This window comes from Parvibaculum sp., from assembly GCF_049651025.1.
In the GTDB taxonomy this organism is placed as follows: Bacteria; Pseudomonadota; Alphaproteobacteria; order Parvibaculales; family Parvibaculaceae; genus Parvibaculum.
The window spans coordinates 111,572-165,404 of record NZ_JBASBH010000106.1 but is presented as its reverse complement, the minus strand read 5'-3'; the positions used below and the strand labels follow the sequence as shown (position 1 = coordinate 165,404).

Genomic DNA, 53,833 nt, shown 5'->3' with positions numbered 1-53,833 from the left:
ATGTAGGCGCGCGCCCTCGACAGCGCTAGCCGCATCAGGCGGACGGGTAGTTGATCGAAATAGTCTCCGCAGCCATTGCGGGCCTGTCGCTGCCCTCAATTTCGATCGTACATGCACAAACAAAGCGTACACCGTCACCATCCACAGGATCGGCGGCGATCAAGCGTTGATGAATCCGTATCCGGGCTCCTGCCTTGACCGGCGAGATGAAGCGGACCTTGTTCAACCCATAATTAAGACCCCGCCCCTTGTTCCTGACGGTCAGCAACGGACCTGCTAGCGTCGGCAACAGCGAGAGCGTTAGAAAGCCGTGCGCGATGGTCTTTCCGTCAGGCATCTCCCTGGCCGCTCTCTCCCTGTCCACATGAATCCATTGATGGTCGCCCGTCACAGCAGCGAAAGCGTCGATCATTGTCTGGTCGACATCTATCCACCGGCTCGTGCCGAGCTCTTCACCAACATGGGCAATCAGGTCTCGAGGGTTCTCGACTTCAAGCATCAAATATCTCCATAGCAGCGAGTTTCGTGAGCGAAAGCATCGCTCATTGGGCCCAATAACGTACCTAGTATTTTCGAAATTTAAAACTGCATAGTGAAATTTATATTGACCAATTTCCCCGACGCGTCCATCTTCGGTTTTCAACATCGGGTGGAAAACAATCCCCATGAACGTCCTGAAAACGAGCGTCGATGTACGCTCCGCATCGTTCAAGGCCAATGCCGAGGCGATGTCCCGGCTTGTTTCGGATCTCAATACGAAGACCGCGGAAGCATCCATCGGCGGCGACGCACATTCGCGCGAACGCCACATCGCCCGTGGCAAACTGTTGCCGCGCGAGCGCGTCGAACGCCTTCTCGATCCGGGCTCTCCCTTTCTGGAGCTAAGTCCTCTCGCAGCCAATGGGATGTACGGCAGTGCCATTCACGGCGCTGCCATCATCACCGGCATCGGGCGCGTCGCAGGCCGCGAATGCGTTATCGTATGCAATGAATCGACGATAAAAGGCGGCACTTACTATCCACTCACCGTCAAGAAGCACGTCCGCGCGCAAGAGATTGCACGGGAGAACCGCCTGCCTTGCATCTACCTAGTAGATTCAGGCGGCGCCAACCTGCCCAACCAGGCCGAGCTTTATCCCGACCGGGAGCATTTCGGACGCATCTTTTACAATCAGGCCACTCTCTCGGAAATCGGCATCCCGCAGATTGCGGTCGTTATGGGTTCCTGTACAGCAGGCGGAGCCTATATGCCCGCCATGTCGGACGAGACCGTGATCGTACGTAATCAGGGTACGGTCTTTCTCGGCGGTCCGCCGCTCGTCAAGGCTGCGACAGGCGAAGTGGTGAGCGCGGAAGACCTCGGCGGCGCCGATCTGCACGCCCGCAAGAGCGGTGTAGTCGATCACTACGCCCAGAACGATGTGCATGCGCTCTCTATCGCGCGACAGATTATTGACACGCTGCATACACGCAAGACGCCGAATATCGAAACGCGTCCGTCCATGCAGCCGCTCTACGACACCTCGGAACTGGATGGCATCATCCCGGCAGATCCACGCGTTCAGTATGACGTGCGAGAGGTCATCGCACGTCTTGTCGATGGATCAGTCTTCAACGAGTTCAAGCAGCTATACGGGCAAACGATCGTGTGCGGCTTCGCGCACATTCACGGCTATCCCGTAGGCATCCTCGGCAACAATGGCGTGCTCTTTTCAGAATCGGCAGTCAAGGCGGCGCATTTCATCGAGCTTTGCTGCCAGCGGAAAATTCCGCTCCTCTTCCTGCAAAATATCTCCGGCTTCATGGTCGGCAAGAAATACGAGGAAGATGGCATCGCCAAGCACGGCGCAAAAATGGTGACGGCGGTTGCCTGCGCGAAAGTGCCCAAATTCACCGTTGTCATTGGCGGCGCTTACGGAGCAGGCAATTACAGCATGTGCGGCAGGGCTTTCGGTCCGCGCTTCGTCTTTCTCTGGCCCAATGCGCGCATATCGGTGATGGGCGGCGATCAAGCCGCGAACGTTCTGGCCACGGTCAAGCGAGACGCTTTCGATGCGCGAGGCGAGAGCTGGAGCGCAGAAGACGAAGAAGCGTTCAAGTCTCCCGTCCGCGCTCAATACGACACCGAAGGCCACCCCTACTATTCCACAGCGAGACTCTGGGACGATGGCATCGTCGCGCCCCGCGATACGCGCCGACTGCTCGGCCTGTGCCTCTCAACCTCGCTCAACGTCCCGATACCTGAAACACGCTTTGGCGTTTTCCGTATGTGAAGGCCCGAATGTCCGACCGCATGATCTCTTCCCTTCTTGTCGCCAACCGTGGCGAAATCGCATGCCGCGTTATCCGCGCAGCGCAGAAACTTGGCATTCGTACTGTCGCTGTCTTTTCCGATGCCGACCAGAATGCCGCCCACGTTCAACTTGCCGATAGCGCAATTCGTATAGGGCCTGCGGAACCGAAGGAAAGCTACCTGCGGGGTGACCTCATTATCGCTGCCGCGAAATCTGCCGGCGCGGATGCCATTCATCCGGGCTATGGTTTTCTCTCCGAGAACGCAGATTTCGCTGAAGCCTGCGAGGCGGCAGACATCATATTCGTCGGACCGCCGCCCACTGCCATTCGCGCAATGGGGCTCAAAGGTGCCGCCAAGACAATCATGGAAAAGGCCGGCGTTCCTGTCGTGCCCGGCTACCACGGCCCAAATCAAGACGCGGACTTTCTCACAAACGAAGCACAACGCATCGGCTTTCCGGTTCTCATCAAGGCCGTCGCAGGTGGCGGTGGCAAGGGAATGCGGCGGGTGGATAGCGCCGACACCTTTGCTGAGGCTCTGGCCAGCGCGCAACGCGAAGCCGCCAATGCCTTTGGCAATGATCGCGTGCTGATCGAAAAATATGTCCTGCAGCCGCGCCACATAGAAATTCAAGTTTTTACAGACGCGCATGGCAATGCTGTTCACCTGCATGAGCGCGATTGCTCGATCCAGCGCCGCCATCAGAAGGTGCTCGAAGAGGCTCCGGCCTGCGGCATGTCGCCGGAAATGCGTGCGCTCATGGGCCGGGCAGCCGTCGCCGCGGCGCAGGCGGTTGGCTATCGGGGTGCCGGAACGGTCGAGTTTATCGCCGATGCATCTCAAGGACTGCGGCCGGATAGCTTCTTCTTCATGGAAATGAATACGCGTCTGCAGGTGGAGCACCCCGTGACAGAAATGATCACAGGGCAGGATCTCGTTGCCTGGCAGCTCGAAGTGGCGGCAGGTGGCCGTCTACCGCTTTCGCAAAACGAGATTCCTCTCAACGGCCATGCCATAGAGGTACGGCTCTGCGCGGAAGACCCTGAAAACAATTTCCTGCCCGCGATCGGACAACTGGCGCGCTATGTCACGCCGGAAAATGACACGCATACACGCGTTGATACGGGCGTTCGCGAGGGAGATTGGGTTACGCAGCACTATGATTCGATGATCGCAAAGCTGATCGTCTGGGACAGCTCGAGATCGGGCGCCATTCGTCGTTTGCGGAGCGCTCTTGGAAAAGTGCGTATTGCGGGCGTCCAGACCAATCTGGACTTGCTTCGCGATATTGCAGCCAATTCCGCCTTCGTGGCGGGCGACGTCGACACAGCCTTCATTGAGCGCCATAGCGACACCCTGCTGCCTGAACACCGCGCCACGCCTGATGGCGTATTCGCAATTGCGGCGCTCGATCGGTTGTTACCGAAAACAGGAGCGACGCCCCCACCCGCCACTGATGATCTTTGGTCGCCCTGGCATGCAAATGACGGCTGGCGGCTCGGTTCGGTGCGCCAGCATCACTTGCTGTCTTTCGCAACGTCGGAAGGGGTCATCACGGTCGAGGCCGCCTACAGCGGCACGCCTGATCACCCAACATATAGTCTCACACTCCCGGGCAGCAGCATGATCGTCTCGGCCCGGCGTGAGGGCGAGCACGAGATCGTTTCGTTGACCCCGCGCGGAAGACTAAGCGCAAGCGTACACCGCACTGACAGCCATCTGCTGATCATGACGGAGGAGCGCACCTACAAGCTCGGTTACGTCGATGGGAATGGCGGAGAAAATGCCGATGAGAATGCGACGGGCGACATCACTGCCGCCATGCCCGGCCGCATCATCAGCGTCACGGTTAAAGTCGGTACGCCCGTTCGCCGCGGTGAAACGCTCGTCGTTCTTGAAGCCATGAAGATGGAACAGAACATACTCGCGCCGGCAGACGCTATCGTCGAATCCATTCTCGTGGATGTTGGAGATCAGGTCACAGCAGGCACACGGCTCGTCACGCTGACCTGAAAAAAAAGAAGAGACCGCCGAAGCGATCTCTTCTGTAACTCCACAATAGCGGGCGCGCAATCACTTCGCCGCGAGTCGCCATATCTCTGCTAGTGGTGCGACTTTCCTGTCTTTGATCGAAGAGAATGCTGCGCGAGCTTCCGCTTTGCTGCCTTGTGCCAACAGCGCCTGGCCAAGATGCAATCGTGTGAGGCCAGCGTCCTGGTAACCCGCATCCCGCAACACGTCGGTATAAAGCGCAATAGCTTCTTTATGCTTGCCATAGGAAGCATAAGCTTCGCCCAATGCCGCCTTGGCTTTCGTATTGGCCGCACTCGACGGCAAGGAGGCTTTGTCCTGCGTCGCTTGCGTCCGTGCCATATTGAGCAGGCGTTGTTCGCGCCCCTTGTTTGCCCCGCCAAGAATTTTACTGTCGAAACCGCGCTCCATTACCGTTTGTGCCTCTCCCGGCAATCCAAGCTGAATGGCCATCTGCGCCATCTCGACATAGTCGGCAGGATCCTGCAAAGCGCCGGTGACAAGCTTTAGACGATAAACTTCCAGCGACATGCGATCGGACCGGCCCACGGCCGAAGCCGTCATGTTCAAAAGGTCGTTCCAATAGGCACGTGAAGGATAATGCTCGACAAGGGCCGTCAACGCCTCTCGGCTTGCCGCATTGTCTTTCTGCTTGAAAGTACTCGCCATCCAAAGCTTCAGGAGATCTTCCGCAGGCTTCCGATTGCCGGCACGCGCCGAAGCAACGAGCTTGCGGGCCGAATTTGAGGCGTTTGCATAATCGTTCTGTAGATAATAGGCCTGCACAACCAACACCTGCAGCCCTGCATCCGCGCCAACTTCTTTCTCATATTGTTGCGCGAAACTGATTGCCTTGTCGTAATTTTTCACTTGATAGTTGAGTTGGACGATCGTCTTCAGTCGCTGTGCGCGTTCCTTTGCCGGAACGAGACCTGTACCCCAGGCGACCTCCGCCGACTTTACTGCCCCGGCATAATTCTTTGTCCGGACGTAGAGAAACGTCAGAAAATCGTTCACGACAAAGGTTTCATAAGCCGTCTTGCCGGAAACGGCGTCTGCCTCTTTCACTTTGACAAGCGCGTCGGCAAATTTCTCTTTCCTGGAAAGATCTTGCCCCTCTTTCAACGGCTTGCCGACCTTAGCGCCGATCGACGGGGCAGCTTGCGCCTCGGAGGTCCAGAGCATCACGCCCGATGGCGTCACCGAAAACGTCGATATGATTGCAAGGCCACTGGACACCAGTAACGTCTTCAATGACAGGCGCATAACTCTTCCCTTAGTCCATATACTGTTCGTTACCGACAAAACCTATACGCGTGACACCGAGGCGCTGCGCGGATGCAAGCACGCGGGCGACATAGTCATATTTCACCAGCCGATTTGGCTTCAGATGGATCTCCGGCTGCGGGTCCGCGCGCGCTGCACCACGCAAGTATTCATCGAGAAGCCCAGTGTTCGGAACCGCATTTCCGTTCCAGAACACAGTCCCGTCAAAGTCAACTTCCAGATCGACCACTTCCGGCTTCTCCGTCGGTTGAACAGCAACGGAATCGCGCGGCATTTCGAGTTTTACCGAATGCGTCTGAACTGGAATAGTGATGATGAGCATAATAATGAGCACCAGCATGACGTCGATCAACGGCGTCGTATTGATGTCCATCATCACGTCATCTTCGCGAGAGCCGCCGCCGACATTCATTGCCACGTTAGTGCTCCTGATTTCCGCCGTGATCGGGCTCAGTGATGAAAGCAACCTTCATGATGCCGCCGCGTTGGCAATTGACGATCACACGCCCGACGAATTCGAACCTCGCATTCTTGTCGCCCCTGACGTGGATTTCCGGCTGGGGCTCCTTGACGGCAACCTGCTTGATCCTGTCAAGCAATGCTTGATTGTCGGCCATGCGCTCATTGTTCCAGAACACCTGGCCCGCCGCGTCGACCGCTACCACGATGTTTTCAGGCTTGGTGACGTTGGCAATGTTGGAAGCTCTTGGCAGGTCCAGTGGCACGGTCTGGATCGCCACGGGAATTGTCAGTAGAAAGATGATCAGCAACACCAGCATCACGTCGACGAGCGGTGTCGTGTTGATCGTGGAAAGAACTTCGTCTTCCTCACCACCAGCGGATCCTAAGTTCATAGCCATGGTCTTGCTTTCTCAACTGCCATCCGGGGACAGGAAGGAGACGAAAGGCTTTCGGCCTCTTCCCGTCTTCTGGATTCGAGGGAACCTTATCGACCGGCAACCGCGCGCTTCTGCACGTCTCCAGATCCGCTCTGCAAGATCTGCAGCAGCACGTCATAAGAGAAACGGCGCAGCGCTTCGAGCGCCGCCTTGTTGCGGCGGACAAGCCAGTTGTAACCAAGCACCGCCGGCACAGCGACGGCGAGACCGATAGCCGTCATGATCAAAGCCTCGCCGACCGGACCAGCAACCTTATCGATGGACGCCTGCCCTGCGACGCCAATTGCGATCAGCGCATGATAGATGCCCCAGACAGTGCCGAAGAGGCCCACAAACGGCGCAGTTGAACCAACCGTGGCCAGGAATGCCAAACCGTTTTGGAAACGAGAACCGGCAACGTCGAGCGTCCGCGTCAAGGAAGCGTTGGACCACTCAACAAGCGTCACTTCGCCTGCAAGGCCCTTCTCGTATTGTTGGGCCGCGAGAAACCCTTCATCAGCCACTGCACGAAATACGCTTGATTTCGACAGCTTCTCGACACCGGCCTGAATTCCGCCTGCCGCGGCTATTTTCTTGGAGACGCTCCGTGCCTCAGCCATCAGCGCGCGCTGTTCCCAGAGCTTAATCACGATGATGTACCAGCTACCCATGGACATGATCGCCAGGATGATCAGCGTGGTCTTCGACACGAAATCGCCCTGGGCCCAAAGCGCTTTCAAACCATAAGGATTTTCGATTGCGTCAGCGGCACTTTCCGTCATGGGACCTTCAGAAGAAGTCTCAGTCGGGCTCGACATCGAATCCATATTCTGTGCGGCATCCGGGGAGGGAGGTTGGGATGCGACATCGCCCACAACGCCGTCTGCAGGCGATGTTACGCCATCAGTTACAAATGGTTGCGAGGCCGGATTGGAGGGAACCGGCGAAGATGAATTGGTTGTAGATGATGCGTCGCCCGACTGAGCAAGCAGCGGAAGACTGATGAACATGATACTGGCAGCAATGGCCGCAAGCATTACAGGCTTAGCGAAAACGTTTTTCATTTTGGGCATTCCTCTCGCACATATCTTTTCTGCTACCGGAGTTTCGTGGTCCGCCTTCATTGCGGTTCTGAGGCAATGCCACCTAGTCCGTTAATCGGAATCTCACGGAGAACTTGTGCCAGGCTGCAACGGCACGTCCGTTTTCTTTCGCCGGCAGAAAACGCCAGCTCAGCTCTGCTTCTCGAACAGCGGCCTTGTCGAGCTTGGGAAAGCCGCTCGATGTCTCGACGCGCGCTTCCTGTACGCGACCGCGTTCGTTCACATAGAGAAGGAGCAGCACCACTCCCTCTTCACCCGCACGACGAGACGATGGCGGATATTCGGGTTGACGGTTTTTGTGCCGCGGATCGGATTGCGGTGGCACAACATTGGATACCGGCGCCTTCGTCTGAACCTGAGTGATCGCCGTCGCTGGCGCAGCCGCCTGAGGCAGATTGATCGTCACCTCCGGCGGCGGAACAAACGGCGGCGGCGGAACATCGAGCGCGGGCGGTGGGGGCGGCGGCGGAACATCGTCCGGTGTATCGGGCGTCTCGATGATCGATGCTTCGATCGGCCCCTTGACGACATTGACGACAGTCTGCGCAAGGCCATTTGCCAGCGCATAAATCAGCGCCACATGGAAAATGGCAACTGCGACGAAGCCAATTGCGCGACGGGAAACTATCCGAGATTCGACGTAAGACATCGCAGTGAATCGAACCCCAAAAACGAGAGCTCTACCAAGCTCGTTGACCACTATCGCAATCGGCGACTCCCTTTACGGGCTCGCGCGTCATGACGACACTCGTTGCAAATCCAATTTCAGGGGTTCTGGCGATCGAGCCGTCTGTCTTCGAGCATGCATTTCTGCATCCTCTTGATCACGCCCCCCGTTTGCAGGATTTGGTATTGCATGGATTCCGAGAGCCTGTCAATAAATGAAATGTAATTTCGCATAGCGAAATTTAAAGGCGGTTACGCCTGCCTATGGAAAATACTCGGCCCCATATTCATCCAGCACTAACCGGCCTTTCGCATGAAAGACGTCGGGGTAATAAGAGATTCTGGAATCTGATATGCAACGCCGCCAGCATTACTCACTCGCTCGCTCGGCAGCGAACTCCGCTCACTGGCGCGAGGATAAATGCGCAGGCGATCGTCTGATCGGCTGCACATACGAGACTACACGGGAGCAGAAAGCAAAACGGGCTGCCTCGAAAGGCAGCCCGTTTTAAGCATTAACGAAATTTCGTGCAGTGCGCGATTACGCAGCAGCCTGAACGGCGGCTTTCGCCTTTTCGATGCTGGTGCGGAGCTTCAGCGCGCGCGCCGAGAGGTCTTCCTTGCGAACCTTCAGGATGAAGGTGTCGAGACCGCCATTGTGCTCAACCGAGCGGAGCGCATGGGCAGTAATGCGCAGCGAAACCTGACGACCCAGCGCATCGCTGATGAGCGTCACTTCGCAAAGGTTCGGCAGGAACCGGCGCCGCGTCTTGCGGTTCGCGTGGCTCACATTGTTGCCGGACATCACGGCCTTGCCGGTCAGTTCACAACGGCGCGACATGAGCTATTCCTTGCAGTTCACGGTGGGGCGGCCCGGCAGGAGATTTCCCGGGGGCAAACCCGATTCCGTAAGGTTTCGAGAATGTGGTTACAGCGCGGCGAAATGGGCGCGCCATTGAGCGGGCACGTATAAAAGGCCCACCGGGGACAGTCAAGAGGCGGGAACCGCATGAGGCTCAAAAGGCACTAAAAACCTGATGATTCGGCCCGAAATACCTTAATCCTTGCCCTTATCCGTGCCGAAAACCAGCTCCAGCACCCGCCGCGCAGCAACCGTCGGCGTCATGGTTCCGGCATGGACCTGCGCCTCAAGCACCGGAATGAGGTGCGCTGCGTCCTTGTTCTGCTTCAGGGAGGCAAAAAGCCCCTCGCGAATCTCGGTCCACATCCAGGCCGCCGCCTGATCGGCGCGTTGCCGCGCGAGTTCTCCCGGACCTGACATTGCTTCGCGATGCGCCTTGACCGCCGCCCAGATTTCGGCAATGCCTTCATTCTTCAGGGCCGATGCCAGCAGAACCTCTGGCCGCCAATGGGAGGTCTTGGGCCGCATCAGATGCAGCGCCGACTTGTATTCCATCGCCGCGCGCTTGGCCGCCGGAATGAGATCGCCATCAGCCTTGTTGACGATGACGAGATCGGCCAGCTCCATGATGCCGCGCTTGATGCCCTGCAACTCGTCGCCGCCGCCGGGAGACAGCAGCAGCAGGAACATATCGACCATGTCGGCAACGGCCGTTTCCGATTGGCCTACGCCGACGGTTTCGATCAGCACCACGTCAAAGCCTGCCGCTTCGGTCAGCAGCATTGCCTCACGCGTCCGCCGCGCAACGCCGCCAAGCGTGCCGCCGGATGGCGAGGGACGGATGAATGCGTTGGGATCGCGTGCCAGCAATTCCATGCGTGTTTTGTCGCCAAGGATCGAGCCGCCCGTTCGAGTTGACGAAGGATCGATGGCGAGCACCGCAACCTTGTGGCCGCGCGCTGTCAGAAACATGCCGAAAGCTTCGATGAAGGTCGACTTGCCGACGCCCGGCGTGCCCGAAAGCCCAAGCCGCACTGCCTTGCCCGTATCCGGCAGAAGCAAGGTCAGCATGGCTTGCGCAGCTTCCTGATGATCGGCGCGCGAAGATTCGACAAGTGTTATGCCCCGCGCCAAAGCCGTTCGCTCGCCCGCGCGAATACGGGCCGCCAACGCCGCCGGATCGACAATGCCCCTATCCGCCACCTTGTTCTCCGCTTCCCCCGGGGGTTTTCATGCTGGTCTCAACCATAACAAGTTGCATACTGTCTTGCCCCCGGCCCGTCCAGAGCTGACGCCAGAGGGAACCGGCAAAGCCTCCCAGCGTTCAGCTTCTGTTCAGCCGGGCATAGCCAAACTTGAAGCATATCATCGACCATTCCGAGGAAGGGCCGACCATGATGCGCGAAATCGGACGAAAAAACGGATTGCCGCTGGCGGGCCTCGCGCTCGCCACACTGCTTGCTGTCACACCGGCACAATCTGCTGAACACATAAAAGCCGATGCCGCCATCGCCACACCGACTGACGTCGCCGCCAGCTTCACCATCTATGTCGGCGGACTTCTGTTCATCAGCGGCAATTTCGAAGCCGTCATGGATGACGACAACTATCGCCTTGCCGCGACGATGGGCACAGCAGGCACGACACGCACTTTCTATCCTGCCGATTACAAGCTTTCGAGCGAAGGCCGCCTGACGCAGGAGCACGTGCAGCCGCATCACTATGTTTCCGACACGCAGGCCGAAAGAAAAACGCGCAAGATAACGATGTCCTATAGCCGGGACGGCATGCCGCGCCTCACGGCCGAACCACCCTACAATCCGGGCGATCTCGATGATGTGATGCCATCGCTCCAGCAGAATACGCTCGACCCGATCAGCGCCTTCATCATGCCGGTGGTCGCGGGAGAAAATCCCTGCGATCGCACGATCCCCGTTTTTGACGGCAAGCGGCGTTACGATCTGAAGCTTGCCTATGAAGGCGAAAAGCAGATGACACCGCGCGGGCTCGCAAAACCCGTGACGGCGATTGTCTGCACGATCCGTTATGTCGCCGTGGCACCGATCGAACGACGCAAGTTCACCGACATGCTGCGCCGGAACGATGACATGAAAGTCTGGCTCGCGCCCTTCGACGGCGGTCGCGTCTATATGCCGGTACGCTTCCAGCTCAGAACACCGCTTGGCGGCGCAGTAATGGAGCTGACGCAAGTGAAGGAGCGTCTCGCGACCCGCGAGCCCGCCCCAAACGCAAAAACAAAAACGGCGATGAAATAAAGCGGCAAGCTCCTGATGGAGCTTGCCGCAAGACACATGTGCGACTTAGGCCTTGTTGCGGCTTCTTTCGCGGATAAGCGTCAGGATTTCCGATGCAGCGGCGGGGATATTCGTGCCGGGGCCAAAAATGGCGGCTGCGCCTGATTTCTTCAGGAACTCATAATCCTGCTGCGGAATGACACCGCCGCAAATGATGAGGATATCGCCCGCGCCTTCTTTCTTCAACGCTTCGGCCAGCGTCGGCACCAGCGTCTTGTGGCCGGCTGCAAGGCTCGAAATGCCGATGACATGCACGTCGTTTTCAATAGCGTCGCGCGCGGCTTCTTCCGGCGTCTGGAAAAGCGGACCGACGTCAACGTCGAAGCCGAGATCGGCAAAAGCGGTCGCGATGACTTTCGCGCCGCGATCATGCCCGTCCTGCCCCATCTTGACGACGAGCATGCGCGGACGGCGGCCTTCGGCCTCGGCAAATTCCTCGATCTCTTTCTGGATCTGCATGAAGCCCGCGTCTCCTTCATAAGCCTGACCGTAAACGCCCGAGATGGATTTGATCTCGGCACGGTGGCGGCCAAAAACCTCTTCCATCGCGTCGGAAATCTCGCCGACGCTGGCACGCGCCCGCGCTGCATCGACAGCAAGCGCCAGCACGTTGCCGTTGCCGCGCGCGCCCTCCGTCAGTGCCTTCAGCGCCGCCGTGCATTTGGTCTCGTCGCGCGTCGCGCGCATCTTCTGCAACCGTGCAATCTGGCTTGCGCGCACTTCCGCATTGTCGATATCGCGGATATCGATCGGATCTTCCTTCACCGGCTTGTATTTATTGACACCGACGATGACTTCCTGACCGCGATCGATGCGTGCCTGCTTGCGCGCCGCAGCTTCCTCGATCTTGAGCTTAGGCATGCCGGTGGCGACCGCCTTGGTCATGCCGCCAAGCTCTTCGACCTCTTCGATGATCTTCCAGGCCTCTTCGGCCAGCGCATGCGTCAGGCTCTCGATGTAATAGGAGCCTCCAAGCGGATCGATGACGTTGGTGATGCCCGTCTCATGCTGAATGACGAGCTGCGTGTTGCGCGCGATGCGAGCCGAAAACTCCGTCGGCAGCGCGATGGCTTCATCAAGCGCATTGGTATGCAGCGACTGCGTGCCGCCGAGAACGGCGGCCAGTGCCTCGATGGTGGTGCGGATGACGTTGTTGTAGGGATCCTGCTCAGTCAGCGAAACGCCGGAGGTCTGGCAATGCGTGCGCAGCATCAGCGACTTGCTATCCTTCGCGCCGAACTCCGTCATGATGCGCGACCAGAGCAGGCGCGCGGCACGCAGCTTCGCCACTTCCATGAAGAAGTTCATGCCGATGGCAAAGAAGAAGGAAAGACGCGGCGCGAACTCGTCAACGTCGAGACCCGCCTTCAGCGCCGCGCGCACATATTCGCGCCCGTCGGCAAGCGTGAAGGCGAGCTCCTGAAGCTGCGTCGCACCCGCTTCCTGCATGTGGTAGCCGGAGATGGAGATCGTGTTGAACTTCGGCATATGCTTGGAGCAATAGCCGATGATGTCCGCGATGATCCGCATCGAAGGCTCGGGCGGATAGATATAGGTGTTGCGGACCATGAACTCTTTCAGAATGTCATTCTGAATGGTGCCCGCAAGCTTGTCCTGGGAAACGCCCTGCTCTTCCGCCGCGACGATATAGTTGGCAAGGATCGGAACGACCGCGCCGTTCATCGTCATCGAGACGGACATTTCATCGAGCGGGATCTGGTCGAAGAGGATCTTCATATCCTCGACGCTATCGATCGCCACGCCTGCCTTGCCGACATCGCCGACGACGCGCGGATGATCGCTGTCATAACCGCGATGGGTAGCGAGATCGAAGGCGACGGAGAGGCCCTTCTGGCCCGCCGCGAGATTGCGGCGATAAAAAGCATTGGACTCTTCAGCGGTCGAGAAGCCCGCATACTGGCGGATGGTCCAGGGACGACCGGCATACATGGTGGTCTGCGGCCCGCGCGTAAAAGGCAGAAAACCCGGCAGCGTATTCGCGTCATAACCTTCCGAAGCGAGGCGCTCCAGATCTTCCGCCGTATAGAGCGGCTTCACGTCGATGCCTTCGGGCGTGTGCCAGACAAGCGAGGAAACGCCTGCGCCCTTGGTCTGCTTCTCGACCGATGCTTCCCAGTCTTTAACGGTCTTCTTGCCGGCCATAGTCTTCACTTTCACCCGAATTTCCGCAGACGCGACCTTAACATGGGCGGATTGCGCCTCCCAAAGGCCGAGCGTCACAAGTGCGGTCCAAAATCGCGCGGAGTATCGGAGAAGAGTTGGCGAGGGTCAAACGCCAGAATGGGCCTGCCCACAAACTACAAAATGCCGTTGCGTCAAGCTGCGAGCCGTCGTGCGAGATAGCGCACAAACTCGGCGATAGGCCGCTCCAGCGGCGAAAGCGGGCCAGAAGCTGCATCGGCCATGGAGAGGCCTTGCTGCACCCCAAGACAGCCCACCTTGTCCTCTTCGAGAATGCCTACAAGCATGGCCCGGTCGCCCGCCACCATTTCTTCAAGATTGGGCGCATCGAAATAGGCCGCCGGATTCAATTGCCCAGCGCGAACCCGCACGCGGTCGACAGACAGAGGTTCGAAGCTGAACCAGATGGTGCTCGGGCCGGCAAGGACCAGTGTCAGCGAGGGGTAGATGCCGCAAATGAAGAAATGGGACATGGCCCCATCGTCGAGCGTGACGCCTTCGACTTCACGATAGCGAAAATCGGGGATGCTTGGCACGACATGAAAATTGAAAGCTTCGTCGCCCTTGCCTGGCTGAGTGGTGAGCCCCGGCCAGATCGGATCGAGCGAATGCTGGTGAAAACCGATGTGGTGATAGCTCTCACAGGCATTCTCAAAAGCAACTTTCCAGTTGGTGTCCCAGACGTCTTCGACCGAGAAAGCCGATCGCCAGTCGCCAATGTCATATTTGTCGATCATTACCGAAAGCGGCGCGAGCGCGGCACCAAGCGGGGCTGCATCGGCGCTGAGCGTCACAAAGATGAAGCCCTGCCAGATTTCCATTCTGAATTCAGGCAGCGCGCAATTTTCGCGCTTGAAAGCCGGATTGCCTTCCATCGTGGGCGCGGCGCGTAGCCTGCCATCAAGCTCATAGGTCCAGCGATGATAAGGGCATGAAAACACGCCGCTATGGCCGGAGCCTTCCGACGCGACCAGCGCACCGCGATGGCGACAGACGCGGCTCAACACCTTGATGCTGCCATCCTTTTGCCTGACCGCCATCACAGCAGCGCCTGGCAGATCGGCGGCAAGATAGTCGCCCGGCTCGGAAATGTCGCAAGCCCGCCCGATATGGATCCAATCACGCCCGAAAATCTCCCGCTGCTCCAGTTCATAGATAGCCGGGTCGCGATAGCAGCGCGGCGGCAGCGAAACAGCCTCATCGATCCCAAGCGAAGCGGCGTGGCGCAATTGATCGAGAGCGGATGAGCGGTCGCCTTGCGCCATGATGGCCTCCCCTTGGGCGTAAATGCGCAGCGAGCCTCGTCAAATCTCCATATTGTGTCAATACCTATCATCTGATAGAAATTATTTCACCATGACGCAAACGCTCGAAATCCGACCGGACAACCCTCACCGCAAGGCCGGGCGTCCGCGCGCGAACGGCGTCAAGGCGAGTACCGCAACGCGCCATGACATTCTGAATGCAGCCGCCGCCCTCTTCGTCGCCCGGGGCTTTGCGGGCACCTCGACACAGGCCATTGCCGCCGCCGCAGGGCTGCGCCAGCCGACCCTTTTCCATTATTTCAAGACCAAGGACGCGATCCTCGACGCGCTATTCATGCTCGCTCTTGCCGAGCCGCTCGCCATCTTTAAACGCATTGAGGCCTTGCCCGGCGCGGCGCCTGCGCGCCTCTATGCCGCCATCCATGCCGATACCCTGTCGCTCTCCAACACTGCCAACAACGTCAAGGCGGTCTTCTTGCTGCCCGAGCTCGGCCATCCCCGCTTTGCGCAAGCTCGAGCTGCCCGCGAACGCCTTATCGAAACCTTTGCGCGGCTGATTGCCGAAGGCATCGCAAGCGGCGACTTCCGCCCCGGCGATCCGGCCCGTCTTGCACGCCTCGTGATGAGCCTCGACGAAGCGCCTGTTGCGCTGGCGGCAGGCGAAGCGCCCGCACAAGCCCGCATGGTCGCCGATTTCGCACTCTCGGCGCTTCTGATCGCACCGGAACGCCTCGGCGCCATTCGCGACGAGGCGCTCGCGCTGATGTCGGAATAAGGGGACAGGTATCAAGTTCACTTGCGATTACGACCAAATGCCAACACCATGGCGCAGCATTGCAATGCGAGGGGGCACCTCGCACCAAACGACGGACATCACCGGCACAACCGTTGGTCTAAAACCGGGGAACCTGCCTGCCGCCATGCCGAGGGGAAGAATAAATTCAATGACCACCGCAAGCCGCCCATATGTCCGCCTTATGGCGACCATGTCGCTCCTCATCGCCGCCGCAGTCCTTCTCACGGCCTGCAATGCCGGCGGCGGCCGCAAGCGCGACGCCGATGGCAATCTGATGCCGACCGCCCGCGAACTCGATCCGGCGGGTACCCTCTATTCGGATACGGTGGAAGAAGCCGAAAAAGGCAATTGCACGCCTGAAAGCATTTCCGTGCTGACCTGCTTTGCCTATCGCGGCCACGGCTATGAAGGCGCCATGGCGACACTCGGCCAATGCTTCATTCGTAACGGCAAGGCCGAAGACGGGGTGACCTGGCTCGCCCGCGCTGCCAATGGCGGCTGGCCGGACGCGCAAAAGGCTCTCGCGCGCATTTACCTTGAAGGCAAAAACGCGCCGCAGAACAAGATCGAGGCTGGTGCCTGGGCAAATCTATACACAAAAAACCCGTCCCTGCTTTCGCTGGGCGTGCAGCCGGACATGTCCGTTTCCCAGAAAATGCGCGACGAACTGACCGCGGAAGAACGAAGCGAAGCGCGCCGCCGGTCCGATGCCTGGTCCCCTGCTTATTGGCAGCCCTCAGACAAGCTCGACGCCGAAACCGCCGCCACCTGCCGCGTCCGGACGAAAAAGCTCTACAAGAAAAAGACCATCGACCTCATCCCCAGCCCGGATGACAACTTCTAAAGACCCCTCTCCCCTTCAGGGAATATTTACCCCGCCAGACCAAAATGGGCACTTCAAACGCCCATGCGCGTGAGCTCGGGACCCGGCTGATCGTCTGCAAACGACGTATCACGCAGGAAAGCACGGCTGGCGGGGGGAGAGCCGGATGACGGTCGACGCGAGGCGACAGGACGAGATCGGCCTCGATCTTCTCAGATCGGTGGTGCGGAGCTATCGCGCCCTGCCGCTTCTTTACCCTGCCGTCACCGCCGCCTTCGCATTCTTTCTGGAAAGCCCCCACAGCCCGGCACTGACCCTTGTCTGGTGGCTCACCGGCGCGGCGCTGCAGGTCGAATACGCGTTCTTCCAGAGCCGGCTTCTTTCCCACGCCACAGAAGACGCACAAGGCTGGACCACGGCGGCCGCCATCCGCTACGCGCTGATGAACATTGTCTGGATCGGCATGATTCCACTTTTCTGGGTGCCGGGCGCCGACATCCAGAATCTCGGTATAATTCTCATACAGATCGTTCACGTCATCGCTGCGTCAACGACAGCAGCCTTTCGCCGCTCGATATTCTACGCCTGCACCGGCCCCACAGCGATTGCCGCCATCATCGGCTGCATCTTCGCCGGCACGCCGACATTCGAAGCTTTGGGACTGGGCTTTGCGGTGACGTACCTCTATCTCATCCGCACAGCCCGTCAGGCGCGCCTCAGCGCCGAAGACGCACAAGCGTTGCGTTTTCATAACGCGGATCTCATTGCCGACCTTGCCGCCGCGCGCGACATTTCTGAAGCCGCGCGTCAACGTGCCGAAGATGCAAATGCTGAAATCAGCCGCCGCGAGGAGAGATTCCGCGCCCTCGTCGAAAACGCCTTTGACGCCATCCTCGTCACGGATGGCGACGGCATCATCAACTACGCCTCACCTTCCGTGCGAACGATCGGCTACAGCCCCCAGGACATGATCGGCCGCTCGGCACTCTCCTTCCTGCAAGACGCAGAAGTCGACCGGGTGGTGCAGAGTTTGAACGCACGGGGCGCCGTCGCACTTGCGGGCGAAAATCTCGAATTCCATACCAAGCGGGCCGATGGGAAGCTTCATTGGTACGAGGCGTCAGTGACGGATTTGCGCCACGACCCGAACGTCTCAGGCTATGTGCTCAACCTGCGCGACATCACCGAGCGCAAACGCGGGCAGATGGAACTGATGAGCCAGTTCCGCGTGCTTGAGGCGCTCGCCGCCGATGCTTCACTTGAAGAAGTGATGATGCTGGTGGCAAAAAGCGCCGAGGAAGCCAATCCGTCCGCCAGCGTCGCCGTCTATCTGACCGATGAAGAGCGTCGCCTCACGGTCTGCGCCTCACCGAGCTTCCCCTCATCCTTCCGCGAAGCTGTCGAGTCTTTTTGGGAAGCAAACAAGAACAGCGCCTTTGGAAAGGCCATCTCCGGCACGACTCAGCGGCTCGTCATCACCGATCTGCTGGCTGAAGAGAATGGCCAGGAGGTCAAGGACTTCGCGCAGGCTTACGGCGTGCGCGCGTTCTGGCTGCAGAATATTCTGTCAGCCAATGACAAAGGCGGGATCGGTGGGATCGGGGTTTATCTCAAAGACCCGCGCGGACCCAGCGCCTGGGAATCGGCCTATCTGCTCGGCACGGCACGCCTTGCCTCCATCGCCATCAATCGCCGCCTCGCCGAACAGGAACTGCGCGAGGCGATGCGGACGGCAGAAATGGCAAACCGCGCCAAGACAAAATTCCTCGCCAATATGAGCCACGAGCTGCGGACGCCGCTAAACGCAATCATTGGCTTTTCGGAAATCATGCGCGATGAGCTTTTCGGTCCCATGTCGTCGCCCCGCTACACCGACTATGCCAAGGACATCAACGATAGCGGTGCACATTTGTTGAATGTGATCGACGACATTCTGGACATATCCAAGATCGAGGCCGGACGCTATCCGCTCGAAGAGCAGGATATGGACCTTGCCGAGGTCATGCGCTGGTCGATCGAGATTGTGCGACCGCGCACAACGGAAAAAGAGCAAATAGTAATGCTCTCGACCGAAGCCGATCTTCCCTTCGTTCATGCGGATGTGCGCGCAATCCGTCAGATCATGCTGAATCTTCTATCCAATGCGGCGAAATTCACGCCGCATCATGGGCGTATCGACATCGCCGCACGCATCGCGCCTGACGGCGAACTTGAACTCTCGGTCAGCGATACGGGTATCGGCATTCCTGCGGACAAGCTCGGCGAGGTGCTGGAGCCCTTCGGTCAGGTCGACGATACGAGCGCGCGCCAGAACGGCGGCACCGGTCTCGGCCTCTCGATCACCAAGGCGCTGGTCGAACTTCACGACGGCACGTTCCGCATCGACAGCATACTTGGCCAGGGAACAACGGCGACATTGATCCTGCCCGTCTCCCGGTTGCGCTATTCGTCCCGCGCACAAAAAAGAGCCGCCGGCGACTGACGTGCGGCGGCTCTCCTGATCATTTGATATCAATCATCAACGCCGCGCGTTTTACTCCGCCGCCTTCACGGGACGATTTGCGCCCATGAAGCCGAAGAGATGGCCGCCGACTTTACGCATCTGTATCTCTTCCGAACCTTCGGTGATGCGATAGCGCCGATGATGGCGATAAATGTGCTCGAACGGCTTGTGGCGTGAATAGCCCATGCCGCCATGCACCTGCATTGCGAGATCCGCCGCCTGACAGACAAGCCGGTTTGCGCGGTAGTTGCACATCGAAACCTTGTCGGAGAGGTACTTCGCGACATCGGGCTTCGACATCTGATCCATCTGCCACGCCGTCTTGTAGACGAGGTTGCGGATCATCTCGCATTCCGTATGCGCTTCGACGAGCGGAAACTGGATCGCCTGATTGGATGCCAGCGGCTTGCCGAAGGGCTTGCGGTGCTTTGCATAGATCACGCTCTGATCGATGCAATATTGCGCTGCGCCGACGCCGGATGCCGCCTGACGGATGCGGTTTTCATGCACGAAATGCTGTGCGAGTTCGAGACCGCGCTCCGGATCACCGAGATATTCGCCATCCGGCACCCAGACATTGGTGAAGGAAACGCGCGGATGGTCCGTCGGCATGTTGAAGGTCCAGAGATACTCCTCGATCTTCACGCCGGGCGTATCGACGGGCACGATGAAGCAGGTGATGCCGAGCGCGTCGCCATCCTTGCCGCTGGTGCGCGCGAACACGAAGTCATGCGTCGCAACATGCATGCCCGTGTTCCACATCTTCTGGCCGTTGATGAGCCAGCCATCGACGCCGTCGCGCTTTTCGCGACGCGCCTTCGTTTCCATCCATGTCGCATCGGAACCGTGATCGGGCTCGGTCAGGCCGAATGCGACGCGCACCGAACCGTCAAGCGAGCCCGGAATGAACTTCTTCTTCTGCGCATCCGTGCCGAAGTCGCGGAACATCAGCACCGTCGGGAAATTGCCGACGATCGAAGTTTCGTTCTGCAGGTCGTTGTGAAGGCCGAGGCCCTTGGCGGCCAGATGCTCGCGGATGACGGCCATGGCGAGGTTACTGCCATCCTGCCCGCCATATTCCTTCGGCAAACCGAAGCGCAGATGACCTGCCTTGTCGGCAAGCTTGCGCATCTGCCCGAGCAGCGCTTCCCAGTCGTGACGCGGCAAGCCCTGATTGTCCCAATCGGTACGGGCATGTTCACGGCGATGGTCGAAGAAACGCTCATTGTCGTCCTTCGCCTGAAGCGGCTTGATCTCTTTATCGATGAAGAGGTCGAGCACCTTCAGATAGTCCTGGATGTCTTTCGGAATATCGAAATCCATAAACTGGTCTCCCCTATGTCGCATTTTCTTGAATGACGATGGCGACACTATAGACCGTGGTCCAGCAGGCGAAAGCACCATGATGCTTGCCCCTGCGTTAACGCCTTGTCTGCCTGGGCGCTTGCCGAACCACCACATTTAGCCGTGAACGAAGCCCGAAAACGAGGCGGTCATCGATTCGGACTTGGTTCGTTCGTTTAATATTCCATTCCGCCGGGAAGCGACGTTAACGCCTGCCCCGCCGACACGAGCACAAAAAAAGGCCGCAACATTTCTGTTGCGGCCTGAGTGTCACTGCCTGAGTTCAGCCAGCGGGAGGATTAGCGTTTGCCGAGCCGGCGAAGCGAATCCGGCTGGAACATGTCGTTCGTCACGACATCTTCAGCCCGGTAATTCTCCTTCTTCGGATCAACGACGAGATTGTCGGCAATGTAACGATTGGCATTGAGGTCGTAGTAGAAATCCGCCGCCGTTACGCAGGCCGGAAGTTCCGGCGCAACGAAGAGATGATTTTCTTCCACGCGCCACAACTCGCCCTTGCCGTCATAGAGATCGGCAGCAACAGCAGTCCATGTGTCTTCATCGAGATAGAAGATTCGCTTGGCAAAGAGGTTGCGCTGCGAGGCCTTCACAGTTGCCTCGACGACCCAGACGCGATGCAGCTCGTAACGCGTCAGATCGCGGTTGGGATAGTTCTTCTGAACGATGTCGCTGATCTTGACGCCCGCCTGCTTGAACTTCGCGGCGTTATAGGCGACGTACATTTCCTTCTTGCCGACAAGCTTCCAGTCGTAACGGTCGCCCTGACCGTTGAACATGAAAGTCTGGTCGAAAGTGCGCAGATTGTCCTGACCGGGAACGGGGTTGTCGTAAACCGCCTGCGGCGCTTTTTTCACACGGCGAAGACCCGGAATATAGACCCAGGATTCATTGCCCGCGTTGAAGGCGGACACTGTCAGCAACACGCTACCGACTGCGGATACAGGCTCAAGCTGGCTGTAGACGAGCTTGCCCATATAGCCGCGCGTATCCGCAAACGACGTGATCTTGGGGTCGAAATGCGGGCTGTAGATGCGCATTTCGCCAACATTGAGAACGTAATTCCCGCTGCCCTGAACAACCGCCATGCTGCTCGTCTGTTCAACCGCGGTGCCCTGATAGGCGGTGCGATGATTGATCATCGCTTCCCAGCCCGTCTTTGGCAGCGGAAAGAAGAACCCGCCGTAGCCAGACAGGATCGTGCCGTCTTCGGCGAGCTTGGCTTCGGCGACATTCGCCTTCGTGCGGTCATAGATGCGCTGCGAATAACCACAGCTCCGACGCGACGGATAAACGTCCATCCGGTAGCCGGGGTACTTCGTTATTAAGGCGATCTGCCCGTCTGACAATTCGCCCTTGTATTGATCGACATTCGACGCATCGATGGTGAACAGCTTTGCGTCGCTTGCGTAAGGATCGACGCGCGCGCTTCCACGCGTCCAACCGGCGACCGGCTCCACTATGCCGCCCTTCCATTCCGGAATGGTGCCGGCAGCATTGCCCGCACGTTCCGCACCGATCGGCGTCAGGCTTTTACCAAGATCATCGACGGTGGCGGCAATAGCTGTGGACATCGGAGCGAGACACACGCTCAGCACGGCCGATGCGACAGCAAGCTTTTTCAGATATGACATTCAATTGTCTCCTCGTTCAATTTCTGAACAGGCAAGCGGTCAAAACGAATAGGATGCGGTGAGGGTGACGTAGTCGCGGTCCGAGTCACGCCTGTAGGTCCCACCGCCCTTGTTGTTGGTGTAGTTGATGGCCGCTGTGAGCGTGTCGCGATAGACGCCGGTCACGCCGACCGTCAGGCCGCGATGGCCCTGCACATAAGAGGCGGCGCTGCCGCGATCCATCGAAACGCCGTTCACGTCATAAACAAGGCTGAAGCCCGGCTTGAGCGTGATTTCGGTGCCGAATGCGTTTGTGTAGGTCGCGGTGGTCGCAAGATTGACGCCCCATGCGAACATGTCGCCGTCGACGCCGAGAGGCTTTCGCCCGCTGTAATTGACGGCACCGACTTCACCGATGAGGTCGATAGTGTCGGCACCGATCCAGCCCGGCACTTGACCGATATAGTCCATCGACGGCCCGACGGTGACCGCGGCATTCGCGATCGCATTCCAACGGTCGGCGCGCGCGACGCCGAGAACGGTCGTGGGAGCGAAGATGATCGCGGGCATGACGGCATCCGCCAGCATCACAGGATAGTCAGGCTGATAGGCGACTTCCGCCCCGACGGCGACCGGGCCGACAGGCAGGCTGAGGCTCGCACCATAGAGATCAATGTTTTCCGGGAAATAGCCGAAATAGCCCGCCGCCACCCAGGGCGCTGCCGGAAGCAGGACCGACTGGCCGGAGATATAAGGCGTCTTGGAGTGATAGCGCAGATAGAAGGCGCTGAGTTCCGCGGAAAGCGGCTCGATATAGTAACGCGCTGCGAGGCCGAACTGCCCCTGATCCTTCGGGCCGACATCATTGAGCTTCGGAATGCCGAGACTGAACGCGATCAACTGCTGCGCCGTCAAGCCTGAGCCGCCGGGATCTGCGGCAAAGAACAGGCCTTGCGCGCCCGGTCCCGTCAGATCGTCAGTGCTGAAGAACGAGCCGGTCGGCACCAACTGCGTGCGACGCCACTGAAACTGATAATAGGCTTCAAGGCTGACGCCCTCGACCACGCCGAGATTGGCGTAGATCATTGGCGAAGGTAGATAGGCCTCGCGAATATTGGTGCCCGGCGTTACCACGCGCCCAACATCAAGCGCATTGGTCTGCGAAATGCCACCAATGCGGAAAAGCGCTTCGCCCCAGTTGATGACCTGATTGCCGAGACGCACCGAGATAGGTGAATTGCCGACTTCGAAGTCGCCGAAGACATAGGCGTCATAAAGGCTGATGCCGCGTCCGATGCTATGACGAGCGCTTTGCGACAACGGTGTACGGCGCGTGCTGCTCGCATCATTGTTGATTGCATCGTAGAAGTAGCTGAAGCGCGTGAACGCGCCGTAGTTCTGCCAGCGCAGATCAACTTCGTGCATCATGCGAACCGATGCCGAAAAAACGTCGCCGCGACGGTAATTGAGATTGCCGTCGTCAAAATTCTCCCCGCCAATCTCGTTTCCGCCGTTGGTCGTACCGATAAAATTCGCATCCGGATTAACCGTGCGTATGCCGACGCCTGCCGATGCAGTGGAATTAAATTTGACGATGACGTCACCGCCCAGATCCCACTCCACTGCCATCGCAGGCGCAAAGCTCGATGCCAGCAACATTGCACCGCCCAGCAAAGCCGAGGCGCAGCAATGCCGTCGCAATGCTTCTCGATATTCCTTCATGTACCTTCTCCCCATTGAGCTTTCTGATAGTCCATGAGGTGGCGCTGCTCACTCGGCACCTCTCTTCGTCAGATGAGCGGAGTTCAGCGCCGGGCGTCGTCGCGCGCTGGCGACGCCACGGATGCATGCGCACCGGCGATCGAAATGGCGGGTGCAAACTGCGCACCGAGCGGCTGCTTGAATTGCAAAACGAGATCGGCGCCCTCCTGGCGCAGAGTGACCGGACTGACATCGGCCAGCAGCACAGCCTGCCCGCTCAAGGCCACATCCTTGATGCGAACAAGATCGCCTACCGGGCTGCCCATGACGATGATATTGACGGTCGTGCCCGAGCAGGTGAAACGCACCGGAACATTCTCCGTCGTCACCGCATCGGCACGCGTCCACGGCTTCGTGCCGTAAACGGCGGCGCCGTTCGCTCGCAACCATTCGCCGAATTTTTTCAAGCGAGAGAGTTGCGATTGCGGAATTTGAGCACTGGCATCGGGGCCGACGTTCAGGAGAAGATTACCACCCTTCGACACGCCGTCGATGAAATCAGACAACAGAATTTCAAACGCCGTGTAATCCTCCTCCCGGTCATACCGGTTAAAGCCGAAGGAATAGCTCATGCCGCGCGTCGCTTCCCATTTCTTCTCTTGCACGGATGGGAAGCGCACATATTCCGGCGTACGAAAATCGCTATGCGGCACGATTTGTGGAATGACGCCCTCGACCACCTCGGGATGTTTCGCAATGTAGCGCTTGCCGATAAAATCAATACCACGCCGCATCAGCTTGCTGCGCAGGAGCTTCGTGCTGAATTTTGCATGGACCCAACGGTCGTTGACCACACCTTCGGGAACAGCGTTGTAATAATCCGCAAAGAGTTCCAGCAACTCATCGAGACCGGTTGGCCAGGAAATATCGTTCCAGAGCACGCTCGGTTCGTAGCGCTCGATCAGCTCGCGCGTCTGCGCGGTCGCATAGGCCGGATAGTCGCCGCCCGGCATGGAGCCGATGAAATCGGCAAAGGTGCGCAGTGGCTCGCGGTTGAACGTCCAGTCGATACCACCGGAGTAGTAGACGCCGAAGCGCATGCCCTGCGCACGCACGGCGCGAGCCAGTTCGCCGACAATGTCGCGTTCCGTATACCAACCTGCCTGATGCCTGTTCTCGACCTCGCTTGGCCAAAGGCAGAAACCGTCATGGTGTTTCGTGACAAGCACCACATATTTCGCGCCAGCATCGCGAAAACTTTCCGCCCAGCTATCGGCATCCCATTGCTTCAGCCCTTCGAGGAACGGCTCCTTGAAGGCTTCGTAAGGCTGGTCGCCGTAATTCTGCTTGTGAAACTCGGCTGACGGCGTACCGGGAACCTTGATCGCATTCGCATACCATTCGGTATAGGGCGTCATGGCGACGGCGCGGTCGTAATCCTTTTTGAAGGCGTCCGAGATGCTGCCGAGGCGCGAGGCGAATGCCGGTACGGCAAAGAGGCCCCAGTGAATGAAGATCCCGAACTTAGCCTCGTCATACCATTGAGGCAGCGCACGCGCGTTCAGTGACTTCAAATTGGATTCATAACCCGGCATTGACGCGCCTCCCGCCCAATGCGCAACGCGCGCATGTCAACTCGCCCGAGAAATTCGAAGATCTGCCCCGTGGAAATGCCCCAGGCCGAACGCGGCCTCCGCCCCACCGAACACAGCCTCCTCATTCCCTCACACGTTTTACATATACATTTATATTTCACATGTAAATAATCAACGCATGCCGTCCGCCTCCGGTGCAAATCGGCGAAAGCAAAGCGCCGCCGTGTCCGGAATACGAATTCCGGACGGGTGGCCTTCAAAAAGGCATTAAAACAAGCGAACCCGGATGAAATCGGGAACGTGGCTCGCTAGATGGCGCTGACGAGGCGTGAAATTTCCTTCGCAGCCGCCTGCAGCCGCTTGGCGACATGCGCCTTGCTCATCGGATTGATCACCAGGCTGACATAAGGCGCGGTGAGCGCCGCGACAATTTCTTCACCGCCCGAACCGATGATGGGTGCGGAAATATCCCACACGCCGTCCATGATCCGGCTGCTGGCGATCAAATGCCCTTTGCTCCGGATATCCTCGATCTCCGATTGCAGCGCATCAACATCGGCCTTGCTCGCCTGCTTCTGCGCGGTGGCAAGAACATGGCGGCGATGATCTTCAGGCATGAAGGCCAGGATGCACCGCCCCGAACCCGTCTCCAGAAGCGGCTGGCGATAGCCGACCCGCACCGTGACGCCAACAAGATCGGGGGAATCCACGCGGCCGATCACCACGATCTGCTCGCCTGACGCGACGGCAAGGTGGCAAGGATAGCGCGTATCGGCAGCGAATTTTTCCATGATGGGCCGCGCAACTTCGGTCATTGCGCGATATTTTGGACGCTGTAGGCCAATCCGCAGCAGCTTGTCCGTCACCTCATACATGTCAGTTTCGCGATTGCGCTCGACGTAGTTGCGCATTTCGAGAACCACCAGCATGCGAAAGATCTCGCCTTTGGTGCGGCCGATCTCATCAGCAAGCTGCGCAAGCGAATAGGCATGCGCCTTGGCCGAGAGGAACTCGAGAATATCGAGCCCCTTTTCAAGAGCGGGAGCGGAGTAGCGAGTGCCCTCTTTCTTTGCGTCTGATGTCAAAACTGCCGATTTTTTTTGAACCGCTGCTTTTTTCGCCGGCTTTTTCTGCGTCATCGCTATTCCTGTTGCTGCCGACCGAGGCCGGCACCTCCCCGGAGGTAAAATCAATTTTTGAATTATAGATGATTTGCCGCTGGGGAAACCGCCAATATGAACGCACATATCCGCCCTGCCGCACGCGGCCAACGAGGCTTGCATGATTGGCGGTTTGGTCCGAAGGTGCGGGCAGTAAAATGAGCACTCCCAGTCCCAAACCCGGCGACCGCCCGGCCCGCATCACCGCGGTGCTGGGGCCGACGAATACCGGCAAGACGCATCTGGCCATCGAGCGCATGATGGCGCATTCGAGCGGCATGATCGGCCTGCCGCTTCGCCTGCTCGCCCGCGAAATTTACGACCGCGTGGTGCGCATCAAGGGTGCGGGCGATGTTGCACTGATCACCGGCGAAGAGAAAATCCTTCCCGCCAAGGCGCGCTACTTCATCTGCACGGTCGAAGCCATGCCGCTCGACAGGCCGGTCGAGTTCCTCGCCGTCGATGAAATCCAGCTCGCTGCCGACCGCGAGCGCGGCCACACCTTCACAGACCGGCTGCTGCACGCGCGCGGCCTCTCCGAAACCATGATGCTTGGCTCTGAAACCGTGCGCGGCCTCATCCAGAAGCTGCTGCCTGACACGATCTTTGTCAGCCGCCCGCGATTTTCGGAACTGACATGGACAGGTTCCAAAAAGTTGACGCGCCTGCCGCGCCGCTCCGCCATCGTCGCCTTTTCCGCCGATCAGGTTTACGCGATTGCGGAACTTATCCGCCGCCAGCGTGGCGGTGCCGCCGTTGTCATGGGCGCACTCAGCCCCCGCACGCGCAACGCGCAGGTCGCGCTTTATCAGTCGGGCGATGTGGATTTCCTTGTCGCAACAGATGCGATCGGCATGGGTCTCAACATGGATGTCGACCATGTGGCCTTCGCCTCGACCTCAAAATTCGATGGTTATCAGCACCGGCCGCTGAAGATCGCGGAGATCGCCCAGATCGCGGGCCGCGCCGGTCGCCACATGAATAACGGCACCTTTGGCGTCACCGGCGACGCCTCGTCTCTTGCCGACGAAATGATCCATCGCGTCGAAAATCACGAATTCGACTCCGAGCATGTGTTGCAATGGCGCAACCCGAAGCCGGAATTTTCGAGCATCGCCGCGCTGATAAAGAGCCTTGAGGTGCCGCCGGGCAGGCCCGGCCTGATGCGTACAGGCACGGGCGAAGACCTGGACGCCCTGATGCGCATGGCGCAAAACGAGGACGTGGCACGCCTCGCCCGCGGGCCCGCAGCCATCAAAAGACTATGGGAAGTGGCCCAGGTCCCGGACTTCCGCAAGACAATGGCAAGCGAACATGCGGGCCTTTTGACGCGCCTCTACCTTTTTCTGGCGGAGGGTACGGGAAAGATCGATGAGGCCTGGCTGAAAGCGCAACTGGCCCGCGTCGACCGCACAGATGGGGACATCGATACCTTGTCAATGCGCATTGCCCATGTGCGCACCTGGACCTATGTTTCCAACCACGCCGACTGGCTTCAGAATCCTGCGCATTGGCAGGAGCGCGCGCGTGAGATAGAGGATAGGCTCTCTGATGCTTTGCATGAGCGTCTGACGCAGCGGTTCATCGACCGCCGCACCAGTGTTTTGATGAAGCGACTACGCCAGAACGAGGATCTGATGGCGGCTGTAAACAGCGACGGCGAAGTTTTGGTGGAAGGCGAGTATGTCGGCCGCCTGCAAGGTTTTGTGTTCGTGCCCGATCTGAAGGCCGAGGGGGTGCACGCCAATGTGCTGCGCGCCGCCTCCGAGCCTGTGATTGTGCTCGAGATTGCCGCTCGCGCCGCGCGGCTTGCCGCAGCGGCCGATACCGACATTCAATTGTCCGATCACGGACGGCTCATCTGGGACGGCAGTCCCATTGCCGAGCTGAAGGCGAGCGACAACCCGCTGTCGCCCCGCATTGATCTGATTGCAGGCGAAGAGCTTTCCGGACCGTCATGCGAAAGCGTCGTTGCACGCCTCGATGCATGGCTGAAAGCCCATATTGACGCTGTTTTGGCGCCGCTCGTCACATTGCGCGACGCGGAAGATGTGGCGGGCCTCGCACGCGGCATCGCCTTCCGCCTCATTGAAAATTTCGGCTCGCTTCGGCGCGAAACCGTTGCTGAAGATGTGCGCTCGCTCGATCAGGCGTCGCGCGGCCAGCTTCGCAAATATGGTGTGCGTTTCGGCGGCTATTCGATCTTCATGCCCGCCCTTCTGAAGCCCGCGCCCGCCCGTGCACTGCTGACGCTATGGGCGTTGACGCGCAAGGATGTCGCCGACCCCTTCGAGGGTCTGCCGCAGCCGCCCGTTGCCGGCCTCACTTCGGTTCCCGCAGATCCTGCTGCACCGGCGGGTTTCTATGATGCACTCGGCTTCCGTGTCTGTGGCGGTCGCGCGGTTCGCCTCGACATGCTGGAACGCATTGCCGATCTGATCCGCCCCGTCATCACGGCGCGCAGCTACAATGGCGGTTTTATCGTCACGCCGAACATGATGTCGCTTGTCGGCTGCTCGGGCGAAGAATTTTCCAATCTGCTGAAGGGTCTTGGTTACCGCTCGCGCGTTGAAAAGATCAAGCCGCCGAAGATCGAGGAAAAGCCGGTCGAAGCGCCGAAATTCATCGTTGAGACGATTTCATCGGAAAGCCATGCGCCCGCCGTCGCGGCGGAAGCGTCTGCCGAACCGATGGAAACGCCTGCCGAAACGGTCGAAGAAGAGATTTCCCTATCCGTCGATACGCCCGAAGCCGCAGCGTCCGAGGCTCCGGTGGCAGAAGTTGCTGCCAGCGAAGACGTGGCAACGGAAGCCACTGAGGTGCCATCGGTTGACGCAGCGCCCGCCGACACGGAAGCAGAACTCGTCGAGCTTGAAATCTGGCGCCCGCAGCGTCGTCACAAGCCCGAACCGCGTCAGCGCCACGTCCGCAAGGCCGAAGGCGCCGATGCCGCCAAGACCGAAACCGGCGAAACCAAGAGCGAGGAACCCTCGCGCCGTCAGCGCCATGCGCGCGGCCGCAATCAGGGCAAACGCGACGACAAGCCCGCAGAGGTTCAGGCTGGCAACGAAGCCAATCGCGGCAAGCCGCGTCAGGATGGCCGCAAGGACGGTCGCCGCGACGATCGCAAGGGTGGGCACAAGGACGGCCGTAAAGACGGACGCAAGGATGACCGCAAAGGCGGCGAACGCCGCGAATGGTCTTCAGCTCCGCCGCGCCGTGAACGCGAGATCGATCCCGATTCCCCCTTCGCCGCGCTCGCCGTGCTGAAAGAGCGCGTCGGCGGCAAGTAAACCGTCATGGCGGACCTTGAGCAGAGAGTGGACCGCTGGCTCTGGTTCGCAAGGCTGCTGAAAAGCCGCACGCTGGCGGCAAGCCTCGTCACCTCGGGCAAGCTTCGCCTTAACGGCGAGCGCGTGTCCAAAGCGAGCCGCATCGTCAAACCCGGCGACGTATTGACATTTCCACTCGGGCACCATGTCCGCGTGCTCAAGGTGCTTGCGCCCGGCACGCGGCGAGGCCCTGCGCCGGAAGCCCAGGCCCTGTATGAAGACCTCGCACCACCCGCGCCGCGCACAGCGTCGGACCCGGAAGCGACAGCCTCCCGCGATCCCGGCAGCGGACGCCCCACCAAGAAAGAGCGCCGCCAAACCGATGCATTTCATGGGCTCAATGACGAGTAGCAAGGTTGCGGTTCGCTTCGCGCTGCTGTAGGCAAATCCCCATGCTCGACAAGATCAAAGCCTTCCTGACCGGCATCGAGGAACCGTCCGCGTCGACGCGTTTCGACGAATTGCAGATCGCGGTCGCCGCCCTTCTGGTGCGCGCAGCCTCGACGGCGGATTCCCGCTTCGACGACAATGAACGCCAGACCATCGCACGGATCGTGTCGGCGCATTTCGGCCTCGCACCTGCCGAAGTGGACGATCTCATCGCCGTCGCCGTCAGCGACGAGGCAAAGACGCTCGACCTCTTCCGCTGGGCTCAGGCCATCAAGAAGAACTATGATGAAGAGGAACGCATCACCCTCATCGAAAAGATGTGGGAAGTTGTTTATGCGGACGGCATCCTCGACGATTACGAAGCCAACCTGTTGCGGCGCGTCGCTGGCCTGATATACGTTCCCGATCGCGAATCCGGTCAGGCGCGCTTGCGCGTCATGGCCCGGCTCGGGTTGACGCCGCCATCTGGCGCATGATGCCGCGAGCCCTTATGTACGCTTGCCACGGCTAGGAGCCGCTGGGCTGGGAGAGTTCGATGACTTACGTTGTGACCGACGCCTGCATTCGCTGCAAATACATGGATTGCGTTGAAGTCTGCCCCGTGGACTGCTTCTACGAGGGCGAGAACATGCTTGTGATCCATCCCGACGAATGCATCGACTGCGGCGTCTGCGAACCCGAATGCCCCGCCGAAGCGATCAAGCCGGACACCGAAACGGGTCTCGACCAGTGGCTCGAGCTGAACGCCGAATATGCGGTCCGCTGGCCCAATATCACGATCAAGCGTGAACCGCCTCGCGATGCCGACGACTGGCAGGGCGTCGAAGACAAATTCGAGAAGCATTTCAGCGCCGAGCCCGGCGAAGGCGACTGAACCTGCTCAAGGGCCTGACGGGGCATTCCGTCGCAGCCTAAACGGCTGTCCACCTTGGTCCGGACCCGGTATATTACGGCCTATCTCCCTGTCCTTACATGCGTTTTGCGCGTGGCAGCTTCCCTTTACGGGTAGTTTGTGATATCCTGTCTCAAGAATGAGATTTCGCGAGACAGACGCGCGAACCGACGAGAAACGCCGCTCAAACTAAGGGCCCGATCGTTAGTTCTAAGCCTTTGGTACCGTCATTGGGAGCCGATTTCGCTCTTTCTGACAACGAGGCCTGCCGGCACTTCTCGGTGCTGTGTGAGCTTGAGCAATATGCAAAAGGTCGAAGACGGCCAAAGTCCCTGATGGCGTCAGCAAAAGACGTCGGGGGGATAGGATACGGCTTTTTCGACGGCCTTCGAGACGTTCGGTCTGTGGCGTGTACGTGAACCGGATCGGCAATGCTTTTGCCGATCTCTCGGGTATAGGAAAGGCTATGGCGAGCAAATTGAAGAAGCCCCAGAAATCCGGAACGCCCGGACATAAAGCCAAACCGCAAGCCGCTAAAGCAGCGACGAAACCGGCTGTGAAAACCAAAACCACTGCCAAAGCCAAGCCCAAGGCTGCGAGCGCGCCCGCCAAGTCGGCGAAGGTGGCGGCAAAACCCGCCGCCAAGGCCTCGGTAAAACCGGTCGCCAAGGCAAAGCCGAAACCTGCCGCAAAGCTTGAGCACGTAAAGGCGACGACGAAGCCGGTCGAAAAGAAGGCCGCTGCGCCGATAAAAGCCCCCCAAGCCAAGGCTGAGGCCAAGCATCACGCTAAGCCCGAGCCTAAAGTTGAGTTGAAGGTAAATAGTACGAATATGAAGAAGTCTGAGGCCCCCAAACCGCAGAAAGCGGAAGCCCCATCGGTAAAGCCCGCCCCCAAGGTCGAGGCGAAAGCTGAACCCAAGGTCGAACCGCGCAAGGAAGAGAAAAAGCCCTCTCCCCGGTCGGTCTTCAAGACCAAGGAATATGTGGTCTATCCCGCCCATGGCGTTGGCCAGATCCTCGACGTCGAGGAGCAGGAAGTCGCCGGGCACAAGCTGGAACTGTTCGTCATCAACTTCGACAAGGAGAAGATGACGCTGCGCGTGCCGACCCATAAGTGGCAGGCCGTCGGCATGCGGAAGCTCTCGGAAGCCGTCGTCGTCGACAATGCGATCGAGACGCTGCGTGGCCGCGCGAGGATCAAGCGCACCATGTGGAGCCGCCGCGCGCAGGAATATGAGGCGAAGATCAATTCAGGCGATCTTATCTCCATCGCCGAAGTGGTCCGCGATCTCTATCGCTCCGAGCGCCAGCCCGAACAGTCTTATTCGGAGCGCCAGCTTTATGAAGCCGCTCTCGACCGCATGGCGCGCGAAGTCGCCGTCGTAGAGCGCATCGGCGAAGACGCCGCTGTGCAGAAGGTCGAAGCAGCGCTTCAGGGTGGTTCGGGCCGCAGTGAAAAGCCGACCAAGGAAGCGCCCGAGGCAGCCTGACACGGCCGCCGAGAGAAACAAAATGGAAGAGGCCCGGCATCATCGCCGGGCCTTTTTCAATTTGCCTATTCGGCGACAAGCTTGAGTTGTAGGCCGACCTGTAACCGCTCGCTCCGCTCAAGACCGTTCAAGGCCTGGAAGCGTTCGACGCGAAAATCGGGATAGGCCATCCGCTCGCCAAGCGATGTGACCGTATCGCCCTGCTTCACGGTGACGATGCGAATGCGCAACGGCTTTGCGGCCGCCGCTTCCGCCGGCGAAATGCGCCGGAAACTCATATAGAGCTCGCGCAGCGCCGCATCATGGCGCGTGCCCGCGTCAGGCCGCGCTCCCATCAGAAAGCGATAGACCTTCGAAGGCTCGGCCTCTATCGCCACGAGCCGCGCATTATATTCACCCACTTTGGTGAGCGCGCTCGCGGCAGCCATGCCGTTGATCCTGAAGCTCTCGACGGGCGTGAGCTTGACGTCAGCCGCCCAGACGCCGGCAAGATAAGTGCCTATATCGACATTCGGCGACTTCGCACCGCTATCGAACTTCACCACCGTCTTGTCCGGCCCCTGCACCAGCACCGCTTCCGCGCCATTAAGAATGGTGAAATGCGGCGGCACCTCAAAACGAATGCACTCCACCGGATGCGTAAACGTCCGTCCACGAATAATGCCCTGCTCGGGGCTGTCGCCATAAATCATGCCGTCAATCGCGTGCAACAATTCGCTGCGATCGCGCTCGCCCGCGCCTGAGACGATCTCGGTATTAGCGGCATTGGCGCGCGCCGCCGCGACGCGCTCCGGCGTTGCCGGATGGCTCGCCAGCCAATCCCCCGAAGTTTCGTACTTCTGGCGCATGACTTGCGCCTGAAGCTTGCGTTCACCTTCCATCTTGTCGAGAAAGTCGCCTTGCGCGTAAGGATCGTAACCGGCCTTTGCGAGATAGCGCACGCCAAGCGCATCGGCCTCATATTCCTGATCGCGCGAATATCCCGCGAGCAACCCCTGCCCGCCAAGACCGATCGCCTGATTCACCGCCTGACTGCCGACGACCGCACCAAGCACGGCGCCAAGCATTGAAGCGCCCAAGGCCGCTGTCTGGCGTTGCGCACCGTGCCGCGCAATCACATGGCCGATTTCGTGGCCGAGAACGCCCGCAAGCTCCGCCTCGTCATCGACCAGCGCGAGAAGTCCGCGCGTCACATAGACGTATCCGCCGGGCAGAGCGAAGGCATTGACGAGCGGGCTGTTCAGAACAGTAACCCGATAGGCAATGTCCGGCCGGTCCGACCCCTTGGCGATGCGCGACGTCACATGCGCCACATATTGCCCGACACGTTCGTCATTATAGACGCCGCCATAGGCCGCAACGATTTTGGGATGAGCGGCAGCGCCAGCCTGCGCTTCGTCGTCGGACGACATGAGCGTCGCAAGCTGCGACTTTCCGGTGGCGGGGTTCGTCGTGCAACCCGCCATGAAAAGCGCGAGCGCGAGAGCCGCATATCTACCGCTGCGCATCACCCGTCTTGCGGCGTGTCTTCCTGGAGACCTTCCTGTCACCGCCGTCATCCGCCGCCTGCTTCCTCTCATCCGCCATCGCCGGGTCCAGAAGCTCGATCTGCTCTGGCACGGTCACCGTGATACCCGGACCGTAATAACGAGCGATATAGCCCCGCACCCTGATTTTCGTTCCGGCAAGTTCCGGATTTTTACCGACAAGGCGCGCCCATGGCTCACCTTTGAAAAGCTTAGCGTCGGCGGGCGCGACTGTCACCGTGAAGTCCTCGCGCCAGTCTTCGCCGAAGTTGATGTATATGCGACCGCGCACATTCGACACGGCTTTGGCGACACCCTCGGCAAGTTGGTAGCTGCCTTCCAGCCGTTCGAGGGCCGCAATGTCGTCCGCTTGCCGAACGGCATAGGCCGGATCGTTCCAGATGCCGCGCCCGGCACGCCGCGCCCGCGCTTCGGCGTCAAGCAGCCTGCCAGCACACAGCCGCATGTCGCGCGATGGGGTGACGCGCGCCGCGCCGTCTTCGATCAGCCGCTCCTGCAACGAACCGCCTGCCTGCAACATGACGAAGGCAAGAACGCGCCCGTAACGGTCGATCCGCGCATCGCCATAACGAAGGGTGACGCGTTGCCCTGCGAGCCCCCCAAAATGCGCCGCCGCAGATTGCGGCACCTCGACGCCTGCAAGCCTCACACTTCGGCCGTCTGTGAGTTCGAGAATGGCATCGTCCGTCACTGCGGCAACCACGACGCTTTCGCCCTTCGCAAGCTTGCAGGCAAAAGCCTGAGGCGTGCACAGGACAAAATAAAACAGAAATATGGCGACGCCAACGCCGCGCTGCGCCAAGACGCGAACTGTCAGCTGGTCGCGGCAGGCGCGCGCGAACGCAAGGCGATGATCGCGGCTTCTGTCCGGTTGCGTACGCCGAGCGCCTGGAGGATCGCATTGACGTGGAGCTTCACGGTCGCGACCGAGATGCCAAGCACGCGCGCGATTTCCTGATTGGAGCGGCCTTTGCCGATTTCGCCGAGAACCTCACGCTGGCGCGGTGTCAGCTTCTCGGCACCAGCGCTGATAAAACCTTCAGGCGCTTCCGCAAACCCTTCAGTCCGCGACACGAGCAAGGCATCGGGAACGAAACGGCCGCCCATTCCGATGAGACTGAGCGCATTGAGCACCAGATTGACGCCGAGCCCTTTGGGGATGAACCCTTTGACGCCAAGCTCCATCATTTCGCGGATGAATGCAGGCGAATCGCGATCGCTGAAAACGGCAACCTTGGCCGCGCTCGCCGCGAGCCGACGCAAGACCTCAGACCGCTCCGGCGAACCTGCGCCGACAAGTTCAATGAGGATGAGGTCGGCCTCGCCGGGATCGGTGCGCATGAGAGCGTCAGGTCCCGCCACAACCTTGATTGTCGCCGCCGCTTCAAGCGTTGCCACGACACCGCGCAGGCCTTCGCAAAAGAGAGGCTGCTCGCCGAGGATCAGAATGTTCATTGGGTCCGTTCCCGTCGATGCATCGACGAAAGCATGTCAATTCGGTGCTTGTTGCTCAAAATATCACTCAAAACGTGCATATTTCTCACGATACAACCCATAACAACCGGAGGCTGCGCCCCTTTCCTTTTGACCCAAATAGAGCGGTCCGTAAAGAAGAAGGTTGAGGCCGACCTGCCATAGGTTGCCGGTCTTTCAATAGATCGCTATGTGGATCGGCCTAAATAATAGGGTTGAGCCGCTGTCACGCCCGGCACAGAGCAAACCTCGGGCCATGACGGATAAATGGCGCAAACCCTGACCTGAGCCACAGGCCGCCGTATCTTTCCGGGCCTGCCGAGGGCCGCTCCCGCCATTTTGAAACGAATGCCCTGGCGCAGTTTGGGACCGTTGCAGCCCGCGAGGCGCTCACGTAGGGTGCGCGCAACAAGAGGCTGGCCAACCCGACTTCTGCCCGCTCCGCGCCGAAAGCGCCGATGCGGCTGGAGATTGCCCAACAGGGTCCAAGGCTCCGTAGCTCAGCTGGATAGAGCACCAGATTCCTAATCTGGGGGTCGCGCGTTCGAATCGCGCCGGAGTCACCACCCTTCCGGGTTTTGACAACTAGTAACTGCAGCTTATCATTCCCCGTGAGTGCGTGGATATTCGCTCACTGCACGATCACGCGCGTCAAAACAAGGATCTGCTGCGACGACCAAACGTCGATGGCGGACCATAAAAAAGCGACAGGGAGAGTGGCCACTATGGCTGAAAACACAAATACCAACGGGGCGGGACCTTCCGATCTCGGCTTCGATCCGGCGGCGCTGAAGGCGAAATATACCGCCGAGCGCAACAAGCGCCTGCGCGCGGACGGCAACCAGCAATATGTCGAGATCAAGGGTCAGTTCGCCCATTATCTCGAAGACCCCTATGTCGAGCCGGGCTTTGCACGCGCTCCGTTGACGGACGAAGTCGACGTCGTGGTGATCGGCGGCGGCTTTGGCGGACTGCTTGCCGGTGCGCGACTGCGCGAGGCGGGCGTCGAAAGCGTCCGGATGATCGAGAAGGGCGGCGACTTCGGCGGCACCTGGTACTGGAACCGCTATCCGGGCGCGGCCTGCGATGTCGAATCCTATATCTACCTGCCCCTTCTCGAAGAAGTCGGCTACATGCCGAAGGAGAAATATACCAAGGCGGCGGAAATCCTTGCCCATTGCCGCGCCATCGGCGAACATTTCGATCTTTATCGCGACGCCCTCTTCCAGACGGAAGCGACCGAGCTGCGGTGGAACGACGCCACGGCACGATGGACCGTCCACACCAATCGCGGCGACGCCATGACGGCGCGCTTCGTCGTCACGGCCAGCGGCCCGCTGCATCGGCCGAAACTTCCCGGCATCCCCGGCGTGGAAACCTTCAAGGGCCACTCCTTCCACACGAGCCGCTGGGACTATGGCTATACGGGCGGCGACTGCAATGGCGGCCTTAGCGGCCTGAAAGACAAGCGCGTCGCCATCATCGGCACCGGCGCAACCGCCGTGCAATGCGTGCCGCACGTCGGCGCATGGGCGAAGGAGCTTTTCGTCTTCCAGCGTACGCCATCCTCGATAGACGTGCGTAACAACCGCGAGACCGATCCCGAATGGGCATCGAGCCTGAAACCCGGCTGGCAGCAGCACCGGATGGACAATTTCAACACGCTCGTCTCCGGCGGCTTCCAGGAGGAAGATCTCGTCAATGACGGCTGGACCGACATCATCGGCAACCTGCTGGTCATGTCGCGCAAGGCCGCCGATGGCAAATCACCGGGCGACATGGCTGAAATTGTTCAGCTTGCTGACTTCCAGAAGATGGAATCGATCCGCAAGCGTGTGGAGTCCAAAGTGGAGGACCCGGCGGTCGCCGAGGCGCTGAAGCCCTGGTACAATCAGTTCTGCAAGCGGCCCTGCTTCCACGACGAGTATCTGGACACCTTCAACCGGCCCAACGTCCACCTGATCGACACGCAGGGCAAAGGCGTAGACCGGATCACCGAAAACTCGATCGTCGCCAACGGTCAGGAATATGAGATCGATTGCCTGATCTATGCGACAGGTTTTGAAGTCGGCACCAGCTATACGCGCCGTGCGGGCTTCGAGGTTTATGGCCGCGATGGCATCTCGCTCACCGAGAAGTGGAAAGACGGCATCTCAACATTGCATGGCATGCATAGCCGGGGATTTCCAAACTGCTTCCTGATCAGCAATGCCCAGTCGGGGTTCACCGTGAACTATCCGCACATGATCAACGAACAGTCGAAGCACCTCTCCTATATCGCCAAGCAGTGCATCGACCGTCAGGCGCGCGTCGTCGAAGTCTCGCAAGAGGCCGAGGATGCCTGGGTCGATACGATCATCAAATCCTCCGTGCTGAACAAGCGGTTCCTCGAGGAATGCACGCCCGGCTACTACAACAACGAAGGCAAGCCTTCGGCACTTGCGGCGCGTAACGGCTCTTACGGTGCCGGTTCCATCGCCTTTATCAAGGCGCTGGAAGAGTGGCGTGCGAGCGGCGAGTTGCCGGGACTCGAGCTGCAATAAACATGGTCTGCCGCCTTCGGCCAGTCACCCGGCTGGAGGCGGCAGGATCACTCGTAGCGCAGCGCCTCTATTGGATCGAGGCGCGCCGCATTGCGCGCCGGGAAATAGCCGAAGACGACGCCGACCGCCGCCGAGAAAACGAAAGCGATGGCGATGATCGAAAAATTGAAGACGAACGGAATGCCGACCAGCGGCGCAATGACGGCTGAAATCACCAGCCCGATCACAATGCCGATCACGCCGCCCGCAAGCGAGAGCGAGCCCGCCTCGACAAGAAACTGCATCAGCACCTCGCGCTCATAAGCGCCGATGGCAAGACGTATGCCGATCTCGCGCGTGCGCTCCGTCACCGAGACGAGCATGATATTCATGATGCCGATGCCGCCGACGAGAAGGCTGATTGCGGCAACCGCGCCGAGGAAAGCCGTCAGCAATGCCGTCGTGCCTTCGACGAGCGTGGCGATCTCGCGCATATCCTGCACATGGAAATCATCCGTCTTGCCTTGCACGATATGGCGGCGCTGGCGGAGCAAGCCTTCAGCGGCGGCTTTCACCTTGTCGATCGATGCGCCGTTGCGCGCCGACAGGAAGATGATCGAGATATTGTCATTGCCGGAAATGCGCCGCTGATAGGCAAGCAAAGGCAGGACGACCACATCGTCCTGATCGCTGCCGAAGGTCGATGAACCCTTGCTTTCAAGCAGGCCGATGACCTGGCACGAACTTGCACCGATGCGCAGGCGCGCGCCGATGGGGTCCTGCTGGCCGAAGAGATTTTTGCGGACCGTCGCGCCGATGACGCAAACGGTGCGGCCCGAGCGTTCTTCCGCCTCGTCGAAAATGCGTCCCGTCGCGAGCGACCATTGCCGCACCTTGAAATAGGCGTTCGTTACGCCCGAAACAGTCGTGGTCCAGTTCGTGTTGCTATAGACCGCACGGACGGATGAGGTCGACATCGGCGCGATGGCGTCGAGGCCGTCGACGCCGCGCTCCAGCGCCTGAACATCATCGGCCTTGAACAGCGCCCCGCCCGTGCTCGGCCCGCGCTGCTGGCCGCCCGGCATGACCATCAGAAGGTTTTTTCCAAGGCCGGAAATATCGCTCGACACTTTCTGCTGCGCGCCGCCGCCCAGCGTGACCATGGCGATCACCGCCGCGACGCCGATGATGATGCCGAGCATGGTGAGGCCAGACCGCATGATGTTGCGCCGGATCTCGCGAAAGGAAAGAAGGAGCGTTTCCAGAAACATGGCTCAGCCACCTGCCCTTTGCGAAATGCGGGACTGGCGAATATCGGACGCGACCTTGCCATCGAAAAAATGCACGGCGCGATCTGCATAGGCTGCCATGTCCGCCTCATGCGTGACCATGACGATGGTGATGCCGTGGTCCTGATTGAGCTTGAGCAGAAGCTCCATGATCTCGCGCGAACGCTGAGAGTCGAGATTGCCTGTCGGTTCGTCGGCAAGCAGGACGGCCGGGTCGCTCGCAATGGCGCGCGCAATGGCGACGCGCTGCTGCTGCCCGCCGGAAAGTTCCGACGCCGTGTGATTTGCGCGCTCCGAAAGACCGACCGCCGCCAGCGCCTCCCTGGCGCGCTCGTGCCGTTTCGCCCGCGGGATGCCGCGATAGATGAGCGGCAATTCAACATTCTCAAGCGCGGTCGTTCGCTTCAGCAGATTGAAACCCTGAAAGACGAAGCCGAGATAGTTGCGCCTGAGCAGCGCGCGCTGGTCGCGATTGAGCGCGCCGACATCGACGCCGCGAAACAGGTAATGGCCGTCGCTCGGCGTATCGAGACATCCAACGATATTCATGCAGGTCGACTTGCCCGACCCGCTCGGCCCCATGATCGCGACGAACTCGCCGTCATTGATGATGAGGTCGATGGCGTCGAGTGCGCGCACCTCATTCTCGCCATGCCCATAGATTTTCGACACGCCGCGAAAGGCGATGAGGGCAGGCTCGGATGATACGGCAGGCTGCACCACGCCTATTTCCCCTTCGCCTTGACGTCGATCAGAACGGACGTGTTCTCGGCAAGATCACCGCCAAGCACTTCCGTTTGTTGCCCGTTCGTGAGGCCAGCCTGCAAGCGCAGCGCGACGGGCTTGCCATCCTCAAGCGTCCAGACATGTTTCTCGACGATGCCGGATTCCGTTACGCTGGACTGAGGCGTCTTGGCGTCCGGCGGCGTGAAACGTATCGCGCCATTGGGGATCAGAAGCACATTCTTCTTTTCCGCCGTGACGATTTCCGCCGTCGCCGTCATGCCGGGGCGAAGCGCCAGATCGCCATTATCGACGGAGAGAACCGCGACATAGGAGACGACATTGTTCGTCGTCGTCGAGGCGTAGCGAACCTTTTCGATCTTCGCCTGAAAACGCCGGTTCGGATAGGCATCGACCGTGAATGTGGCCGACTGGCCCGCGCGAACTTCGCCGACATCGGCCTCGTCCACCTTGACCTGCAATTCCATATGGCTGAGATCGTCTGCAAGCGTGAAAAGCGTCGGCGTCTCGAAGGCTGCTGCAACCGTTTGCCCCGGCTCGATGTCGCGCTCGATGACGACGCCATCGATGGGCGATTTGATGACGGCCTTGGAGAGCGCGGTTTCATCGGACGCAAGCTGTGCCTCGGCGGATTTCACCTTCGCCTGCGCGCCCGCATAATTGGCCTCGGCGCGCTTCAGATTTGCCAGCGCCGTTTCGAGGTCGCTTTGCGAAATGGCGTTCTGTGCGGCGAGGCTGCGATTGCGTTTCCATGCCGCCGCCGCCTCGATCCGCGTCGCCTCATATTGCAGGACCGTGGCGCGAGCATCGTCGAGATTGGCGCGCGAGCGGGCGACCGTTATTTCGAGCGTCGCCGTATCAATCTCGGCAAGAATCTGGCCCTTCTTCACCCGGTCGTTGAAATCGACCAGAACCTTGTCGATACGCCCGGAGATTTCGCTGCCGACCGTGACCGACGTCACCGGCTCGACAGTTCCCGTTGCCGTCACCGTGACCCTGAGATCGCCCGTCGCAACCTTGTCCGTCACATATTCGACGCCTGCGCCACCGCGCAGAAAAAGAAGCCAGACGAGGAAAAGCGCAGCCGCAAGCGCGATGCCACCCGCAAGCCAGGGACGCCGCCGCGCCCATGCCTTCAGCCCGGCACTGCCGCCGCCGCTCACGAGCCCCAATCGCCTCGCCACATCTTCATTTGCCTGGCTCATATATGACGCCTCAATCGGTACCCTGGTCTCTTGCGCCCAATGCGGAGGGCGCGGGGCGAACTGCCCCTGTTGTCAGACGGTCGCGCATAGTCTAGGAGGGGCGAAGTGCGCGCAATAGGCCTCGCGCTGCTGAACCCGCTGTGACATTCTGTCGAGGCCGCTTCGGATGGAGCCCGCGCGAGCCGGGCATGACACGAAACTCACATGCCATGCGCCGTATCCTGATCATCAAACATGGGGCCTTTGGCGACGCAATCCAGTCCGAAGGCGCTTTGCATGATATACGCGACAATCATCCCGGGGATGAACTTGTCGTGCTGACGACGCCGCCCTATCGGCGCATCTTCGAGCGCTGCCCCTGGATCGACAAGGTGATGATCGACCCGCGCCATCCGCGCTGGCGGCTCGACCTGATGTGGAAGCTCGGAAAGCAGCTGAAGGCCGAGCGCTTCGACATGGTCTACGATCTGCAAAACTCACCGCGCACGGCTTCCTATTTCCGCTGGTTTTTCCAGAACACGAACTGGTCGGGCACCGCACCCGGCGTCAGCCATCCGCATCTGGCGAAACATCCCAAAAAGCTCCGCTCGCTCGACCGTATGGCGGGCCAGCTGAAAGATGCGGGCCTGACTGTGCGTCACACACGCAAGCCGGATATTTCCTGGCTTGCAGATGACGCGACCGGGCTGCTCGCCGATGCAGGCGTGACGCGGCCTTTCATCCTGCTCATTCCAGGCTCGTCCGCCCGCCACCCTGAGAAGCGCTGGCCCTATTACGGCGAACTCGCACAACGCCTCATCGACGAAGGCTATCAGATCGTCACAGCGCCCGGCCCCGATGAGCTGGACCTTGCCGCCGAAATTCCCGGCATCACGCTGAAAGGCCCGCGTGGCTTTCTCAACTGGTTCGAGCTTGCGGGCGTCTTCAAGCAGGCGGCCTTCGTCGTCGGCAACGATACGGGGCCAAGCCATCTTGCCTCGCATCTGGGCGTGCCGGGCCTCGCGCTTTTCGGATCGCATACGACCGCCGAGCGCACCGGCATCGAGCGGGAGAATTTCACTGCGATCGAGGTTGCGCAACTCTCCTCGCTACCCGTCGAGCGCGTGCTCGACGAAGTGCACCTGCGCGTCGCGGCTACTCAAATTCCGTATACGACTTCTCTTCAATGATCGACGAGCCGGTGAGAAGGTTGATGTCCTTCTTCAAGGCCGCGCGCTTGTCGTTCTGCTTGTAGACGGAACGCGCCAGCTCGACGAATTTCGGACCGAAATCCTTGTCCGCCTCGCATTGGCGAATATCGTCCTCGATCACCCACAGCGCCTCGTTAACTTCCTTCAGCGCCGCTTCGAGCCGCGTCAATTCTGCGCTGGCCGGAATATGCGCGCGCCGCGCCGCATCGAGAACGGCAAGCTCGTGGCGCACATTCTTCAGCTTGCCCTCGTCGCGCATACGCTCGGACTTGATCGCGAGAATGGTGATCTTGTCGACCAGTTCGCCCGGTCCAACCTCGATGAGAATTGCCTTGGGCTCTTCAATCTTCGTCATTTCGTCCTCTTTGGGCCCTTCAGGCGCTTCATGTCGTCCGCTTTTATAGCCAAGCCGGGCGCGACCGTGCCACAATGATTTCGGGGTTGATGATCCAAGAGAGATCATATGTCGCTTATATTGCGCCTCGTCGAGCGCCTTCGAGGCAGGCTGGCTGAGCCTGAGCAGAGGCTTGCCGCGCGCTCAAGCGATCCGCTGCTCCTTGTCGAGATCGGCGGCTATGACCACCGCGCCCGCGACTGGTCGGCAGGCGGCGCCTGCATCGAAGGCTTTGCGGGCGAAACCGCCATCGGCGACATCCTTTGCGGCTCGCTGCGCTGGCACAGGCAGACGAAGGGCCGAAATTTCACCGCCGAAGTCATGCGCATCGAACAAGGCGGCGTTGTCGCCCTGCGATGGCTCGCCTTGCCCGACGCCATCCTCGCCGAGATGGAGCCCGACGAAGGCTGACGCTGCGGAATTTTGCGAAGGCTCGCGCGCGCCCTCTCTGCCGGGTTAGGCTTCTCCCAACGACATTCAAAATGCGTAAAGGGAGACCGCATATGACCGACGCAACGCCTGCAAAATACGAAACCCTCCTCATCGAAAAGGAAGGCCCCGTCGATTGGGTGACGCTTAACCGCCCAGACATGCTGAACGCGATCAATCCTACCCTCACCGCCGAGCTGCAGGATTACTTCGGCAAGCTCTATACCGACCAGAGCGTGCGCATCGTCGTGCTGAGAGGCGCAGGCCGCGCCTTCTGCGCCGGGCTTGACCTGAAGCACCGCGAAACATCGAGCGAAAACAGCTCGGGCGGCGTCGTTGCGGGCCTTCGCAGCCAGCGCGCGATCAGCGAGATCGTCATGCGCATGCGCCGCTGCCCGCAGGCGATCATCAGCCTCATTCACGGCCCCGCATGCGGCGGCGGCTTTGCCTTCGCGCTCGCCTCCGATATCCGCATCGCAGGCACAAGCGCGCGCATGAACGCCGCCTTCATCCGCATCGGGCTTTCGGCCTGCGATATCGGCGTCTCCTATTTCCTGCCGCGCCTCGTCGGCGTGTCCGTCGCCTCCGAACTGATGATGACCGGCCGCTTCATCAACGCCGATCGCGCGCTCCGCGTCGGCCTCGTGTCCGAAGTCGTCGACGACGACAAGCTGGCGGAAGCCGCGCGCCCCTATATCGACGAAATGCTGACGACATCGCCGCTCGGGCTGCGCCTGACCAAGGAATGCCTCAACATGTCGGTCGATGCGGGAAGCCTCGAAGCCGCCATCGCGATGGAAGATCGCAACCAGATTCTGGCGGCCCAAACGAACGACTTCCGCGAAGGCATCGCCGCCTTCCTGCAAAAGCGCAAACCCGCCTTCACCAATAGCTGAATAATGTCGCGGACCATGGGCCTTACGAATTCGTTAAGGCGCATCTCATATGCTTGAAACCTTGAGTAGAGCCGAGTAAGCCCATGGCCCGCGTCAACATCGAGATTTGCACCGATCCTTCAGACATAGCTTTTGAACGCGACAAGAGCCGGGAGTTCCTCGACCACTGGCAGGCGCTCAGAAACGGCGGACCGGTGCCGCGCGCCGACGCGATCAATCCGGGCACGATGAAATCGCTTCTGCCCCAGATCGTCATCTTCGAACTGGTCGACGAAAACACCGTGCGTTATCGCCTCGCGGGAACGCTGGCGACGAAACGCCTCGGCTTCGAGCCCAGGGGCCTCAACCTCATCGACTTCACACCGCCCGCGCTGCGCGGCGAAGTGCGCCTCGCCTTCGACATAGCCGGTCGCCACAATGCCGGCGTGCTGACCCATTTCACGCTGGTCTATGGCGAGGAAATGCCCGCGCGGCTCGAACTCGTGCTGCTGCCGCTTGCAGCGCCCGAAGGCCAGCCGCCCCGCGTGATCTCGCTCTCGACGCGCGAGCCCTATCCCAACACGCTGCACGAACCCGTGATCGTGCAGCGCCCGACAAACCGGATCGACGACGCCACCGTCTTCGACATCGGCTTTGGCATCCCGCACGCATTGCTCGATGCCTATAGGACCTGACGCCCGGCTTCTCATTTTGCGCTCCGCCTGTAGATACAAGCTCGGCTAGACTGCCACCCGCTTCGACACGAACGGGAGACGGAGAGGCGGAATGAGCGATAGTGCCAACAAGCAACTCGTGACGCAGTATGTGGCAGCCTTCAACGCCGGGGACTTCACGCGCCTGCGCGCCCTCTTCACCGCAGATGCTGAAATTCAGGGCGTGCTCGGCTGGGGCAATATCGACGAGATGGCAATGCCGGTCTGGCGCGATCTGCACGCGGCCTATGGCATCGAACTGACGATCGAGGATCTGGTGGCGGAAGGCGAGCGCGTCGCCGCGCGCTACATCGAACGCGGAACCTTCCGCGCAGCCTTTCGCGGCACAGCGCCGACAGGCAAGAGCTATGAACTCCTGGCAATGGAATGGTTCGAAATGAAAGACGGAAAAATCCGCCGCCGCTGGGGCGCCCGCGACAGCGCCGCCATGAACCGGCAGTTGAGCGCATGATGCAGATGCCCTCTCTTTTTTGCTCCGTCATCCCCAGGCTTGATCGGGGGACCCATCTTCCCTCTCGCCTCGCAACGACTTTATGCGTGGCCCTGATGGCCTCCCTCGCCTCCCCCGCGCTCGCCGCCCCCATCGCGGAAACCCACTACCGCGAAACAATGGCGGCGCTCGCCGGTGTGCAAACCCTGATGCTCGAAACCATCGACGCGATCCATAGCGGCCTGAGCCCCGAAGACGCGCAAACGCGCCTGCCGCATATGCGCGAACGCCTGCAATGGATGCGCGATACGAAGGTCGACGCCGCCCGCGCCGACACGCGCGCAACGCTGCGCAACATGAACCCCGAAAACCGCCGCGCCCGCTGCATCATCATGCGCGCCGGGCTGATGGACGAAGCCTTTCAGGACGTGCTGGTCAATGTGACGCTGAAAGCGCGCGGACTGTCCGACGCGGAACTCCTGCCGCTGGACCGCAAGGCGGCGGCGGAATTCGGCCTGCCCGGCGGCTGCCCGCGCTAGATGCTCCTACCTTTTCCCCTCCCCCCTTTAGGAGGAGGCGGATCAGCGAAGCTGATCGGGAGGGGGGTTCGCTTCGCAAAAATCTCTCGCGCAGATGCCCCCCCGAGGGCGAGGGCCTTGATGACGAAACACAAACAACTCCGCAAGGCAGCGCCTTCGGAGATTTGTCCTTCAAATCATCGAGCCCCTTCAAAAGAAGGATGCGCGGAGCGGCGGCGACGCCGCTTTGATTTTGTAATGCGGGTTTGCGTCCCTTCCGACGCTCCGCGCACAGCGATTTTTGGCCCTTCCAACCCACACCAGCACATCGCCGCTTTTATCGGCGGCGAGGCTACCGGATCATATTGTCCGGCCCACATGTTGGACCTCCCGGGGCGTGTGGCTGGTTCCCCACACGACGCAGGACGCTGATCCCTCTCCACGCATTCGGCCAGTCCGGACGCGCCCTTCGTGAAGCGGGACGGAGTGAATATGGGGTGTGCGGAGCGAGAGGGGATAAGAATTTTTGCGCAGCTCTCGCCGGCTTTCTTTTCCGTCTGTCTACCTACATACTCAGGCGCCGACTGGAGTCAGCGAGCGCATATTCTCGCGGGTTTTATCTTTTATTGTGCTGCCGTCGCTCGTTTCCTACGCAAATTTGCTCTGCTTCGAACGAATCCAATACAAGAATATCAAGACACCACTGACATCGAAGAACCGATAAACAGGTACACAATGAAGCTTTCATTCAACTCATCGCACCTCTCAATCAACGAATTCCCGGATATTGAGCTACCGAGCTTCACTCTCCTAACTGGCTTGAATGGCTCGGGGAAAACGCATCTTTTGACCGCCATTCAACAGGGAAAGATCGTTGTCGACATAGCGCCGCAAACCGATCGGGACATTAAATTTTTAGATTGGGCTAGCTTAGTCCCTCAAGACACTGGTCTATTCGACGGCCACAGCCTCATCCAAGAAAAAATGAACCTAATGAACAATTTCGACGCTGTAAAACGTCAATACGGAAGCATCATTCTAGATGCGACGCGCGCGGCAGGACTAACCGGAAACTATTTATCAGATGTCGATCTGGTCGCCTCGCTTTCGCACGATGAATTATTTTCATTAGTCGGCGACATAAATAGAGCGCACGCGATAACGTCAGCAATTCTTATGGCTTCGACGCATATCCTCAATCAATTCGGTTCTAGTGAATTCCGGTCGCAAATCGATCGAGCTGTCCAAAACACAAAACGCCCGGCCGCCGCACTGACGCGGCGGGATTTAGCGACGGTCGAACTTCCTTCGTGGGGCAATGCCGACCTATTTCAGCAGGCTCTAGGAAGGTTGTTTGTTGCTTATCGTGACCTAAAGATTTCGAATGACTTGAAACAATTTATGCAAGCAAAAGGACGATCCGACGTGACCGCCCTAACCGATGAGGAATTCGAAAACCGTTATATGGTCGCTCCTTGGGTGTTCGTGAATGAGACAATGGAAAAGGCCGGCCTAGACTTTGCGATCGATCGGCCCGATGAATTTAGTCAAGAGCCATATGAACCTAAGCTTAAGAAGCTTTCGACCGGAGTCGAGATTTTTTTCAGAGACCTTTCTTCGGGCGAAAAAATTTTGATGTCGTTCGCACTGTGTCTCTACTACGCGGAAGACAAGCGACAAATATCTACTTATCCAAAGCTGATGCTGCTCGACGAGGTCGATGCCCCTCTACATCCGTCGATGTCTCGAACACTCCTTCGCGCCATTATAGATACGCTGGTCAATAAGCATGGCATTTTCGTCATCATGACCACGCACTCACCTTCAACGGTGGCATTGGCACCAGAAAATTCCTTGTTTGCAATGATCGCCGACCAGCCCGGACTCCATAAGATATCAAAGTCCAAAGCTCTTAATATTCTGACTTCAGACGTTCCTACGCTCGCAATCTCCTATGAGGGACGGCGCCAAGTTTTCGTCGAAAGCAAAACTGACGCAAACATTTACGATCAAGCCTATCAGGCATTGAAGGCACACTTGGCGTCAGAGCGATCGTTGGAGTTTATACCCACCGGCATCAAATCGACTGCTGAAAAATCCGAAATTAATTCAGGTTGCGCAGTTGTTCGAAAGTTGGTCGAGGCGTTGTCAGATTCAGGAAATAATTCCGTATTTGGATTAATAGATTGGGATGGGAAGAACAATCCGACAAGTCGGATTGTCGTACTGGCCCATTGTCAGCGCGATGGTTTAGAAAATGTCTTTCTCGACCCGCTGGCTATCGCCGCGTTGATCGCCCGCGAAATTCCAACTAGCCGGGATATTATTGGACTTACGCAAGCTGACAGCTATGCGGCGTTGCTTCAGTGGGACGCCGATAGGTTACAGACGATAATCGACAAAGTGCAGGCTGTGATCTTGGGGCCCGAAGAGGCTGGCGAGGCATTCACAGAGTGCGAGTATCTCGGCGGACTGAAATTGAACGTTCGACGGACCTATCTCACGATGGACGATCATGGACTTGAAGAGGTTATTCTCAAAAAGATACCAGAACTCCAGCGGATCAGTCGCGGGCGACCAGGTGGATTGCCCCTGTTTGTTGCTGAGAACTTGTATCGTGATCAGCACAAGTTTGTCCCTCTCGAGCTTTTCGCCGCTCTAGACAAATTGCTAGAAGGGCCGAGCCACAATTAGAGCATCACACTTGCCTTCCCCCGCGTCCCATTGCAATATCCGCCCCTACTGACATTCCTGAAAGCTGCTAGGAGCCACGGATATGCCGAGCTACAAAGCCCCGGTCGAGGACTTTCTGTTTTTGTTTCATGAACTTCTCGAAATCGAGAAGCGGACCGATCTGCCGGGCTTTGCGGAGCTGACGCCGGATATGACGAGCGCGATCCTTGAGGGTGGCGCGAAGTTCTGCGAGGAGGTTTTGCAGCCTCTGAACCAGTCGGGCGACGAGGAAGGCTGTCATCTGGAAAACGGCGTCGTGCGCGTGCCCAAAGGCTTCAAGGAAGCCTTCAAGGCCTATGCCGATGGCGGCTGGAACAAGCTTGGCGTGGCTGAGGAACTGGGCGGCGCGAACCTGCCTTCCGTCATCACCTTTGCATTCTCCGAAATGGGCTCTTCGTCCAATCAGGCTTTCGCCATGTATCCGGGCCTGACGGGCGCGGCGCTTGGCGCGCTCTGGGCGACGGGCGAGGACTGGATGCGCGAGCATGTGGCGACGCGCATGGCGAGCGGCGACTGGACCGGCACCATGTGCCTGACCGAACCGCATTGCGGCACCGACCTGAAGCTGATGAAGACCCGCGCCGTCAAACAGGAAGACGGCTCCTATCGCCTGTCGGGCACGAAGGTCTTCATTTCGGGCGGCGACCACGACATGACCGACAACATCATCCACATGGTCATCGCCAAGCTGCCGAACGAAGACGGCAAATATGTCGATGATCTTGGTACGGTCAATTTCTTCATGGTGCCGAAGATGCTGGTCGACGAGAAAACCGGCGAGATCCTCGGGCCGAACGGCGTTTCGACCGGCGGCGTCGAAAAGAAAATGGGCATCAAGGGCAATGCGACCTGCGTGCTGAACTTCGACAATGCAGTGGCCTATCACCTGAAGGGCCGCGCGCCCGTGGTGAAGACCGAGACGGGCGAAGTGAAGAAGTCGAAGTCGGCCGGCATGGCCGGCATGTTCGGCATGATGAACGGCGCACGCATGGGCGTCGGCATTCAGGGCATCGCGGCGGGCGAAGTCGCCTATCAGAACGGCGTGGCCTACGCGACCGAACGCCTTGCAGGCCGCTCGCTCACCGGCCCGAAGAACCCGGACGGCCCCGCCGATCCGATCATCGTGTTCCCGGACGTGCGCCGCCTGCTGATCGCGTCCCGTTCGTTTGTGGAAGGGGCGCGCGCGCTTGCCATGTATGTCTCGTTCCTCTTCTCGGTTGCGCGCTCCAGCGCCGACGAAAAGGAACGCCAGGAAGCCGAAGACCTGAGCCAGCTTTTCACGCCGGTCATCAAGGCCTATTTCACCGATAAGGGCTTCGAGGCGGCAAACGCGTCGATGCAGGTGTTCGGCGGCCACGGCTATATCCGCGACAACGGCATGGAACAGTTCGTGCGCGACGCGCGCATCAACCAGGTCTATGAAGGCGCGAACGGCATTCAGGCGCTCGACCTCGTCGCTCGCAAGATGACGGCCAAGGGCGGCCGCGCCACCCTGACCTTCTTTGCCAAGCTCGAAGCCTTCATCAAGGAAAACGAGGGCGACGCGGAAATGGCGCCTTTCGTCGGCCCGCTGAAGACGGGCTATGCACGCCTCGGCGAGGCGGCTGGCTGGCTGATGCAGAACGCGCCGAAGAACTACGACAATGCGGGCGCTGCCTCCTATGACATCCTCAACATCTTCGGCACGGTGACGCTGGCCTGGATGTGGGCACAGATGGCGAAGGTTTCGCTGGCAAAGCTCAAGGAAGGCACCGGCAATGCGGAGTTCTACAAGCGCAAGCTGACGCTCGCCAAATATTGGGCCGAACGCGAAATCCCGATGACCGCCGCCTGGCTCGAACGCGCCAAGGCCGGTGCCGACGGGCTTATGGAACTCGACATCGCCAACTTCTGATTGTTGAGCGATTGAGAAATGAAGGGCGTCCCTCGCGGACGCCCTTTTTGTTTGCCCTATCGCAAGACAGTTCTTCACGGCAGAATGGCGCATCCTAGCAACAGGCGCGCCCGTGACCGCTGTTCCGCTTCCGCCACCGCATGAAGGCACCGCCCTGCTCCTCCCGATCATTTTTCTGGGAGCGGCGGTCATTGCGGTGCCGCTGTTCAGACGGCTGAAGCTCGGCTCCGTGGTCGGCTATCTGGCGGCGGGCATGGTGATCGGCCCGACGGGCCTCGGCCTCTTCAGCGATTCAGACGCCGTACTGACGCTCGCCCAGCTCGGCATCGTCCTGCTGCTCTTCATCATCGGGCTCGAGCTGAAACCCTCGCGCCTCTGGACCATGCGCCAGGATATTTTCGGCTTCGGCCTCGCACAGATCATGATTTGCGGCGCGGCGCTGGCGGGCATTGCCCTGCTGGCCGACATGAGCTGGCGGGCCGCCATCATCGCGGGCAGCGGCCTCGCGCTCTCATCGACCGCCTTCGCGGTCCCGCTGATGGAGGAACGCAGCGAGCTGACGCAGCCCTATGGCCAGCGCGCATTCGCCATTCTGCTGATGCAGGACCTCGCCATCGTGCCGCTGCTGGCGCTTGTCGCGCTGCTCGTGCCGGGCGAACACGCGCCGACAGGCGGCCTGACGCAAACGCTCGGCGTGCTTGCCGCCGTCGCCGCCGTCGTTCTATCCGCGCGCTATCTGCTGAACCCGCTGTTCCGCATTCTCGCCAATTCGAACGCGCATGAAATCATGACGGCTGCCGCGCTGCTCGTGGTGCTGGGCGCGGCCTTCATCATGCAGGCGGCGGGCCTCTCCATGGCGATGGGCGCGTTCCTTGCTGGTGTGCTGCTCGCAGAATCCGCTTTCCGCCACGAGCTTGAAGCCGATATCGAACCCTTTCGCGGCCTGCTTCTCGGCCTCTTCTTCATCGCCATCGGCATGAGCATCGACCTGAAATTCGTCGTCGATCATGCGCTCTTCATCGCCGGTGCCGTCGTCATTCTGATGACGACGAAAAGCCTCCTCATCTATGGCCTGGCGAGAATTTCCGGCTCGCTCCATGCCGATGCGGTACGCATTGCGGGCGTGCTCGCGCAAGGCGGCGAATTCGCCTTCGTGCTCTTCGGCGCAGCGGCGACAGCGGGCATCATGTCACCGACGAATTCCAGTCTGCTCATCGCCGCCGTCACCATTTCGCTTGCCGCGACGCCGCTGGTCTTTGCCATCGCAAACCGCATCGCCGCACCCAAGGGCATTGGCGAGATCATGGAAATGGATTTCTCCGACGCGAAGGGCAAAGTCGTCATCATCGGCTTTGGCCGCTTCGGACAGGTCGTCGCGCAATTCATGCTCTCGCAAGGGATCGAGGTGACGGCGATCGAATCCAATGTCGAACAGATACGCGCCGCCTCGCGCTTCGGCTTTCGCGTCTATTACGGCGACGGGACAAGGCTCGACGTGTTGCGCGCGGCAGGCGCGGCAGACGCCTCGCTGATTGCGCTCTGCGTGGTCAAACGCGATGCGTCGGCAAAGATCGTCGAACTGGCGCAGGCGCATTTCCCGCTCGCCAAGCTTTACGTGCGCGCCTACGACCGGCGACAATCGCTGGATCTGCTACGCAAGAACGTCGATTACCAGATCCGCGAAACTTACGAATCCGCCGTCGCCTTCGGTGTCGCCGCACTTGAAGCGCTGGGCTTCACGCGAGATCAGGCCGAAAAGGTCGCGGACGATATTCGCCGCCGCGATGCCGAACGCCTCGCGCTGCAACTTGCCGAGGGAGAGATGGCGGGCACGAACCTCATCCACTCGAAAGTCGTCGTGCCCGAACCCCTGACGCAACCCAAACACGGGGCAACGGCGCTGAACCGCGAAGCCGAAGACGCGACCAGAAACGAAGCGCTTGCCGACAGCGACGCACAGCCCTGACCTTGCCTGGCCCGCCGGTCTTCGTGCTAGGTTTCACCCAACAGAAACACATTGGGGAACCACAGCATGAAAAATCTTTTCGACGTCAGCGGCAAGATTGCCCTCGTCACCGGCGGCTCGCGCGGCATTGGCGAAATGATCGCAACGGGCTTCGTCGAGGCAGGCGCGAAGGTCTATATCTCGGCCCGCAAGGCGCAGGTCTGCAACGAGCTTGCCGAAGAACTCTCGAAGAGAGGCACCTGCATCTCGCTGCCTTTCGATCTCGGCACGATGGCGGGCATTGAGGGACTGGCGAAGGAACTCGCAAAGCGCGAGGAAAAGCTCGACATCCTCGTCAACAATGCGGGCGCTGCCTGGGGCGAGCCGATCGACGAATATTCGGAAAGCGGCTGGGACAAGGTGATGAACATCAACCTCAAGGGCCCCTTCTTCGTCACGCAGAAGATGCTGCCGCTGCTGCGCAAGGCCGCGACCTATGAAGACCCATCGCGCGTCATCAATATCGCATCGGTCAACGGCATCGTGCCGCCTGAGCTCGAAACCTATGCCTATTCGTCGTCGAAGGCCGGTTGCATCATGCTGACGCGCCATCTCGCAGGCCGCCTCGCGTCTGAAAACATCCTCGTCAACGCCATCGCGCCCGGACCCTTCCCGAGCCAGATGATGAAGGCGACGCTCGAAACATTCGGCGATGCGATCAAGGCGAGCAATCCGAGAAAGCGCATCGGCACGCCTGAAGACATTGCAGGCGTCGCAATCTTCCTTTCGTCACGCGCTTCCGCCTATACCACGGGCGCGGTCATCCCTTGCGATGGCGGCTCGGCGGAAGTCTGAGGCGCTGTCATCCGACCGACGCGAAGCTCTGCCATGTTCGGCTGATAACCGACGGAGAACCGTAATGAGAAAAGCTGCCATCACGCTCGCCGCCATGGCACTCATGCTTCCAGCCGCGACCGCCCTTGCGGCGGGCGACATGAAAAGCGAAATCACGCTCGATCTCGTCAAAGTCCTGCCCTGCCCGCCGCAAAGCGATATTGCGGCGGGCACAGGGCTTGCTTGCGCGCAAGCGCCCGCCCTGCAGAAGCGCGACTATCAGGCCGTGCTCGATGCGCAGAAGAATGCGAGCGCCGACGAAAAGGCGCTTGCCATAGAGGATGCGGCGCGGCCCTCGCTCGCCCAGTTCGGGCGGCCGCTTTGGGAAAAGATCGCAACGCCTGCATGCAAGATCGCGCCGCAGGTCTTTGCCGCAAAGACCGACAAGGAGCTGGCTGAAACGCTACCTGCAACCATCGCCCTTTTCGGCGCGATGACGCAGACGAGCATCAA

General features: G+C 59.7%; 45 protein-coding genes and 1 tRNA gene (1 of these 46 only partly in view). 24 read left to right on the top strand and 22 right to left on the bottom strand.

All coding sequences use genetic code 11. The features are described 5' to 3' along the window. Positions 1–34 precede the first annotated feature (34 nt). Positions 35–499, bottom strand: a complete 465-nt coding sequence (locus WA943_RS14530) for a MaoC family dehydratase (protein WP_424470605.1) — start codon at positions 497–499, stop codon at positions 35–37. 166 nt (positions 500–665) lie between these two features. Here WA943_RS14530 and WA943_RS14525 point away from each other — a divergent pair, with 166 nt between their 5' ends. Both WA943_RS14525 and WA943_RS14520 read left to right on the top strand, forming a co-directional pair. Then, the gene (locus tag WA943_RS14525) at positions 666–2,273 is read left to right on the top strand and encodes a carboxyl transferase domain-containing protein (RefSeq protein ID WP_424470604.1); all 1,608 of its coding nucleotides are present in this window, start codon (positions 666–668) and stop codon (positions 2,271–2,273) included. A 20-nt stretch (positions 2,274–2,293) separates the two neighbouring features. After that, positions 2,294–4,309, top strand: coding sequence for an acetyl/propionyl/methylcrotonyl-CoA carboxylase subunit alpha (locus tag WA943_RS14520; protein WP_424470610.1), 2,016 nt, complete (start codon positions 2,294–2,296; stop codon positions 4,307–4,309). 60 nt (positions 4,310–4,369) lie between these two features. On the opposite strand, the gene WA943_RS14515 is transcribed toward WA943_RS14520, so the two are convergent. The 7 genes from WA943_RS14515 to meaB form a co-directional block, all read right to left on the bottom strand. Next, positions 4,370–5,593 (bottom strand): tetratricopeptide repeat protein, encoded by a 1,224-nt coding sequence (locus tag WA943_RS14515; RefSeq protein WP_424470603.1) that lies wholly within the window; start codon positions 5,591–5,593, stop codon positions 4,370–4,372. Positions 5,594–5,603: 10 nt separating this feature from the next. Then, positions 5,604–6,026, bottom strand: a complete 423-nt coding sequence (locus WA943_RS14510) for an ExbD/TolR family protein (protein ID WP_424470609.1) — start codon at positions 6,024–6,026, stop codon at positions 5,604–5,606. 7 nt (positions 6,027–6,033) lie between these two features. Then, entirely contained in the window at positions 6,034–6,468 is a 435-nt protein-coding gene (locus tag WA943_RS14505; protein ID WP_424470602.1) for an ExbD/TolR family protein, read from the bottom strand. A 92-nt stretch (positions 6,469–6,560) separates the two neighbouring features. Further along, entirely contained in the window at positions 6,561–7,556 is a 996-nt protein-coding gene (locus WA943_RS14500) for a MotA/TolQ/ExbB proton channel family protein (protein WP_424470601.1), read from the bottom strand. Between the two features lie 82 nt (positions 7,557–7,638). Beyond that, complete coding sequence (locus tag WA943_RS14495) at positions 7,639–8,295, bottom strand: energy transducer TonB (protein ID WP_424470600.1); 657 nt, start codon at positions 8,293–8,295, stop codon at positions 7,639–7,641. A 507-nt stretch (positions 8,296–8,802) separates the two neighbouring features. Further along, positions 8,803–9,102: a 50S ribosomal protein L28 gene (gene rpmB, locus WA943_RS14490; protein WP_424470599.1), complete on the bottom strand. Its 300-nt coding sequence runs from the start codon at positions 9,100–9,102 to the stop codon at positions 8,803–8,805. Between the two features lie 216 nt (positions 9,103–9,318). After that, entirely contained in the window at positions 9,319–10,326 is a 1,008-nt protein-coding gene (meaB, locus tag WA943_RS14485; protein ID WP_424470598.1) for a methylmalonyl Co-A mutase-associated GTPase MeaB, read from the bottom strand. A gap of 152 nt (positions 10,327–10,478) precedes the next feature. Between meaB and WA943_RS14480 the strand changes: the two genes are divergently transcribed. Then, positions 10,479–11,399, top strand: a complete 921-nt coding sequence (locus tag WA943_RS14480) for a DUF3108 domain-containing protein (protein ID WP_424470597.1) — start codon at positions 10,479–10,481, stop codon at positions 11,397–11,399. A gap of 45 nt (positions 11,400–11,444) precedes the next feature. Here the strand turns inward: WA943_RS14480 and scpA are convergent, their stop codons facing one another. Beyond that, positions 11,445–13,601, bottom strand: a complete 2,157-nt coding sequence (scpA, locus tag WA943_RS14475; protein ID WP_424470608.1) for a methylmalonyl-CoA mutase — start codon at positions 13,599–13,601, stop codon at positions 11,445–11,447. A 173-nt stretch (positions 13,602–13,774) separates the two neighbouring features. After that, entirely contained in the window at positions 13,775–14,905 is a 1,131-nt protein-coding gene (locus WA943_RS14470) for an aromatic ring-hydroxylating oxygenase subunit alpha (RefSeq protein WP_424470596.1), read from the bottom strand. A 91-nt stretch (positions 14,906–14,996) separates the two neighbouring features. On the opposite strand from WA943_RS14470, the gene WA943_RS14465 reads away from it, so the two are divergent. The 3 genes from WA943_RS14465 to WA943_RS14455 all read left to right on the top strand — a co-directional run bounded on the left by WA943_RS14465 (position 14,997) and on the right by WA943_RS14455 (position 19,006). Continuing rightward, positions 14,997–15,680 (top strand): TetR/AcrR family transcriptional regulator, encoded by a 684-nt coding sequence (locus WA943_RS14465; protein ID WP_424470595.1) that lies wholly within the window; start codon positions 14,997–14,999, stop codon positions 15,678–15,680. Between the two features lie 169 nt (positions 15,681–15,849). Continuing rightward, entirely contained in the window at positions 15,850–16,545 is a 696-nt protein-coding gene (locus WA943_RS14460) for a hypothetical protein (RefSeq protein ID WP_424470594.1), read from the top strand. Between the two features lie 145 nt (positions 16,546–16,690). Beyond that, positions 16,691–19,006, top strand: a complete 2,316-nt coding sequence (locus tag WA943_RS14455) for a PAS domain-containing sensor histidine kinase (RefSeq protein ID WP_424470593.1) — start codon at positions 16,691–16,693, stop codon at positions 19,004–19,006. A 51-nt stretch (positions 19,007–19,057) separates the two neighbouring features. On the opposite strand, the gene WA943_RS14450 is transcribed toward WA943_RS14455, so the two are convergent. The 5 genes from WA943_RS14450 to WA943_RS14430 all read right to left on the bottom strand — a co-directional run bounded on the left by WA943_RS14450 (position 19,058) and on the right by WA943_RS14430 (position 26,437). After that, on the bottom strand, positions 19,058–20,350 hold the full coding sequence (locus WA943_RS14450) for an acyl-CoA dehydrogenase family protein (protein ID WP_424470592.1): 1,293 nt from the start codon (positions 20,348–20,350) through the stop codon (positions 19,058–19,060). 320 nt (positions 20,351–20,670) lie between these two features. Next, a complete protein-coding gene (locus tag WA943_RS14445) occupies positions 20,671–22,023 on the bottom strand; it encodes a DUF1329 domain-containing protein (protein ID WP_424470591.1) in 1,353 nt (450 codons plus the stop codon). A gap of 39 nt (positions 22,024–22,062) precedes the next feature. Continuing rightward, positions 22,063–23,724, bottom strand: a complete 1,662-nt coding sequence (locus tag WA943_RS14440) for a DUF1302 domain-containing protein (protein WP_424470590.1) — start codon at positions 23,722–23,724, stop codon at positions 22,063–22,065. Between the two features lie 83 nt (positions 23,725–23,807). Continuing rightward, on the bottom strand, positions 23,808–25,298 hold the full coding sequence (locus WA943_RS14435; RefSeq protein WP_424470589.1) for an alpha-L-fucosidase: 1,491 nt from the start codon (positions 25,296–25,298) through the stop codon (positions 23,808–23,810). A 308-nt stretch (positions 25,299–25,606) separates the two neighbouring features. Further along, entirely contained in the window at positions 25,607–26,437 is an 831-nt protein-coding gene (locus WA943_RS14430) for an IclR family transcriptional regulator (protein ID WP_424470588.1), read from the bottom strand. 179 nt (positions 26,438–26,616) lie between these two features. Between WA943_RS14430 and WA943_RS14425 the strand changes: the two genes are divergently transcribed. From WA943_RS14425 to WA943_RS14405, 5 genes are all read left to right on the top strand, one after another. Next, positions 26,617–29,751 carry a helicase-related protein gene (locus WA943_RS14425; protein ID WP_424470587.1) on the top strand — a complete coding sequence of 1,045 codons (3,135 nt, stop codon included), beginning with the start codon at positions 26,617–26,619 and terminating at the stop codon, positions 29,749–29,751. A gap of 6 nt (positions 29,752–29,757) precedes the next feature. Beyond that, positions 29,758–30,141 carry an RNA-binding S4 domain-containing protein gene (locus WA943_RS14420; protein ID WP_424470586.1) on the top strand — a complete coding sequence of 128 codons (384 nt, stop codon included), beginning with the start codon at positions 29,758–29,760 and terminating at the stop codon, positions 30,139–30,141. 41 nt (positions 30,142–30,182) lie between these two features. Further along, complete coding sequence (locus WA943_RS14415) at positions 30,183–30,656, top strand: TerB family tellurite resistance protein (protein WP_424470585.1); 474 nt, start codon at positions 30,183–30,185, stop codon at positions 30,654–30,656. Between the two features lie 59 nt (positions 30,657–30,715). Next, on the top strand, positions 30,716–31,054 hold the full coding sequence (gene fdxA, locus WA943_RS14410; RefSeq protein WP_424470584.1) for a ferredoxin FdxA: 339 nt from the start codon (positions 30,716–30,718) through the stop codon (positions 31,052–31,054). Positions 31,055–31,628: 574 nt separating this feature from the next. Next, entirely contained in the window at positions 31,629–32,564 is a 936-nt protein-coding gene (locus WA943_RS14405; RefSeq protein ID WP_424470583.1) for a CarD family transcriptional regulator, read from the top strand. Between the two features lie 65 nt (positions 32,565–32,629). Here the strand turns inward: WA943_RS14405 and WA943_RS14400 are convergent, their stop codons facing one another. The 3 genes from WA943_RS14400 to WA943_RS14390 are packed head-to-tail and all read right to left on the bottom strand — an operon-like array spanning position 32,630 to position 35,566. Continuing rightward, positions 32,630–34,072 (bottom strand): M48 family metalloprotease, encoded by a 1,443-nt coding sequence (locus WA943_RS14400; protein WP_424470582.1) that lies wholly within the window; start codon positions 34,070–34,072, stop codon positions 32,630–32,632. Next, the gene (locus tag WA943_RS14395; RefSeq protein ID WP_424470581.1) at positions 34,059–34,913 is read right to left on the bottom strand and encodes a thermonuclease family protein; all 855 of its coding nucleotides are present in this window, start codon (positions 34,911–34,913) and stop codon (positions 34,059–34,061) included. The genes WA943_RS14400 and WA943_RS14395 overlap by 14 nt, the downstream gene beginning before the upstream one ends. Positions 34,914–34,924: 11 nt before the next feature. After that, positions 34,925–35,566: a DNA-binding response regulator gene (locus WA943_RS14390; protein WP_424470580.1), complete on the bottom strand. Its 642-nt coding sequence runs from the start codon at positions 35,564–35,566 to the stop codon at positions 34,925–34,927. A gap of 507 nt (positions 35,567–36,073) precedes the next feature. On the opposite strand from WA943_RS14390, the gene WA943_RS14385 reads away from it, so the two are divergent. Both WA943_RS14385 and WA943_RS14380 read left to right on the top strand, forming a co-directional pair. Further along, a tRNA-Arg gene (locus WA943_RS14385) sits at positions 36,074–36,150 on the top strand. Between the two features lie 159 nt (positions 36,151–36,309). Continuing rightward, positions 36,310–38,127 carry a flavin-containing monooxygenase gene (locus tag WA943_RS14380; protein ID WP_424470579.1) on the top strand — a complete coding sequence of 606 codons (1,818 nt, stop codon included), beginning with the start codon at positions 36,310–36,312 and terminating at the stop codon, positions 38,125–38,127. 47 nt (positions 38,128–38,174) lie between these two features. On the opposite strand, the gene WA943_RS14375 is transcribed toward WA943_RS14380, so the two are convergent. From WA943_RS14375 to WA943_RS14365, 3 genes are read right to left on the bottom strand one after another with little or no spacing between them, the layout of a single operon-like run. After that, a complete protein-coding gene (locus WA943_RS14375; RefSeq protein ID WP_424470578.1) occupies positions 38,175–39,377 on the bottom strand; it encodes an ABC transporter permease in 1,203 nt (400 codons plus the stop codon). A gap of 3 nt (positions 39,378–39,380) precedes the next feature. Then, positions 39,381–40,115, bottom strand: a complete 735-nt coding sequence (locus WA943_RS14370; protein WP_424470577.1) for an ABC transporter ATP-binding protein — start codon at positions 40,113–40,115, stop codon at positions 39,381–39,383. Between the two features lie 5 nt (positions 40,116–40,120). After that, positions 40,121–41,344 (bottom strand): efflux RND transporter periplasmic adaptor subunit, encoded by a 1,224-nt coding sequence (locus tag WA943_RS14365; RefSeq protein ID WP_424470576.1) that lies wholly within the window; start codon positions 41,342–41,344, stop codon positions 40,121–40,123. A 188-nt stretch (positions 41,345–41,532) separates the two neighbouring features. Here WA943_RS14365 and WA943_RS14360 point away from each other — a divergent pair, with 188 nt between their 5' ends. Further along, positions 41,533–42,513: a glycosyltransferase family 9 protein gene (locus WA943_RS14360; protein ID WP_424470575.1), complete on the top strand. Its 981-nt coding sequence runs from the start codon at positions 41,533–41,535 to the stop codon at positions 42,511–42,513. On the opposite strand, the gene WA943_RS14355 is transcribed toward WA943_RS14360, so the two are convergent. Then, positions 42,479–42,889 carry a DUF6165 family protein gene (locus tag WA943_RS14355; protein ID WP_424470574.1) on the bottom strand — a complete coding sequence of 137 codons (411 nt, stop codon included), beginning with the start codon at positions 42,887–42,889 and terminating at the stop codon, positions 42,479–42,481. The two genes, WA943_RS14360 and WA943_RS14355, sit on opposite strands and share 35 nt — an antisense overlap. A 108-nt stretch (positions 42,890–42,997) precedes the next feature. Between WA943_RS14355 and WA943_RS14350 the strand changes: the two genes are divergently transcribed. The 10 genes from WA943_RS14350 to WA943_RS14305 form a co-directional block, all read left to right on the top strand. Next, complete coding sequence (locus tag WA943_RS14350; protein WP_424470573.1) at positions 42,998–43,339, top strand: hypothetical protein; 342 nt, start codon at positions 42,998–43,000, stop codon at positions 43,337–43,339. A gap of 92 nt (positions 43,340–43,431) precedes the next feature. Further along, positions 43,432–44,253 (top strand): enoyl-CoA hydratase/isomerase family protein, encoded by an 822-nt coding sequence (locus WA943_RS14345; RefSeq protein ID WP_424470572.1) that lies wholly within the window; start codon positions 43,432–43,434, stop codon positions 44,251–44,253. A gap of 83 nt (positions 44,254–44,336) precedes the next feature. Further along, the gene (locus WA943_RS14340) at positions 44,337–44,927 is read left to right on the top strand and encodes a PAS domain-containing protein (RefSeq protein WP_424470571.1); all 591 of its coding nucleotides are present in this window, start codon (positions 44,337–44,339) and stop codon (positions 44,925–44,927) included. 91 nt (positions 44,928–45,018) lie between these two features. After that, positions 45,019–45,417, top strand: coding sequence for an ester cyclase (locus WA943_RS14335; protein WP_424470570.1), 399 nt, complete (start codon positions 45,019–45,021; stop codon positions 45,415–45,417). Positions 45,418–45,512: 95 nt separating this feature from the next. Next, complete coding sequence (locus WA943_RS14330) at positions 45,513–45,935, top strand: hypothetical protein (protein ID WP_424470569.1); 423 nt, start codon at positions 45,513–45,515, stop codon at positions 45,933–45,935. A 714-nt stretch (positions 45,936–46,649) separates the two neighbouring features. Beyond that, positions 46,650–48,608: an AAA family ATPase gene (locus tag WA943_RS14325; protein ID WP_424470568.1), complete on the top strand. Its 1,959-nt coding sequence runs from the start codon at positions 46,650–46,652 to the stop codon at positions 48,606–48,608. A gap of 82 nt (positions 48,609–48,690) precedes the next feature. Next, complete coding sequence (locus WA943_RS14320) at positions 48,691–50,541, top strand: acyl-CoA dehydrogenase C-terminal domain-containing protein (RefSeq protein WP_424470567.1); 1,851 nt, start codon at positions 48,691–48,693, stop codon at positions 50,539–50,541. Between the two features lie 112 nt (positions 50,542–50,653). Further along, on the top strand, positions 50,654–52,507 hold the full coding sequence (locus tag WA943_RS14315; protein WP_424470566.1) for a monovalent cation:proton antiporter-2 (CPA2) family protein: 1,854 nt from the start codon (positions 50,654–50,656) through the stop codon (positions 52,505–52,507). A gap of 66 nt (positions 52,508–52,573) precedes the next feature. Next, on the top strand, positions 52,574–53,341 hold the full coding sequence (locus WA943_RS14310) for an SDR family oxidoreductase (protein ID WP_424470565.1): 768 nt from the start codon (positions 52,574–52,576) through the stop codon (positions 53,339–53,341). Positions 53,342–53,405: 64 nt separating this feature from the next. After that, positions 53,406–53,833, top strand: partial view of a phosphatase PAP2 family protein gene (locus WA943_RS14305; protein WP_424470564.1) — the 5' portion only. The gene runs 379 nt beyond the window's last position; the window shows 428 of its 807 coding nt (coding positions 1–428); its start codon is at positions 53,406–53,408; its stop codon lies off the right edge, out of view.

Excerpts from the sequence above, each read along its gene's own strand:
- WA943_RS14530 (WP_424470605.1), bottom strand. The coding sequence starts at position 499 with ATGCTTGAAGTCGAGAACCCTCGAGACCTGATTGCCCATGTTGGTGAA.
- WA943_RS14525 (WP_424470604.1), top strand. The coding sequence starts at position 666 with ATGAACGTCCTGAAAACGAGCGTCGATGTACGCTCCGCATCGTTCAAG.
- WA943_RS14520 (WP_424470610.1), top strand. The coding sequence starts at position 2,294 with ATGATCTCTTCCCTTCTTGTCGCCAACCGTGGCGAAATCGCATGCCGC.
- WA943_RS14515 (WP_424470603.1), bottom strand. The coding sequence starts at position 5,593 with ATGCGCCTGTCATTGAAGACGTTACTGGTGTCCAGTGGCCTTGCAATC.
- WA943_RS14510 (WP_424470609.1), bottom strand. The coding sequence starts at position 6,026 with ATGAATGTCGGCGGCGGCTCTCGCGAAGATGACGTGATGATGGACATC.
- WA943_RS14505 (WP_424470602.1), bottom strand. The coding sequence starts at position 6,468 with ATGAACTTAGGATCCGCTGGTGGTGAGGAAGACGAAGTTCTTTCCACG.
- WA943_RS14500 (WP_424470601.1), bottom strand. The coding sequence starts at position 7,556 with ATGAAAAACGTTTTCGCTAAGCCTGTAATGCTTGCGGCCATTGCTGCC.
- rpmB (WP_424470599.1), bottom strand. The coding sequence starts at position 9,102 with ATGTCGCGCCGTTGTGAACTGACCGGCAAGGCCGTGATGTCCGGCAAC.
- scpA (WP_424470608.1), bottom strand. The coding sequence starts at position 13,601 with ATGGCCGGCAAGAAGACCGTTAAAGACTGGGAAGCATCGGTCGAGAAG.
- WA943_RS14470 (WP_424470596.1), bottom strand. The coding sequence starts at position 14,905 with ATGGCGCAAGGCGACCGCTCATCCGCTCTCGATCAATTGCGCCACGCC.
- WA943_RS14465 (WP_424470595.1), top strand. The coding sequence starts at position 14,997 with ATGACGCAAACGCTCGAAATCCGACCGGACAACCCTCACCGCAAGGCC.
- WA943_RS14460 (WP_424470594.1), top strand. The coding sequence starts at position 15,850 with ATGACCACCGCAAGCCGCCCATATGTCCGCCTTATGGCGACCATGTCG.
- WA943_RS14455 (WP_424470593.1), top strand. The coding sequence starts at position 16,691 with ATGACGGTCGACGCGAGGCGACAGGACGAGATCGGCCTCGATCTTCTC.
- WA943_RS14450 (WP_424470592.1), bottom strand. The coding sequence starts at position 20,350 with ATGGATTTCGATATTCCGAAAGACATCCAGGACTATCTGAAGGTGCTC.
- WA943_RS14445 (WP_424470591.1), bottom strand. The coding sequence starts at position 22,023 with ATGTCATATCTGAAAAAGCTTGCTGTCGCATCGGCCGTGCTGAGCGTG.
- WA943_RS14440 (WP_424470590.1), bottom strand. The coding sequence starts at position 23,724 with ATGAAGGAATATCGAGAAGCATTGCGACGGCATTGCTGCGCCTCGGCT.
- WA943_RS14435 (WP_424470589.1), bottom strand. The coding sequence starts at position 25,298 with ATGCCGGGTTATGAATCCAATTTGAAGTCACTGAACGCGCGTGCGCTG.
- WA943_RS14430 (WP_424470588.1), bottom strand. The coding sequence starts at position 26,437 with ATGACGCAGAAAAAGCCGGCGAAAAAAGCAGCGGTTCAAAAAAAATCG.
- WA943_RS14425 (WP_424470587.1), top strand. The coding sequence starts at position 26,617 with ATGAGCACTCCCAGTCCCAAACCCGGCGACCGCCCGGCCCGCATCACC.
- WA943_RS14420 (WP_424470586.1), top strand. The coding sequence starts at position 29,758 with ATGGCGGACCTTGAGCAGAGAGTGGACCGCTGGCTCTGGTTCGCAAGG.
- WA943_RS14415 (WP_424470585.1), top strand. The coding sequence starts at position 30,183 with ATGCTCGACAAGATCAAAGCCTTCCTGACCGGCATCGAGGAACCGTCC.
- fdxA (WP_424470584.1), top strand. The coding sequence starts at position 30,716 with ATGACTTACGTTGTGACCGACGCCTGCATTCGCTGCAAATACATGGAT.
- WA943_RS14400 (WP_424470582.1), bottom strand. The coding sequence starts at position 34,072 with ATGCGCAGCGGTAGATATGCGGCTCTCGCGCTCGCGCTTTTCATGGCG.
- WA943_RS14390 (WP_424470580.1), bottom strand. The coding sequence starts at position 35,566 with ATGAACATTCTGATCCTCGGCGAGCAGCCTCTCTTTTGCGAAGGCCTG.
- WA943_RS14380 (WP_424470579.1), top strand. The coding sequence starts at position 36,310 with ATGGCTGAAAACACAAATACCAACGGGGCGGGACCTTCCGATCTCGGC.
- WA943_RS14375 (WP_424470578.1), bottom strand. The coding sequence starts at position 39,377 with ATGTTTCTGGAAACGCTCCTTCTTTCCTTTCGCGAGATCCGGCGCAAC.
- WA943_RS14365 (WP_424470576.1), bottom strand. The coding sequence starts at position 41,344 with ATGAGCCAGGCAAATGAAGATGTGGCGAGGCGATTGGGGCTCGTGAGC.
- WA943_RS14360 (WP_424470575.1), top strand. The coding sequence starts at position 41,533 with ATGACACGAAACTCACATGCCATGCGCCGTATCCTGATCATCAAACAT.
- WA943_RS14355 (WP_424470574.1), bottom strand. The coding sequence starts at position 42,889 with ATGACGAAGATTGAAGAGCCCAAGGCAATTCTCATCGAGGTTGGACCG.
- WA943_RS14350 (WP_424470573.1), top strand. The coding sequence starts at position 42,998 with ATGTCGCTTATATTGCGCCTCGTCGAGCGCCTTCGAGGCAGGCTGGCT.
- WA943_RS14345 (WP_424470572.1), top strand. The coding sequence starts at position 43,432 with ATGACCGACGCAACGCCTGCAAAATACGAAACCCTCCTCATCGAAAAG.
- WA943_RS14340 (WP_424470571.1), top strand. The coding sequence starts at position 44,337 with ATGGCCCGCGTCAACATCGAGATTTGCACCGATCCTTCAGACATAGCT.
- WA943_RS14335 (WP_424470570.1), top strand. The coding sequence starts at position 45,019 with ATGAGCGATAGTGCCAACAAGCAACTCGTGACGCAGTATGTGGCAGCC.
- WA943_RS14330 (WP_424470569.1), top strand. The coding sequence starts at position 45,513 with ATGGCCTCCCTCGCCTCCCCCGCGCTCGCCGCCCCCATCGCGGAAACC.
- WA943_RS14325 (WP_424470568.1), top strand. The coding sequence starts at position 46,650 with ATGAAGCTTTCATTCAACTCATCGCACCTCTCAATCAACGAATTCCCG.
- WA943_RS14320 (WP_424470567.1), top strand. The coding sequence starts at position 48,691 with ATGCCGAGCTACAAAGCCCCGGTCGAGGACTTTCTGTTTTTGTTTCAT.
- WA943_RS14310 (WP_424470565.1), top strand. The coding sequence starts at position 52,574 with ATGAAAAATCTTTTCGACGTCAGCGGCAAGATTGCCCTCGTCACCGGC.